Origin of the sequence: Paenibacillus sp. RC21 (assembly GCF_044907935.1) — a bacterium.
GTDB lineage: Bacteria > Bacillota > Bacilli > Paenibacillales > Paenibacillaceae > Paenibacillus > Paenibacillus terrae_A.
Genome location: NZ_JBIYCS010000008.1, coordinates 1 through 57,671, shown reverse-complemented (window position 1 = coordinate 57,671; position 57,671 = coordinate 1). Strand labels below are relative to the sequence as shown.

The window sequence follows — 57,671 nt, the reverse complement described above, 5'->3', positions numbered from 1 at the left end:
CACTTGCATATCCAGATCTTCTTGAATGCCTTTGGAAATATCGGAAGCATTCGCTTGCAGATTGAACATGTCTTTCCCTTCTCTGCTGATCCACTTCATTAACAACTGATCCAGCACAGAAGTAATCCGGATTTTAACATCCTCCACCAGATAGCTGTCTTTCATCCCGGCAACCTTATCTATGAGCGTAACATAATCGTCCACCTTAAAATTAAACGTGCCGTTGGCACGAATGGGCATACCCCCCGGAAGCTGGGGAGTCGGGATCAAAACCGGGTTTTGCGTCCCCCATTTCACGGTAAACTCCTTCGTATTGACGAATAAAACTTCCACCCTCATGCCACTGTTAAAGCCAAATTTAAATCCTTTTAACGTGGACAGAAACGGGATAATCTCAGAATCTATATTGTAAGATCCTTCATTCTCGAAAATCCCTTCAATCTTGCCGTTATTTACGAAAATCGCGTCTTGACCAGAGCGGATCATTAACTTGCTTCCTTTTTTAATCTCCCGATTGCTCCATTTCCAAAAAATCATATCATCTCTAAATTCTTCCCACTCTACAACATTCGCAAATTGATTTCTAAAGAACGACATTCTGTTCCCATCCCCTCAGTTAAAATGAACCTCTACTGCCGCTATGCGAATGACCGCCACTGGTGGTTCCGCCCCCGCTTGAGCCGCTACTGCTGCTACTCTTTTCGATCTTCCGTTTCGTTGTTGTTGTGTGGAGGTATTGATCCCGATGAGCCAAAATCCCTGAAGTGCTTGCATCCTCATAGGTCTGCCGATTTACCGTAACACGGCCGCCGGAATTGGAAACCATCTTACCCACGATAATCCCCGCCAATACCAGTGAAACCACCAATTGAAACGCAATACTATAAAATATACTATCCGGGTTCACCCCTGGTCGGATTCCCAAATACCTGTGCGCACTTAAAATATATTTTTGGAATGCAAGCTCATAGTTACCGCTCGTCAGGTACGGGCTAATCTCGTCACGTATTTTATCCAGTCTGTCGTCATCCAGATACCGCTCTGCTTTGTAAAATCCGGCCAAATAAATCTCTCTATTTCTCATATCCATCGTTAAAATAACCGCATTTCCATGAGTCCTGTCATATCCAGGTCCCTGATCATCATAAAAGTCCTGCGTCATTTTCATAACATCCATATTGTCGGAATTGCTGGAGGTAAAAATAATAATGTCCGTTTCTCTTTCGGCCCCGTATTGATTAGCCATCGTGTTCAGTTCATCATACTCTTCCTGATTAAGCAGACCCGCTTCATCATAAATCAAGGACTTCCATTCCGTTGTAGCCGCCTCGGCCTTCATTTCCACAGGAAAGGCTAGAAAAGCAGTGAAGAAAAACAAGATTGCCAGGATCAGTCCAACCCTTTTCATTAAAACATCCCCCCCATGATCACCCAAGTGATTAGCTTCAATGAAAGGAAAGAGACACCGAAAATGCCTGCAAACCAGGCAGTCACTTTGACCTTGCTAATCGGAGGCTTGCCGACTACCTTGCCTGTCTGACCGTTCATGGCAAACGTATGCTCCAACCTATTATAGTCATAGTGTATTACCCATACCGGGAGCAGGACATAGTCGGCATTTTTTCGTGTTGTGTCTATTTGCTTATCCGTATAGTCCACAGCAGTATATTCCGACACCGAAGACTGAATATAAGCATCAATATATTCCTTCACTTTTTCTTTTACTCGCGGGAAGAGCTCCTCGTCGTTATAACTGTATTTCTCCGCAATGTAGCCGGCGAGATACGGGGTTTTAAAGCTTTTTAGCTGATCGTAAGGAAAAGGCTCCAATTTATCCATCAGCTCGTCGTTCATTTTCTCCGCGGCATCAATCGGAACCTTCACGTAATTCAGACGAATTTTCCGGTATACATCAAAATGCTGCGTTTCCGTATACTCGTAGTCCCCGCTTGTATAGGTTCTCACTTTTTTGCCCTGACCCTGAACCTCAATTTTATTATGTAATTCATATAACCAGAAAGGCACATACATCCCGGTGATTCCCTTGATTCGATCTGCTGTCATGAACCGATTCGGCGTCAGACGGCCATTCTTGCACCATTTTCGGAAAGCTTGCATAGCTTCTTCCTTACTGATCGAAAAAGGAATGACCTGCGCCGGGGCCAGCTCCCCTGTCAGTCGTTCGCCAAGCACAACCGCTGATCCGCAAAAGCTGCAAACCGTCGCGCTTGTCTCCACTTCAGTCATAATGACTGCTCCGCAGCTGGTGCAATGATACTCCTGAGCCTCGTCTTCTGAAAAAATGTGATTCGTCAGAGGATCTGGAAAATACTCGATATTGTCCTTTCTTCCGCAACTATGACAGGATAACATTCCTGTTTCACTGTCAAAGACCATGCCACTGCCGCAGTTTGGGCATTTGTATTCGATAACCGGCATCTGCTCACCTCTATCATAAAGAACTGTTATTTCTGATCTTTCATTTTTTCTTTGATCGCAGCCAATTCATCTTCTGCGTTCGTGCTTTTCTCAACTTGTGCGAATAAATCATCCAGATCGTCCTGCGTCCCTGCTCTAAGCTCGGCTATAGCCATTGCTTCATCATATGCCCGATTAACCTTCTCTTCCATAGCTTCGAATACGGAATCCTGGCCGCCCATGGCGTTCAATGATTGCTGTACTTTGGCAACCGCCATTTTCCCTTTTAGCTTGATGCGCCGTGCTTCCAACTGGCCCATATCAGACACCAGTTTATCCTGCATTTGTTTCATACTTGCGGCGTTTGATGAAGCCAAGTCATAAGCGGTTTCGAATTGTCCCCGTTTCTCCACCTGCGTTGCCTTTCTCTCCAGAAACTTTCGAGCGTTCTCATCCTTGCCAGCCTCCACTGCCTTCATAGCATAATTCTGAAGCTTTTTGATCTCCGCTCTGCATTCATCCAAAGCTCTTTTCGCTCTTCTCTCATCCGCCAACACCGAAGCGGTTTCCGCTTTCACTCTGCCCAGGTCGATGTTCAGGTTCTGCATGTAATCCTCAATTGTCTTCTCCGGATCTTCCACCTTGTCTAATAAGGCGTTAACATTCATTTTCATAATATCCCTAAATCTCGACAGAATCCCCATCATGGTCTCCCTTCGAAAAGACTGCATTCCTACCATATAATACATCAAATTCGGAAAAAAGGGTTCATTTCCCTTTCCAAATCCAATAACAGGCACTTTAACGCCATCATTCAATACCTTTTCCTAAATTTTCCAGTTCATATGAACAGCCTCCTTTACTATTTTCATATAAGATAACACCTCGCCGCTGCATAGGCAAAAGTACAGCTAACCAAATCAAAAAAAGTACCTGATCCCCGTGGAAATCATACTTTAAGACACGGGGGGCAGGCACTTGCACCGCAGTAACTAATCATATATTCCACTTCACACTTGCTTGTCCTGTATAATGTTGAAGTGGACTTTATTTTTTATTTCAAGCTTTTCCATACCCAGTTTTCTACTTCTGGTAAGTCGATGCCTTCTTCACGAATGTATTGATTATGTTTCTTAACCATAGCATCCATTTCAGCCACAATGCTTGTGTACTTCCCGGCGTCAGGTAAGTTTAGAACAGCTTCCTTCACTAAGTCAAAACGGTCCATTTGATTCAATACACGCATATCAAATGGGGTCGTAATATCACCATTTTCACGGTAACCATGCACATACAAGTTATGATTGTGACGATCAAAGAACAGATCTTTGATTAGACCTTCATAGCCATGGAAAGCGAAAACAACTGGCTTTTCCTTTGTGAAATAATGATCAAACTCTGCGTCAGATAATCCACGAGGATCTATTTTTTGACTTCTCAATCTCAATAAATCTACCACGTTGATAAATCGAATCTTCAGCTCAGGCAATTTCTCATGCAAAATGGAGATCGCAGCTAAGCTTTCAATCGTTGGTTCTGTACCGGCAGAAGCAATGACAAGATCAGGTTCTCCACCTTGATCTGTACTTGCCCAGTCAATGATCTTCAACCCTTTATCCACCAATTCTTTCGCTTCATCAGCAGTAAACCATTGTGGACGTGGGTGTTTAGACGAAACGATCAAATTAATCTTTTGACGGTCGTTTAAAATGGTGTCAAAAACAGCCAACAATGAATTGGCATCAGCTGGCAGATACTCCCGGATAAATTCCGGTTTTTTATCAGCCAAATGACCTAACAAACCTGGATCTTGGTGTGTATACCCATTATGATCCTGTTGGAACACCGTTGAAGTTGCTACGACATTCAATGATGGGATATCTGCACGCCATCCTTGATCCGTTGCTTTACGTAACCACTTGAAGTGTTGAGTAATCATTGAATCAACCACACGCAGGAAGGCTTCATAACTTGCAAAGAAACCATGACGACCAGTCAACACATAACCTTCCAGCAAGCCCTCTGCTTGATGTTCGGATAATTGGGAATCAATAACACGACCATAAGAAGACAAAAATTCGTCATTAGGTTCAATAATTTGGTCCATCCATTGGCGTTTGGTTACTTCAAAAACAGGAGCTAAGCGGTTAGACATCGTTTCATCAGGTCCGAAGATTCTGAAATTACGATTTTCTTCATTTAAAAGAACCACATCTTTAACGTATTTCCCTAAAACCGACATATCCTGTGCAATGACTTTACCAGGAACAGAGTTATCCAGTGTATAGTTACGGAAATCTGGTAAATGCAAGTCTTTAATAAGGTTACCCGCATTCGTAACAGGGTTCATCCCCATTCGTTTATCGCCTGTAGGTAGAATTTCGGCAATCTCAGGTTTTAAACGGCCATTTTCGTCGAACAATTCCTCTGGTCTATAGCTATTCAGCCATTCTAATAAAGCAGGTGCGTGCTGCATATTTTTTTGGTCAACAGGAATTGGAACTTGATGGGCACGGAATGAATTTTCATTAGGTACGTTATCCCATTCTTTTGGACCCGTCCAGCCCTTAGGTGTACGGAAGACAAGCATCGGCCATGCTGGGCGAGTAAGGTCATTGTTTTCACGCGCATTCTTTTGAATAGCTTCAATTTTTTCGATTACGGTATCCAATACTTTTGCCATTTCTGGATGCATTTGATCAGGATGCTCACCTTCAACAAAAAATGGTTCCCAACCCAAGCCTTTGAAATATGAGGTCAATTCTTCTTTCGATTGACGAGACATAATCGTTGGGTTACTAATCTTGAAGCCATTCAAGTGTAAGATTGGCAGCACTGCACCGTCAGTAATGGGGTTGATAAATCTGTTAGAGAACCACGAAGCGGCTAATGGGCCAGTTTCAGCTTCGCCATCACCAATAACAACAGCCGAAATCAAATCGGGATGATCTAAAATGGCACCCACCCCATGAGAAAGGGAGTAACCTAATTCTCCACCCTCATGGATAGATCCAGGTGTTTCAGGAGCGGCATGTGAAGCAATACCGCCAGGGAACGAGAATTGTTTGAATAATTTCTTCATACCCGGGATATCTTGTGTAATTTGCGGATAGATTTCAGTGTAGCTTCCATCGAGATATGAATTTGAAACCATAACCTGGCCGCCGTGACCAGGGCCTTCAATGTAAAGCATGCTCAAATCATATTTATTAATAACACGATTTAGATGTGCATAAATAAAGTTTTGGCCAGGAATGGTGCCCCAGTGTCCAATAGGCTTAATCTTTACGTCCGAATCTTTTAATGGTTCTTTTAACAAAGGATTATCTTTTAAATAAAGTTGGCCTACCGAAATGTAGTTCGTTGCACGCCAATATGCATCAAGTTTTTCCAAATATGCTTTAGATGAGTAATCTACTATTACAGGTGATAATGACATGATGTCCACTCCCTAAACAATTTTGTTTGTAATTTATTCCGGAAATTTCATCGACATGTACATCATAACGCTGCGTCGATTAAATTCAACCTTTTCAACAAATGATACGGTCCAATTTTGTGAAATTTTGAACATAGTATGAAATATAATTAAAAAGACAGTAAAAAAGCTCTTACATTAAAATAAATGGAAATTTTAACCACGTTTTTTTATTACAATCTATCCATAGTATGATCAGATTTTTTTTTCAAAAGCATAAAAAAAGACTGGAAATTTTTCCAGTCTCATCGTTAATGAACCGATACGAAGGTGTTGAATTTCAAATATTTGTAATGGAATCGCATATGAGAAAATTCAAATGGCGTGCCATTATCTAAAAAGAAAACACCTTCCATGATGCCTACGGGCTCATTTTCCTTCAAATGCAGTAGTTCTTGATCGTCTGCTTGGGACGGCTCTGCAAAAATGGATAAAAAAGATTTAGTGACGGCCAGGTTCCGCGAGTCTTCCAAATAATTAAAAATCGACCCCTCGATAATCGTCTGATTTAAATTTTGGACAATTTTAATAGGGATATAGCCCGTTTCAATCATAAAAGGATCATCATCAAACAAACGTAAGCGAACAATTTTGTAAACAAAATCATGAGTCTCCAAGAATAAATCGCGTTGTAATTCTTCTGTTGGTGGAATGACCTCAAAACTCAATACTTTGATTTTAGGCTTTTTACCATGCATTTGAAAATTATCAGTGACCCCTAGATTAGAGCCTTCGTAGTTAAAGATAGATTCATTCCTTATGTATAATGGATTAATAAATGTCCCAGAACCGCGCTTCTTGAAAATAATTCCTACATTCTCCATTTTAGTCAGAGCACGTTTAATGGAACTACGACTCACCTGGTACGTCTCGCTAAGACTACGTTCATCTGGTAATCTCATATCTGCAAACTTACCAGCAAAGATTTTCATCTTAAGATCGTCAATAATTTGCTTATAGACAAATTGTGTCATATCGTACTCCTCTTCCAGGTCTTCTATAACTTCATATAGTTTACCATAACTTGTTCTTTCCATCTCATGTTTGTTTACGTATGTAGAGTGAGCCTTCATCTGATAGCTTGCTTTTACTATACATCTCTATGCATAATACCATGATTGCACATACATCATACCACTGCAATGCATCATGTTCATGCAGAGTATGATCCTTTCTCTCTTTAAGGGCAGATAGTCATCCCCTTTCAACCCCAAAGAGCGACGACACCGACGAAAGCGTCACCCTGCGCCAAAGTCGGTACCGTCACTTTTCTACCTGAAACATTTAGAAGGGCACTTGATTAGAATATCCTCTTTGTTTCTCTAGTCTTGATTCAGTCCAAGCGAATTCCTTCGAACGCATTCATTACTAATTGCTGCACATAGGAATCGTCTAATGGATCACCAGTTACCAACAATCGATAAAAAATCGGTCCATAAATGAGATCTGTGCTTAATTCAATATCGAGATTTTTCTTCAATTCCCCACGCTCAATCCCCCGCTCCATAAGAAGCCTGGCCTCGAGCCGCCGAGGATGGAAATACCGCGTCCGGTATGCCTCCGATAATCCTGAATCAAGCTGCCCTTCACCTATTAACTCCGTAATGATTTTACCCTCCCGACTTGTCAAGAACCGAACTAAATTCGTAGCATGAATGAGAATATCATCTAATACAGAACCCGTGTCGGGTACGGGCAATCTTGCTATGGAAGCTGACAGAAAACCATCCATCACCACGGCAGCCTTGTTAGGCCACCATTTATAAATGGTCGCTTTGCTAACTTTGGCTCGTTCAGCAATTTTTTCCACCGTAACCGCTCCAAAGCCATGCTCCAACAGTAGATCATAGGAAGCGGTAAGGATAGACTTTTGCGTCTCGACATTACGCGGACGTCCTCGTTTACTCTGCACTGGAACCCCCCTTCCTCTTAGATGTAAGTAAATACAAAAAAACTGTACGTTCAGTATATCAAATATCAAGTGAAAATAAAACGAATTTACCTATTTACAAAACCAAACGTTCAGTATATTATTTGATTATCGAATTAATGAACTATACGTTCAGTATTTATTTTTCCCTAAACAATTACGAGGAGGATTATCATGCAAAGAGAACAACAAGCCATAGAAAGTAACCGTATTTCAAATTGGATGATGTTTCTGTTGGCGGCCGCATGCGGCCTTATCGTCGCCAATCTTTATTATGCTCAGACCCTTGTAGGGCCTATCCATGTTGCTATGGGCCTTTCTTCCACAGCAGCGGGCTTCATTGTCACTTTAACTCAAGTCGGTTATGTTGTGGGATTGCTGTTTATCGTACCGCTCAGTGACATTATTGAAAATCGACGCCTCATGGTCGTATCGTTAGTGATTACAGTCGGTGCATTGCTCGCAGCCGCATTCGCCCCCAATGCCCCGTTGTTCCTGACCGCATCTCTGTTCATTGGAATTGGATCGGTGGTAGCCCAAATCCTGGTGCCATATGCCACGTACTTGGCATCTGAAGAGCAGCGCGGCCGCGTTGTCGGGAATGTAATGAGTGGACTGTTGCTAGGCATTATGTTCGCACGACCAGTGGCAAGCTTTATAACCAGCATCTGGGGATGGCAGGCCGTATTTATTTTGTCAGCAATTGTTGTGACGCTGTTGACGGTTCTGCTCTCGCGAGCTCTTCCTGAACGCAAGCCTGCGCCTACAGTATCTTACGGTAAATTAATTTTCTCTCTGGGCACTCTTTTAAAACAAACACCTGTATTGCGCCGCCGTGCCCTATATCAAGCCTGTCTATTTGGAGCCTTCAGCCTATTTTGGACTGTCGTTCCTCTACGATTAGCGGATGATTTCGGAATGTCCCAGCAAGGTATTGCATTGTTTGCTTTAGTAGGCGTGGGCGGTGCAGTAGCAGCTCCGATAGCCGGAAGATTGGCTGATAAAGGCTGGAGCAAATTCTTAACCGGGCTAGCCATGATCATTGCCGCCTTGTCTTTTTTGCTAATCTATCTTTTTCAAAACCATTCGACAGTTGCTCTTGTACTGCTCTTTGTCTCAGCGATTACACTGGATATGGCCGTATCGGGAAATCTTGTACTTGGGCAGCGTGTGATTTACTCCTTGGGAAGTGAAGCGAGGGGGCGTCTGAACGGACTCTTCATGTCTATTTTTTTCGTAGGCGGTGCCATTGGATCATCGTTAGGCGGTTGGTCTTATGCGCAAGGAGGTTGGAATTTCAGTGCTCTCATTGGGGTCGCGCTGCCGTTGCTAGCTTTGCTTTACTTTTTCACTGAGAAAGAAACGAATGGAGACGCACGAAAAAAAACTTCGACAAAATAACCATACAACAAAAAGTTAACCCCTGTTCGTCTGAGTAGTTAAAGATACACATGACGAACAGGGGATGTTGTGTTCTAAAGGTTCATAGTCTTTTATTTAAGTATTGCATCGATGGAATATGAGCCTGCCCCTGTCAATGCGATACCGATTACGACTGCAATCAGAACCAACGGGTATTCATAGCCATTAGCTGTTGCCCAAATTCCGTTTTGGCCATGTACTTTGAAAATCGCCCCAAGCATAGTCAGCGTAATGAACAATGCAGCCAATGGAGTGAGTAGTCCCAAAGCAAATAGGACTCCTCCCAGCAATTCCATCAACCCAGCGGACACGGCCATGAATACTCCCGGTTTAATTCCGACCGATTCCATCCAACCGCCAGTACCTTTTGGACCATAGCCTCCAAACCATCCAAAAAGTTTCTGAGCTCCGTGCCCGACCAACAACAATCCAACCACCAAACGTACCAGTAACAATCCACTTGCCAACATAAAAATCACTCTCCATATAATATTTATTTTAAGATTATTTAATTAAAGATATTGGATAAAATTAAGTTCATTGCTGCACTATTTGAGCCTGTTCTTTTTTTAGTTTTTCAGGAGTAATATCGTCTCCATGCGGATCATAAATAGTAGCATTCAGGAGAATGCTTTTTATAGAACCCCGAAATATTTGAAGGTATTCTTTGCGAAGATCAGTTTGTTCAATTTTTTCAATTTCAGTTAACCCGACTTCTTTTTCTTTTTTTGCAAGCTGATTAATTCTTTTTAAAATTGTAATCATATCTATACCTCCATATTTAATTGTTTTGATCAGTTATATCTTTAATTTATTTATCTTGATATAAAGATATAACATTTTTTTATTCGTGTCAATACTTATTCAAAAGAATAGAAGATCATCCCTTGGGCTGCTTACAGAGAAAAAGAAAAGCCAGCCATCACAGAGGATGCTCTGCGACAACTGCTTTCTGGCTTTCAGGGCCACATCCCCAGCCGCAACCTTCCTGAGATCAAGAAGTTCATCGACAGCTATGTAGAAAAGGTGATCGTCTACATGGAAAACGTAGAAGTCATCTTTAAGCTACAAGTAGTCACACTTTTCATCTCACCTGAGTCACGAAAAATTTTCAATTGAATTTTATATATTTAGCGAAATAGGAAAGTATAATAATAGAAAAATGTAGGAAGTCAAAACATAGGAGGAAATCATGGGCCGACTAGTTCATTTCGAAATTCATGTAGATGACATGAAACGTGCTAAGAAGTTTTATGGCGAGGTATTTGGATGGACATTTGAGGATTGGAGTGATTATGCTGGAACGCCTTATTTTGGAGCTGTGACAGGCGATGCAAATGAACCCGGAATCAACGGAGCCTTGATGCAACGTCAAGGTGCTTCCCCCCAACCCGGCCAGGCTATGAATGGTTATGCATGTACTATGGGAGTGGAAGATTACGATTCTACTGAAGCAAAAATTCTTAATCTTGGAGGCAAACTTGCACTGCCCAAGCATGCACTGCCTGGAATGGCATGGCAAGGGTATTACATGGACACAGAAGGGAATATTTTTGGTATTCATCAGCCAGATGAGCATGCAAAATAGAGTTATACAATCGCATAGACAAAAGCACCACCTCACACGGTCGGGCTTTTATATGTTCGTTCAAGATGCGATAGAGCAGCCTGTTAGTAAACAATACAGCTACGGAAAAGGACCTGAGCATTCATCAGACTTAGAGCAAGTCAAGGCACAGAATCCATCATAAACGTGTGCAGATCAATTCACATTCAAACAAAACTAAATAAACCAGTCGCCGGTTCAATTCCGGCAACTGGTCACTTAAACTTGAGTGTGTTTTGATCCCTGTCTCATCAATGGGGGGTAGTCCCGCAGTACATCTTTTTTTATCATAACAAGCCAAAACTCATCAGATAATCTATTCCAATTCCATGTAATAAAGATTTGTAGGATTATCTTTTGTAATGGTATGTGCGCCAGGAGCAAGTGATACGCTGACAATACCATCAGTCATTGGATAATCGGTTCCATCAACCTTGATTTTTGTTCCGTCTGCTGAATTAAACACTAATGTTAATGTTGAAGCTTCCGTAGTAGTAAACCCAATACTGGTTGAGTTCTCGATTTTTAAGCATTGAGTTAGAGTCACACCATTATACTCCACAGTTCCCTTGTTTGCCGAAAGATCCCCTTTAATATCAAAGAAGTCGTTGTTAGTTCCAGCTATGGTAAAGTTATGAACTTGTTCTCCGGGTGTTGGTACCGGAACAGGAGTCGGTGTTGGTTCTGGGGTTGGTTCTGGTGTCGGCTCCGGTGTTGGTTCCGGCGTTGGCCCTGGTGTTGGTTCTGGCGTTGGCCCCGGTGTTGGTTCCGGTGAGATTGAATTACCCCCTACAGATACAAGTTGAGTTGTGTAGCTTTTTATTTTAGCCATTAGAGCTGAATTGAGTGCATACGACGTGTCATCAACGGAATTATCAAATTTCCATGTAAAGTCTCCGTTATTCAGGCGTCCAGCTTTTGCAGTAACAATTTGTTCAACATCGCTTACGTTATCAATGTCAGCACCGTTTACTCCAATATCGACGCTTGTATCAAAGTTGTTATAAGCTGTTCCTCCTTTTAATGCTTTGTATGAGCTTGGTACGGTTTCATTTCTCGACGAAGCTAAATACGCATCAAAAGAGTTTTCATTTGCCAGAGCTGTCCCGTTATTGGAGTTTGCATAAATCAGACTGGCAGCATCAACTATACTATTGTTGTAGGCCTTAATCACACCTCCGTTTTCTCCCGAAAATGTACCTTCCCCTAAAGCATCCGTACCTTGCAAAGAACTCAGCATTGGATATTTAGCATGTCTAAAATAATTAGATTCTACAAAGGCTGAAGCTCCCATTGTAGCACCGACACCATATTTTGAGACTCCATCAAAGAAGTTATTATATATATGAACAGATGCCACTCTTATACGTGGATGACGGGAGTCTGAATGATCAAACCAGTTATGGTGGAAGGTGACAAAGAATTCTGACGATTCACTTAAGCCGACCAGAGCCGATTTTCCTGAATCCCAGTAGTGATTATAAGAGATTGTAATATACGTCGATCCATTTTTAACGTCTGTGGAACCATCTCCCTTTGCTTGGTCGGCATCTCCTCCTGCAGATCCATAGAATACATCATTATTATGCACCCAAACATTTGCATTTCCTGTATCCATTGAAATACCGTCATCAGGGAACAACATCACACCCAGGTTTCTCACTTCCACATTTCCAGCATATCTAAGAAGTATTCCCCATCCGTAAGCATAAGCATCGTCTCCGATACCTTCAACCGTCATATTCATTTCCGAATAATTTTTTTTGCCTTTTACTTGAAGATATCCACTGCTATTAAGTTGTCCTCTCATATCATCTTCTGTAACTTTCCCAATAAATCTGATTGCAAGTGGTGTTGTATCATAGCCTTTTTGTCTTAATGCCAAAATCTCGCCTAGACCAACACCTGTTTGAACACGACCTGAGCTATTGATTTTCACATCGAGGGTCACTGTTTGTGCAGTCTTGGATGTTACATAAAGAACTTGGGCACCATTCTTAAGTGTTCCGTCTTCATTATAAGCACCCGAGCCTGTACCATATAGCGATTTTGATGAGAAAGCAAATCCAGATCTATCATATGACGCTACGGATAGCTTATTTGAAACAGCGCTTACCGTTGAACCCCCTGGTAGCCTGGCTTCAACTTTCATTACATAATCTCCAGTTGCAAGACCTACGGCATCAGCTCTCCAATAGGAAGGGTATTTTCGAATTAATTCACTATCAATTTGTTGGTAGTAAGAATCTGGCGCACTTACAGGTTTAACATATACATTATACCCCTCCGCATTGCTTTCAGGTGACCATTCTACATACGCAGTTTCATTCCAGCCTCCATCGTCGATGATCGAAAGACCGGCAGCATAAATTGTAGTATTTTGCAATCCTCCTGTTATTAAAGATATTGCAAGAGAAAACAATACAACAATACCCATTACATTTGTAATCCTCTTTTTCATTTCCAATCCTCCCAAGTTTGATTTGTTGCATACATCATTAAACCGTTATCAAAAAGCCGTCAAGTTTCTCAATTCACCTCCCCCGTGTAATCATATTAATGGTGCGTGGCAAACCCAAAAATGCATTCGTCCATTCTGTACGCGCAACAAAGTAATACAAATCAATGAAACATTTATACAAATTTTATAATGAGAAAAAAATCACAATGCATGAGTTAAACGAATGAGACTTACATTCGAATACAGAGTCTATCAATAATTTCGAACTAATTCGTCAATATTCCCTTCCTTTCAATATTCTAAATTATAGCATGTGATACAAAATATTTCCTGTATTATTTTTACTTTAAATTAATTTGATGAATATCCCTATATATAAAATTTGACATTAACCAGTGTATTTTTCATGGCGATAAAAGATCAAAAGTTTAAGACGACATGCCGAAGACTTCACGGTAATGCCCTCCAAGTCGAGATCACCAAAATAATAAAGTTCTTGCTCCGCGCCTTGAACAGGGTACTGTAAACGGAGCATCCCCAGATTTCCTACAATTTTTCGGCCGTAGCCAAAAATCAATGAGGAGAAGGATAGCTTCGGCAGTTCGGGCATCAGCCCTTGGAATGTTGTCTTATTCTCCATGATAAAATGTAGGTGGTTCTTGCTGTCAAATCCGATGGAAGGACTGACCGCCAACATCAAGGGATCACTGACAGGCACAACTTTGAGTTGCTCCCAAGCTCCTAGACGCTCCAGCAAGGATTGCCCTCCGTTTTCCGTAATCCACTTCTCGTCTCTCCTCATGTTGTAAAACAAAAGTGTCCAGTTTAGCATAGTTCGTGACTGTACCAATCGCATCGCCGTGCATGTACTTGCGTACCATCGTTGTGACCAGATCATCATAGGTACGGTGAATATCCTGATAGGACCGCTTTTTCAGCTTGATATCCATCTGATACGAATGCGAAGCCGCCTCCAGTTCAAAGGTATATACTCCCCGTATGCAGTATACGGACATGCGTGTAACCAAACCGTGAAACAATCGTCTTAGCGACTGTCCCTGCTCATCCACTTTCCGACAGCATAAAGCCGCGAGGTGGTGTCCGAAATATAGCTTTCATGAAACAGATCATGAAGCGGACCTTTAATCCAGCTCCTGCCCGTCATTTTCAATTCGGATATGACCACAATACAGGCACTGATGGGTACAGTTCTGTGTCAAGGCAGGTTGGCCCTCAATCCTCATGTCGCTTTTTCCGTTCAGCCACGGCATGGTCAGGACAGGAACACACGGGGCTTTCTTCACACCATAGATGTCCACCATTTCGCTGGCTTGCACAGCCGGGTTTAATGGACTGGAGCAGTTCCCAAAGGACTTGATGTTCACACCCGGTACATAATCTCCAATGTTCATTTGTGCCTTGTTTTTCACGTAGACCCCATGGCTAAAAGGCCGTTTCAAACGGGTAGGCTGCGTGCCATAACTACAGCTTAAAATTGCTCCTGCCACGACATAGCTCTTTTTCGCACCGGTTCCCGGTTTCACTTGGGCTTCTTCCACCTTGCTCCATCCTCCTTAGTGCTCCATCTCGATTCGTTGTACTCGAATGCCTGTAAAAGATCGACGCAGCAGACTTTCTGCCACCGACAGATGGATATAGATATGGGGTTCGATCAGTCCCGCAATCCGAAAAACAGGCGATGGGATATCCCCCTTTTTGAGCACCAAATGCTTCAACGTATCATTGGGATACCACTCCGTTTGTGCGGACACGCAATCCACTATCGGCGGACGAAGCATCCAGTACACGTCCTGTCTGGCCTGCTGGAAATCGGTAAGGATGGCCGCTTTCCATTCCAGTCCCGGCATATATTTCTCCAATAATGCTTTCAGACGATCCGACATCAGCGGCAGAGGAAATTCCAAAAAATCGGGGTATATCGTTCGTTGATCAGTATGTACATCTAAAAAAAGAGGTTCATCCTGCGGTCCCTTCATCGGGGCATCTGTCAAGATGTCTTCTACTTGCAGGGGAGACAGCGCAGCAGGCTCCACCCGATGTTTTACCCGCTCGTCTACCATCAGTCGAAAATATCTCAATGCAACCACCCCCTTTTCCTAACGCCATCCCCCGCCTGTGAAAATGTAGAAGGCTCTTCCCACGAATGGGATACCTCAGGGGATAAACATTCCAACCCAATGGCCTCCCTTCGCTGTTCATCGGTAAAAATGACCCCTTGCACATTTGCACCTGTAAAATCGGCCCGGATCAAACAAGCTCCCTCAAAGGAAGCACCTGACACATCCGCTCCCGCAAAATAGGCATCCGTTAGATCTGCTCCATTCAAGGACGCTCTTTGCAGCAGGGCATCTTGAAATACAGCTCCTCGCAGCTGTGCATCTTGAAAATGAGCTCCTTGCAAGCTCGTCCCTGTGAAATCTACCCCAGCAAACCCCAATGGCTCCCAATCTAAAGAAGCATCCGAGCCGTATCCGGCGTTGCCCATAACAGCATCCAACATTGCCCCTCTCATGGAACATCCGCTAAAATCGGCTCCGTGAAGCAAGCTATAGGTGAAGTCTGTGCCTTGGAGCTGGCTTTCCTGCCAGATCGTTCCGACCAAAACGCAACCATGCAAGCGACTGTGTCCCATCTCGACCTGACGAAAGGCCGTATACCGAAAATCCAACTGGCTATAATCGCCGTCCGATAGCTGAATGCCCTCCAATGCCTGATAGCTGTAGGCTTGTTCTTCTTCTTCCTCCAGCCACGACTTGATTACGTTCGCATCCCTCCGTCTGCGGTCTTCTTTATACACAGACACACTCTGATCCAGGTACTCTCCAACACGAATCTCAAATGTTTCTTCCCGCTCCAACTCCTGAAATTCAGGTAAACGCACCGCCTGTTTCATCGCCAAACGCATCATATTCACCACTAGCGCATGAATATGTACCGCTGCCTCCAGCATGATCTGCTCCCATTCTAGCTCCGATAGAGAAACCTGCTGCTTTTCTACCTCCGTTCGCAATTGCCGCTGCAAATCGCTCCAGTAAGAGAACGTCCACTCTGCATCATATTCGAATCGGATCGGTTCAGGATCAAGCATCCATAAAGCATCTGAAGCCTCCACAAGATAAGTTGGCTGCTCCTCCAACCATGTGGTACGCAGCATGGAGTACGTGATATAACCGATCTTTCCTTTTCTTCCTTGAAGCTGCTCCTGCCGAACCTTCCAACAATACCCTTGGAAGGCCTCGACACAGGCTTGAATCCGTTGTTCTTGCGTCGCCTTGAACTTCAGTGCCCAGTCTCTACGGATCAGAAACCACGCCTGTTTCAAGATGGCTTGTTGTTGCTGCGTGTCCAGCTCATCTATGGGCTTCTCCATCTGCTTTCATCCACCACCTAAAACTCTTCATATGTCATATCATCATGTTGCCGCCATTCAGCCGCCGCACTACAACCTAATTCGACTTCACTTCACTGCCCTTCATGTCCGCTGATCCGCTCAATTGAATATGACTGCCGTTGCAATCCATACGCAGCTCACTGCCTGCGGACAGACTCATCGTTTTCCCTGCCGACAGGCTCAGATTGCCACCCGCCGAGATATTTACCTGCTTGCTGCTTACGATATGAATACCTTCCTTGTCGTCCAGCTTGATAAAAATAGCGCCGTCCTTGCCCGTCACGACCAGCTCATCCGGACCCAAACGAATCTCCTTGCCATGAGGCGTTCGCCATATTTTCATCTGCGGATTGGAGAACTTGTTGTGTCCGCTTCCTCTGCCTGCACGCCTAATCGCACTCCCCGCAATCCCATCTTCTTCACGACTGCCCGGAAAATACAGCGATACGGGGTCTCCTTTTTCCGGCATGACGTACCAGCCTGTATGACCTCCAGCACTATACACCGTCGAATAGTTGAACCAATGCGCCTTATCTACATCCTGCTTCTCATCGCAATCCAGATGGATGCGCACCTGATCCTGACGCACGTCCACGACCACACCGCTTAACGAGGCTCCCGCCAGCTTTTCCTGATAGTAGCTTTTTTGCCGTAATCCTTTGTACGAGGCAAGCACATATTGATGACGCAGCAGCCCCTGCCTCATTTCGGTATAGGCTTCCACTACATACAAGCTGTGTCCCTGAAAGGTCATCTGAGCTCCCAAATCCAGTACCTCGTCCGTTTCTACCTCATAGAAAATAAAGTCATTTTCTGTCACCTTCGCCTGCTCATTTTCCTGAAAATAACGGAAAGGCAGCATCTGCTTGCGCACGGTATAACGGGTATGATCCAGCACCACCTGTGCGGGACTATCCTCAATGCCAAAATAAAATTTTGGACTGTCAAAACGAGCCACAGGCATCAGGCTCGTATGATACCGGGAGGCCATACGTCTCAAGAACGCCCAGTCCGTCTCCTGGTACTGGATGGCCAACCTTCCGATTGGCTCTCCACCTGTCGCTCCATCAATCACATCCAGCCCTTCGTAGTCCTTGCCGATCTGTTCCAGCATCTGAGGAATGGTCATTTTCGTATATTGAAAAGAACGGGTACGCTGCTGGATATCCATCCGGTAGGTATGGGAAATCGCCTCCACCTCCAGATAGTACACATCCCGCACGACCTTCACTTCGACCGACAGGGCAATCCCGCTGAACAGCGGCTTGCTTTCGCCCGTTTCATCCCGCTGGCTCACCTCGATGACGGTGTTCTTTTCCGTCGTTTCCACATAGCTGTCCTGCATATCCTCAGGGATGATTCCTGTAAAATAGAGCCGGGTATGCTCGTTGATTTTCTTCGTGAGGGTAAGCTGCTCCAGATCGACCATGACGTATGGATAGATTTGAATTTGATCGTAACCGAGGCTCATAGGAAAGCCACCCCTTTCTCAAATGTGGAATTCGAAGGAAACGGAACAACATGGAGCGATTGCACTGTATTTTCTGCCACAGGCAACCACGCTTCCATGTCTGATTCCATACAGTTAAATGTGCCCATCGTCACCTGTCCTTTACGGATAAACAGCAGTATTTCATTGTACAAATTCATATCCACACCTGCTGCCACAAAACGGACCAGCCCGATGGACAACCCGGAACGATTCACAATCATTTCCGTACCGATCCAGTTACGAACGGGTTGTACAGACCGCAATACATCCGCCATTTGTTCTACAAACTCGGGAAGCTCGTCCACCTCCAAAGCCGATTCAGTCGGATTAAAGGTGATGTTCACCGTGCCGTCCAAAGAGGTATAAATGATCTGCGGACGCTGTTCCGAAGGATATTTAAATCGGGCTTGCTCCAGTGGCATCAGGCTAAAAAATTTGGGGATGCTAACCGCCATTTGTCCATCCAAAATCGTTTCCCATTCCAACGGGATCAGTTCATCACCCATCCGCAGCACCCTGTTTTGTTCAGTAACAGAGTTATCCTGATCGGATACAGCAGGTTGAGATAGGTTCATATTTTCGTTATTAGATGCTACATCGTGGTTAAGCTTATTTTTGAGACTTAGGATATGCTCGTCCATATAGTTCATAGAGGTAGTCCCTTCTACTTCAAAAGATGAGAGTTTACTTCAAAATACGAAAGTGAGAGGGGATATTTAACAATAGCCCATCTTATGTATGTATCGGCCAGAATAGAGATTTTGTTTACAGAAAGAACCATCCCATGCGTTATTTTCAATGTGTATTTCTGAAATTAATATGGAAAAAAGGATGAATAGGAACTAACTACCGATCAAACTAAATCCGTCTTAGCCAAGAAAGAAAATATCATGTAGAGCACACACCAAATGTTCCTTTCCTTTTTAAGGACAAATAATCACTCCCTTTGGACCTAAAAAAACGACGGTACCGACGAAAGCGTCATTCTACGCCAATGTCGGTACCGTCGCTATTTTTCTATAGAAATGGAGCAAATTCCATGTCATCCTGCTTGCCAAACATCCTTCTATCTGCTCTATTCTCCTTAGAATTCAGCTTGTACAATTGAAAGGTCCATACCAATGATTTGTATCCAGTGCATAAAATTTATAATCCAGGTTTGTAGACATGATGTCTACAAGTCTAGTACAATTTGGCCCTTAATAATTTTATGTCTACATTTGGTCTATATTTTAACTCAATAAAAAGCAAAAACCCGCTCAGTGAGCGGGTTTTTTAGATGGAGGCGAGGGGAGTCGAACCCCTGTCCGAAGATAACGACACATAAGCTTCTACGGGTGTAGTGACAGTTTTGATGTCACCCTAGGAACTCCCTGTCACCGGATTCCCTTCGGGTCAGCCTGATTGTCTTCTTCAGCTCACCGCAGGCGGAGATGAGACAGCGTATTCCACTATTTGTTAGCCCCTATCCCAGTCACATGGACGATGCTGGGTAGAAGCACGCACACAGTTTCTTAGGCTGCGAAAGCGTAGTTGTTTTGTTGTTTGCCGTTTAATAGGCTTTAGCGTTGATGAAGCGGACGCGTCCCCACTACCCGCTACCCATGCTCGAACTATCCCCGTCGAATCCATAAACGCCCCCTTATTATAAAAGGGCTCCACGGATAAATCCGGAAATACCGGAGCATAAGCATGCATGATACTATATCGGAAGCTGAATCCTGAGATCCAACAATCGAACAAACTCAGAAGTACAAAAACATGAAAACTTACTACTTCATTAGTATACCATATTACACTTCATAACGAAACGGAATGAAGCCATTTAAGCTCTATAAAATTGCACCATTACAGGAACAAGTAGCTTATTTACGTAATTTGTACCATGCCTAATAATTCAAGTAACAACGAAGAAGTTCCTAAAAAACTAGCTCCAGCCTAATAACACGCTGGCTTCACTTTGTTTTCCGACTCAAGCTACGCTAGGTTATCTCGCAATTTTCTGCTTCTCACGCAAAACACGTTGGATATCACGCTGTGCATCACGTTTGGCCGCAGCATCTCGTTTGTCGTACTGCTTTTTACCTCTACCGAGTCCAAGCAACAACTTGGCATAGCCATTGCGAACATAAATCTTTAACGGCACAATCGTGTAGCCTTCCTGTTTGGACAGACCAATAAGCTTACGAATCTGCTCTTTGTGCAGCAGCAACTTACGCGTACGCGTCGGATCGGTCGGATTGTTACGATTTCCTTGTTCAAAAGGACTAATATGCATGTTGTGGATGTGAATTTCAGCATTACGAATGGTAGCAAACGCGTCACTGATATTAGAGCGACCATTGCGCAAAGACTTAATTTCCGTCCCCGTTAACACCATGCCCGCCTCGTAGGTGTCCTCGATAAAATAGTCATGGGAAGCTTTTTTGTTCTGGGCGAGCACTTTCCCGTCTGCCTTCTTACCCATGAATACCACTCCTTGTTCCTAATGTAATCTATTCCGTGAAAAGAAGCTCCAGCCCGTTCACTAAATAACTGCAAATGAGTGGCTTAGAACTATATTGTAACAAAATCCAGACGGTAAAAGCAAGAAAGGTCAAGTCTTTAAAACGAAGCGGCCTCCGTCCAAAACATCAGACAGAAACCGCCGTAATCTAAGCCAAAAACCAGCTTAATACACTGATTCCAGAGATTCATCTATCTAACAAGCAAGCTACCGCCACTTACTTCTTCTTTTTCCGAACAAACCCAGCGGTGCTATTACCGCCACCACCACTGCCTTTGCTCTTCCGCTTACGACGTGCAGCGCCGTCACCGCTTGGGCTGGCATCACTGCCTGGTGTAGCTGCTCCGCCGATAAAAATACCGCTGGCTGACGTCTTCTTCTTACGTTTACCCGCACTTGATGCTGGCGAGTTGTAACCGCCCTTGCCGCTGCCAAAACCGAAGCCGCTGGCTGAGCCAGCTCCTGCGCCGTTTCCGCCGCTACGGCCCGTACGACCCGCGGTACTAATACCCCCGCCGCCTACGCCTGAAACAGCTTCTTTAGGCTTCCCGGCAGCATCACGACCGCCTTTACGCTCTCTGCCAACCTTCTCCTTGCCGCCCTTACGGTCGCGCCCCTCATGGGGCTTTCCTTTACCTCGGCCCTCACCGCCACGCGCAAAGCCAGCGCCTGGCTTTGAACCACCCGTGCGCTCACGGCGTTGCTGCTGCTTCATATCGACGAGTTCAAAATCAATCGTGTAATCTTCCATATTCACGCGCGCAACGCGAACCTTAACCTCATCTCCGATGCGAAACACCTTGGAGGTACGTTCACCGATCAACGCCATATGCTGCTCGTCAAAATGATAATAGTCATCCGTAAGCGCACTCAGACGCGTCAGGCCTTCCACCGTATTGTCCAGCTCAATGAACATACCAAAGCTGGTTACGCTGCTGATGATTCCCTCAAATTCCTCGCCGACCTTGTCCAGCATGTATTCAGCCTTTTTCATCTGCTCCGTATCACGCTCTGCATCCACAGCCACACGTTCCCGCTCAGAGGATTGCTGCGCAATATCTGGCATCCGTGCAGTCAAATACTCCTGGCGCTCGGCTGTTAAAGCCCCACCGTTTTCCAATACCTCACGAATAACACGGTGGATTACCAAGTCAGGGTAACGGCGAATCGGCGATGTAAAATGAGAATAATACTCCGCAGCCAGTCCAAAATGTCCTGTCGACTCCGCATCGTACTTCGCCTGCTTCATCGAACGCAGCATCATGGTGCTAAGCACCGTTTGTTCCTTCGTGCCCTGAATGTCTTCCAGCAACGTTTGCAGCGCACGCGGATGAATGGAGTTCCCCCGACCTTTGATCTGGTGTCCAAAATTGGCGGCAAAAGCCATAAAGTTTTGCAGCTTTTCCGGGTCCGGGTCCTCATGAATCCGATACAGGAACGGCACTTTGAGCCAGTGAAAATGCTCGGCTACCGTTTCATTGGCTGCCAGCATGAACTCTTCAATGATCTGCTCAGCAATCGTGCGCTCTCTTTTAACGATATCCACGGCCTTGCCTTCATCATTCACAATTACTTTTGCTTCATCAAAATCAAAATCAACCGCACCCCGTCGCATCCGGTTAGCTCGCAGCTTCAAAGCCAGTTCCTTCATCGTACGGAAGTCTTCCACCAGCTCCTTGTACCGTTCCATCAGTTCAGCATCTTCCTCTTCGAGGATTTTGCGAACGTTGGTGTACGTCATTCGTTCCTTCGTTTTAATGACACTGGTGAAAACATCATGTTTTACGACCTTCATATGCTCATTAAATTCCATCTCACAGGACAAAGTCAGTCGATCCACCTGTGGATTCAAGGAACAAATCCCGTTGGAAAGCCGATGCGGAAGCATAGGAATAACACGGTCGACCAAGTACACGCTACAACCGCGGTTATACGCCTCCTGATCCAGCTTGGAGCTCTCACGCACATAATACCCTACGTCGGCAATATGAACGCCCAGACGGTAGTTGCCGTTTGGCAGACGCTCTACATTAACCGCATCATCCAGATCCTTGGCATCCTCGCCATCAATCGTTACAATCGTTTTATCGCGCAGATCGCGCCGCCCCTGACGCACTATTTCTTCTTCCGTAATCGCATCGGGAGCCTTTTCCGCTTCCTCTGTCACTTCATCGGGAAAAGCTTCTGGAAGCTGATGCTTGCGAATAACCGATAGAATATCGACACCAGGATCATCCTTGTGACCCAGCACCTCCAATACTTCACCTTCCGCCGCAGCTCGTCCTTCCGGATAGCTCACAATGCGCACAACGACTTTTTGACCGTTCACGGCTCCGTTGGAGCTGGCTTTTGGAATAAAAATATCCCTGTTAATCCGCTTATCATCCGGCAAAACAAAACCGTATGCTTCGTGGCTCTGGAACACGCCTACCACCTGTAGCACTGCGCGCTTCACGATCCGCACGACTTCGCCTTCCAAACGGCCACCCGAAGGTCCCTTCGACGTTACTCTTACCAGTACCGTGTCTCCATTCATTGCACTCTTCAAGTCATTAGCATGAATGTATACATCCGGGTGCTCCCGGTCTTCCGGGATCAGAAAAGCAAATCCCTTGGCATGAGCCTGCAAACGTCCGCGCTGCAAATCCATCCGTTCCGGCACACCATAGCGGTTCGTCCGGGTCAGCAGAATTTTTCCGTCTTCCTCCAGCGCGTTCAAAAGCTTAAGGAATTCGCGGAAATCCGCCGCGTCCTTAATTTCAAAATGCTGCTCAAGCTCCTGGTAAGTCATAGGTTTGTATGCGGTCTCGCGCATAAAATCAAGTAATTGTTGCTCTGTTATCATAATATCGTCCACCTCGGGTGACCTTTAATTTTCAGTAATAATCCGCATGTTCCTTGTTCCTGATACAAGGCTCTTTATATACTCATACCCTAGTATACACGAATTCAATCGACGGCATCCCTGCCTATCTAAAATCCAAAAAAAGCCCCCGTTTCCCGTGAAACGAAGGCTTAAGGTTATTATTTAGCTTATTTTGCAAAAAATGCAACCAAAACGGAAACGATCATAAAGCCCGCACCCAAAACAGCAGTCACGCGCTGTAAAATCAAATCCATACCGCGAGCTTTTGTCTTGCCGAACAGATGCTCAGCACCGCCAGAGATGGCACCGGACAAACCTGCACTTTTCCCCTTTTGCAGTAAAACAACCGCAATAACAGCAATCGAGAACACAACGAGCAGCACTTTCAAAAAGATTTCCATGAAAAATCCCACCTCCTGAGCTAATACATCCGTTTTGCAAAACAACACAGCCTCTTTTATGAAAACATGATCATATCATGTTATGAATAGCCGGAAATTAACGCAAAACACTATTTTTATTCTACCACAGCTTCCAGTAGATAACAACCAGCTATACCGAGTCACTTCATTAAGCCTTGCAAAAGAGTAAAACCGACGTCACATGGGCAAAAACAAAAAAACAGACCTGTTCACGTTAGCGAACAGATCTGTTTTGTAATTACGTAAAAGGCTTCGAGCGCTCAGACTCTGTGTTCTTGAATCACAGCCGCCTGACCACCGTCAGCATCTTTGCGTAATATTATTTTTTCAGGTTGTAGAAAGATTTCAGGCCGTGGTATTGAGCCAGTTCACCCAGTTGATCCTCAATGCGGAGCAATTGGTTGTACTTCGCGATACGGTCAGTACGGGAAGGCGCACCTGTTTTAATTTGGCCTGCATTTGTTGCAACAGCGATATCAGCAATTGTGCTGTCTTCGGATTCACCGGAACGGTGAGAGATTACAGCTGTGTATCCTGCACGTTTAGCCAACTCGATAGCGTCGAATGTTTCAGTCAGCGTACCGATTTGGTTTACTTTGATCAGGATGGAGTTACCGATGTTTTCTTCGATACCTTTGCCCAGACGCTCTGTATTGGTTACGAACAGGTCGTCACCAACCAATTGGATTTTGTTGCCCAGTTTTTCAGTGAGCAATTTCCAACCTTCCCAGTCATCTTCGGAGCAACCATCTTCGATGGTGATGATTGGATATTTATCAACCCAAGAAGCAAGCAGGTCAACGAATTCAGCAGAAGTGAAGGATTTTCCTTCGCCTTCCAGTGTGTATTTTCCATCTTTGTAGAACTCAGTGGAAGCAACGTCCATACCGAGGAATACGTCAACGCCTGGTTTGTAACCAGCTTTTTCGATCGCTTCGATAATAGTGGACAGAGCTTCTTCGTTGGATTTGAAGTTAGGAGCAAAACCGCCTTCATCGCCAACAGCTGTGTTCAAACCTTTAGAGTTCAGTACGGATTTCAGGTTGTGGAAGATTTCCGCACCAATACGCAAAGCTTCTTTGAAAGTAGGAGCTCCTACAGGCAGAACCATGAACTCTTGTACGTCAACGTTGTTGTCCGCATGTGCGCCACCGTTAACGATGTTCATCATTGGTACTGGCAGTTGTTTAGCGTTAAATCCGCCCAGGTAAGTGTACAGTGGCAGACCCAGAGCTTCAGCAGCAGCGCGAGCTACAGCCATAGATACCGCCAGAATTGCGTTTGCACCCAATTTACCTTTGTTATGTGTACCATCAAGCTTGATCATCAATGTATCAATTTCTACTTGGTTTACAGCATCCAAGCCGATAACTTCAGGAGCGATGATTTCGTTCACGTTTTTAACAGCTTGCAGAACGCCTTTACCCAGGTAACGGGATTTGTCGTTATCGCGAAGCTCTACAGCTTCGTGCGCGCCTGTAGAGGCACCGGAAGGAACGATGGCACTACCGATAGCACCGGATTCCAGATATACTTCCACTTCAACAGTTGGGTTACCACGAGAATCGAGGACTTCGCGAGCGTACACGTCAGAAATAATAGTCATTTGTACTTAATCTCCTTTGTCGATCATGATTTATTGGTCAAGCCTATACTTATTAAATCAAGCTTACTTGCGGGATGCAATCATAGATTTTCCTGTCATTTCCGCAGGCTGCGGAAGTTGCATCAAATCCAGAAGCGTCGGAGCTACGTCAGCCAGTATTCCATGCTCACGCAAAACGATATTTTCGTCAGTCAAAATGAACGGAACCGGGTTAGTTGTGTGAGCTGTGAACGGACGTCCCTGCTCGTCAATTTCCATATCCGCATTACCATGGTCGGCAATGATAATAACAGTGCCACCTTTGGCTTTAACCGCATCTACAACACGTCCAACACATTCATCCGTCGTCTCTACCGCCTTGATCGTTGGCTCCAGCATGCCGGAGTGTCCAACCATATCCGGATTGGCAAAGTTCAGGATAATCGCATCATGCTTATCGGCTTCGATTTCCCTAACAGCAGCATCCGCAACCTCGTAAGCGCTCATTTCAGGCTGCAAGTCATATGTAGCCACTTTAGGCGAGTTAATCAAAACACGAGTTTCGCCAGGCAGTTCTACATCACGACCACCACTGAAAAAGAAGGTAACGTGCGGATATTTTTCGGTCTCGGCAATACGCAATTGCTTTTTGTTGTTCTGCACCAATACTTCGCCGAATGTGTTATCCAGGTTTTTCGGTTCGTAGGCTACGAAGCCTTCAACCGTTTCACTGAACAATGTCAGGCAAACAAAGTGCAAATCTTTAGGGAATTTCGGTCCGCGATCAAAGCCACGGAAATCCTTATTCGTAAATACCTGAGACAATTGAATCGCACGGTCAGGACGGAAATTCAGGAAGATTACTGAGTCATTGCTTTCGACCAGCCCTACAGGGCTTCCGTCAGCCTTCACAATAACCGTCGGCTCCACAAATTCGTCGAACACCGATTTTTCATACGATTCTTTCAACGCTTCCATTGGATCTGTATATTGAGGACCTTCGCCGTACACGATTGCACGGTAAGATTTCTCTACACGCTCCCAACGTTTGTCGCGGTCCATGGCATAATAGCGTCCTTGTACAGTCGCGATTTTACCAATACCCACTTCCTGAATTTTGGCGATCAGCTGTTGCATGAAGTCCACGCCGCTGTCAGACATAACATCGCGTCCATCCATAAATGCATGAATGTATACTTCTGTTAAACCTTCTTTTTTCGCCAAATCCAGCATAGCAAACAGATGGCTAATATGGCTATGCACGCCACCATCGGACAAAAGTCCATACAGGTGAAGCTTCGTGTTGTTCTTTTTGGCATGCTGTACTGCTTTAAGCAAAGTTTCATTCTGGAAGAACTCGCCTTCGCGAATGGACTTCGAAATGCGGGTCAAACTCTGATATACAATCCGGCCTGCGCCGATGTTCAGGTGACCTACTTCGGAGTTACCCATTTGCCCTTCCGGCAGACCTACCGCTTCACCAGACGCTGTAAGCGTTGAATGAGGGTATTGTCTTAAGTATTGGTCGTAGTTCGGCTTGTTCGCCTGTGCAACCGCATTGCCTTCCACAGTTTCGCGCAGTCCGAATCCATCCATAATAATTAAGGCTACCGGTTTTGGTACTGTCATCTTACTTCGCCCCCTCAACAAGCGCGATGTAAGACGCTGGTTGAAGACTAGCGCCACCTACAAGTGCGCCGTCGATGTCGCTTTGGCCCAGATATTCAGCCACATTTTCAGGTTTCACGCTGCCACCATACTGAATCCGTACAGCATTTGCTGTATTTTCATCGTACAGTTCTTTCAACAAACTACGGATATAGGAAATGACTTCATTCGCATCCTGCGAAGTGGAGGATTTACCTGTTCCGATTGCCCAAATTGGCTCATAAGCAACAACCACTTGTGCAGCCTGATCTTTAGCCAAACCAGCAAAAGCCGCTACAGTTTGCACTTTTACAACCGCTTTGGTTTGACCGGCTTCACGGTCTTCCAGCTTTTCGCCTACACATACGATCGGAGTCAGGCCGTGGCGGAATGCCGCATGAACCTTTTTGTTCACTGTTTCGTCTGTTTCGTTAAAATATTCACGACGCTCGGAGTGTCCGATCACAACGTAGTCTACGCCCAGATCTTTCAGCATCCCGCCGCTGATTTCACCTGTAAATGCGCCGTCTTCTGCAAAGTGCAGGTTTTGTGCGCCGATTTTGATAGATGTACCTTTTACTGCTTCAACCAGAGCAGGAAGATTCGTAAATGGTGCGCAGATCACGCTTTCCACTCCTGCAACCTCTGCTTTGCCTTTGATCTCTTCGATGAAAGTTTTAGCTTCTGGTACGGTTTTAAACATCTTCCAGTTACCCGCGATAATCGGTGTTCTCAATGGTTTCAACTCCTAACTATTAGCTGCCCTAAAGCATTTATTATGCGCAGTACGTTTGATTACTTATCGTTGAGTGCAACAACACCCGGAAGTGCTTTGCCTTCCATAAATTCAAGGGATGCGCCGCCGCCAGTAGAGATATGATCCATTTTGTCAGCCAGATGGAACTTCTCAGCCGCTGCCGCAGAATCACCGCCACCAATGATGGTGTATGCTTCTGTTGTTGCGCAAGCTTCCGCTACTTCACGCGTACCGCCAGCGAAAGGCTCCATTTCAAATACGCCCATTGGTCCGTTCCATACAACCAGTTTGGAGTTTTTGATAACATCTGCATAGATTTTACGTGTTTTCGGTCCGATGTCCACGCCTTCCCAATCTGCAGGAATGCCGTCAATATCAACAATGTTCGTGTTCGCCGTAGCGCTGAAATCGTCAGAAATAACGATATCTACCGGAAGATAGAAGTTTTTGCCGAGTTTCTTCGCTTTTTCGATAAATCCAAGAGCTACGTCCAGTTTGGATTCATCCAGTAGGGATTGACCCACTTCATGACCTTGAGCTTTAAAAAATGTATAAGCCAAACCGCCGCCAATAATTACGTTATCTGCAATGTTCAGCAGGTTGTCAATCACGTCGATTTTGTCTTTTACTTTGGAACCGCCGATAATGGCTGTAAAAGGACGATCTGGGTTTGAAAGAGCTTTACCGATTACAGACAATTCTTTCTCCATCAGCAAGCCGGAAACAGCCGGAAGAAGATGCGCGATACCTTCTGTGGAAGCATGAGCACGGTGCGCTGCACCAAATGCGTCATTCACGAAAATGTCAGCCAGCTCAGCAAATTGCTTCGCCAATTCAGGATCATTTTTCTCTTCTCCTGGATAGAAACGTACATTTTCAAGCAACAGCACGTCGCCGTTTTGCAGTTCAGCCACTTTCGCTTTAACAGCCTCACCAACTGCTTCGTCCACTTTAACAACAGGCTTTTTGAGTAGTTCAGACAAACGCACGCCAGCAGGAGTCAGACGCATGGATTCAACGACCTGACCTTTTGGACGTCCAAAGTGACTCGCCAAAATAACTTTTGCACCTTTTTCAATCAGGTAGTTAATCGTTGGCAAGGTTTCACGAATACGCTTGTCATCCGTAATTTTACCGTCCTCAACCGGAACGTTAAAATCTACACGAACAAACACCCGTTTTCCATTCAGTTCTATATCACGTACGCTCTTTTTGTTCATCTCCATATTCCTCCGCACCCTTTTAATTTTACGAAACAGGAATTTAAGGCACATTTTGATATATAAAGAGCGGAAACAATAACTGCTGTTTCCGCTCTATGATGTTGCGCGATAAGACTGTTCTTACTTAGCCAATTTAGCGAAGTATTCCAACGTACGGATCAATTGTGCTGTGTAGGACATTTCGTTGTCGTACCAAGCTACAGTTTTCACCAGTTGTTTGTCGCCAACAGTCAGGACTTTAGTTTGAGTTGCGTCAAACAAAGAACCGAAAGTGATACCTTTGATGTCGGAAGAAACGATCTCGTCTTCAGTGTAGCCGTAAGTTTCAGGATCGGAAGCTTCTTTCATCGCAGCGTTGATTTCTTCAACAGTTACGTTTTTCTCCAGAACAGTTACCAGCTCAGTCAGGGAACCAGTTGCTACTGGTACACGTTGAGCCGCGCCATCCAGTTTACCTTTCAGTTCAGGAATTACCAGACCGATGGCTTTAGCAGCACCAGTTGTGTTAGGAATGATGTTTTCAGCTGCAGCGCGAGCACGACGGAAGTCGCCTTTAGCATGCGGAGCATCCAACGTGTTTTGGTCGCCAGTGTAAGCATGAATTGTAGTCATCAGGCCTTCAACGATACCAAATTTGTCTTGCAAAGTTTTAGCCATAGGAGCCAGGCAGTTTGTTGTGCAAGAAGCACCGGAGATTACAGTTTCAGTACCGTCCAGAATTTCATGGTTTACGTTGTAAACGACAGTTTTCATGTCGCCAGTAGCTGGAGCGGAGATAACAACTTTTTTAGCGCCGCCTTTCAAATGTTTCTCAGCAGCTTCTTTAGTTGTGAAGAAACCTGTGCATTCCAGAACGATATCTACACCCAGGTCTCCCCAAGGCAGTTCTTCTGGGTTGCGGTTAGCCAAAACCTTAACTTCTTTACCGTTAACTTTGAAGAAGCCATCGTGTACTTCTACTTCTCCTTGGAAAGTACCTTGTGTTGTATCATATTTCAACAGATGTGCCAGCATTTTGGAATCTGTCAAGTCATTGATTGCTACTACTTCAATACCTTCCACGTTTTGAATCCGGCGGAAAGCAAGGCGTCCAATACGTCCGAAACCGTTAATACCAACTTTAACTGTCATGAGTGAGTTCCTCCCAAAGTTCGTTTAGTTTAGTTTATATATTCAAGACAGACCCGAAAGCCCGTCAAGACAACACAATTCATAAATCCGTTTAACCATTCAAATAATGGCTTACAATTTCAGCAGCAGCGCCTTCGTCGGTGACAAGAATATCTTCCTGCCCGAAACGCAGCACTGCATGAATAGCGGCCGCCTTGCTCTTACCTCCAGCTACGCCTAGAACCGTCTCGGTACGCCTGATATCCTCCAAACGGAGTCCAAGCGTCAGCATTCTGTGAACAACGACGCCGTCTTCGTTAAAATAATAGCCAAACGATTCGGCAACCGCGCCCTCACTGCTGATCTGGGCAAAGGTTTCAGGGTCGAGCTTGCGTCTACGTGCCATTGCTATGGCGTTGCCTATCCCGTGAATGATGATCCGACTCTCGCGAATCAGGCTTAAAATATCCTGAATATTCGTATCTTCAAGCAGGGAGTTGTAAGCATGATTGCTGAGCAAATCCGGTACATGGAGCAGACGGTATTGTGAGCCGACCTTACGAGCCATTGTGGAAGCAATTGTGTTCGCCTGCATTTCCATGCTTTCTCCCAAACCCCCACGTGCTGGTACGAACCATCCGCCCTTAAGTGGGCCATTAGCAGGTAGTGTCAGTTGGTCCGCCACGTCGGCAATCGTCGTGCCACCTGTTACGGCGACCACATCCTCGTCGTCCATAACACTCAGCAGCGCTTTTGCCCCGGCACGACCCAGCTCCTGCTTCGTTAAAGGAGAAGCATCCGAATCCCCTGGAACGACAACCACCTTCCTCAAACCATAGGCTTGACGAATCTGATCCTCCAATTGGGACAGGCCGAACAAGTTGTTCGCAATTGGCTCCAGCTGTTCCAGCAGATCCAGTCCTGCTTTGCTCACCTTCATGCCCACACTCTCAATCTCAATCAGCCCTTGGGCTTTAAGAAGATCGGTTTCGGCGCGCAACACGCGCTCGGTCATGTTCAGTGAAGCCGCCAGCGTTCTGCGTCCAATAACATCGGACAGCATAATCTGATGCAGGATTGTGTACCTTTTTTTCAAAACATCCATGAGGTCGGGCAGAAGCTGCTTCTGTATTTCTAATATCTTTCGCATGCTTTCCACTCCCGCACACTTCTAAGTTCTATCTTTAATACTATATCACTAACTGGTCTTAAAACGTCCCGGGTTAACTTTTTAAGTCCCACGTATATCTTACCCAATATTTGCTCCACATGCAAGTCTATCTGAACCTATATTTCTCAACTTTTTATGTGAATATGCGCACGTAATAAAAGCTTGCAATTCAATGCCGTATATCATATAATCATCTTTGTTTCCAATTAGCTGTGCGCCCGTGGTCCAACGGATATGACGTAGGCCTCCGGAGCCTGAGATCGAGGTTCGATTCCTCGCGGGCGCGCCATTTTATATGAATGTCTAAATGCTTCTATATACTGTTTTAACCAATAAGAGCGCAGAGGGCTCTTTTTTTTGACTATTAGTTTGACTTTCTTTGACTTTTTGTTTGAAATTGTTTATCATGTGGTTAATACGGTAACAGTTTATAAATAGGGACGTGTAATCGGCATGTCCACCAAATCCATTAACGATATTAAAGGGAGGTTTTTTGACGTGAGCTATGTTCCTATGGTAGTAGAACAAAGTAACCGCGGCGAACGCGCCTATGACATTTATTCCAGACTGTTGAAGGATCGCATTATTTTGTTGGGCTCGGACGTCAATGACGTTGTAGCCAACTCTATTATTGCGCAAATGCTGTTTTTGGCTGCCGAAGATCCTGAAAAAGACATTCACTTGTATGTTAACAGCCCTGGCGGTTCGATCACAGCCGGTATGGCCATTTTCGATACGATGCAATATATTAAACCTGACGTGTCTACGATTTGTGTAGGTATGGCGGCTTCCATGGGTGCGTTCTTGCTGAACGCAGGTGCCAAGGGCAAACGTTTTGCTTTGCCGAACAGTGAGATTATGATTCACCAACCGCTGGGTGGCGCACAAGGTCAAGCAACGGATATTGAAATCCGCGCCCGCCGCATTCTGAAAATGCGCGACAAATTGAACCGCATTCTCGCAGATCGCACAGGCCAACCACTGGAGCGCATTGAAAAAGACACAGACCGTGACTATTTCATGTCCGCGGATGATGCCAAGGAATACGGTATTATTGATAAAGTGCTTACTAGCTCCTCTCCAGAAGGTGTGTAAGAGAACGAATTATGGCCTCTGAATAGCTGGTAAACGAAAAAAGCTGCCCCGGATGATTGTATCCGGTAGGCAGCTTTTTTCGTTTACTATTCTTTTGTGTACAGATAATCTAACTTATTCATTTGTACTATTCATTCTGTCCAGTAAAAGGCTTGCTGCCTTGAGGCAACAATTGACCAAACGAATAAGTGAACTCAGGAATACCATACGCATAAGGCCCATACTCATACAAGTCAAACACAATCGTCACACCGCTATTCGTTACATAAAAATTCGGATTAGCCGCAATATTCTTGAAGCCACCAAAGCCGCCTTCATTCACCATTGGACCATTAATTTTTTTCTTCAGGTCGCTATTAAGAAACTGTTTGTAATTAGGATTGGCCTTCAGCACGTCAGACAATTGCAGCAATTTTCCATCAGCGAGTGAGAACGTATATCCTTTACGGGCCGTCATACCATGAGCACCAGCCGTATCGGAGTAATCCTCCATAATGATGCTCAAAATCCCTTGTTGGTTATAGGCAATAGCAAAATCATTACTGAAAGTATACGGTCTTTCTACTGTAGGTTCACCCTCTGCTACTTGCTTTTTGCCTGCTGCCAGTATTCCCTCCGCTTGCTTTTTGAGCACACTATTAATGGCCTGCTGAGCTTCAGGGTTTAGCTGGCCACCGCTGATTTGCGAGTACTTAACCTTGTAGGAAACCTTTGCATCACTCGAAGCCGGAAGAGATTGGGACGTAATCGTGATCGGATTTAGCTGGCTTTTACTCATTGTTACTGTTTTCTGAGCTGCATTCCACTGAGCATCGATACCCAGATAGTCTTTCAGCAGACTCATAGGAATGTACAGCTTCCCGGCGATCTGTTTGGCGTCCATGTTGCGTGTGGTTATTCCATTGACATTGACATAGGGACCATCGGAGGAAGAGGACATGATGTAAAGCTTATTGTACCCACTACCTACGGTATAAGTCGCTGTTTTGGCATCATAACTCACCGGAATCCCCAGGCTGTCGCGCAATGCTGCTACGGGAATCACTGTGCTTCCGTTCACCTGAATCCCTTTGGTCGCCAACGTTTTACCATTCCATTTAATAGAAATACCTGGTTGCTGTGCTGTAGCCTGTTGTTTGTATGAAGCTGCCTCGATATAGGAAACGGGAACAACTGCAACTCCTACTAAAATTCCCGCTGCCAGCAGTGCGGAGCCCCATTTTTTTGTATGCTTGTTCATATTAAATATTCCTCCTGTTATAGATGTGTATTCTACGTGTATTGATTACTTTACTTATTATATCTATCCCCCTATGTTCGTAGTTTACAATCTGTACACTCTCCGATTTCAATCTGTACATCTAGGGGACCCAGCTATTACAGACTCATTACAAAATAATTTCGACATATAAAAAAGCCAGCAAGTCATCCTGCAAATAAAGCAGGACGCTTGTGGCTTCGTTATCATCTGTACGTTAGTTCAATTCGTATTGTGCCGATACTTGGACCTTCACAGTCACTTGACCGGATTGTATTTCTGTTCCGCCGCTTGTATCCAAGAGTGCTTTACTCATAGCAGCCTCACGTTGTGTGAAGATTTGGGCATCTCCCCCATCTACCGTTACGTTCAGGAGAGTTCCAAGCCCTCGTTTGGTTGCCTTCGCTACAGCACTGGCTTTGGATTGAGCATTTCCCAACGCCTTGGCAATCGCTTCTTCTTCATAAGCTGAAGAGTTTTCTACCGAAAAACGCACATTATCCACGTTGTTCGCTCCAGACTGTGTAGCCTCATCCAGTAACTGACCGATTTTATCCAAATTACGGTACTTTACGGAAAGCGTATGATTGGCAATATAGCCTTTGAGCTTCTGTCCTTGTTTTTCGTCATAGGTATAGTTAGGCTGCACGTAGAACTGGCTCGTCTGAATGTCGTCTGCACTGATGCTCCACTTTTCTTTCAGCAGTTGTGTGACCTTACTTATTTTAGCGGCGTTGGCTTTTTGGGCAGCTGCTGCTGTATTTCCTTCAGATTGTACGCCGATGGATAGATAGGCAATATCGGGTTTAACCAATACTTCCCCGCTGCCACTCACATTAATTACACTGCTTACCGTCGTAGATGCTGACGCGGCATAGGCGCGATCTGCTCCTGTCCATAATCCTCCCGCTACTACTCCTGCCAATAATGCTCCTGCCAGAACTGCTGTATTTGCAGCTTTTGTCCAATGCTTCATCATATTCGCCCTCTTTTCTTGATGATGTATGTACCTTCCAGACGGAAACTAAGGGAAAAGGTTGCAGTTAGGCACCACATTTTCGAAACAGAGTACCATCACAGAATTTAAATTGCTTGTAGCTTGGGCTAAACACAGCGCCGATATTCAAAGAGACCACATTGTAGCAGCCCAACAGGGGATTGCCCACTCTGTTTTTTCGGGTACAAAAAAAGCCCCAAAGGGGCTTTTCACTAAGAGCATATACCATATCACAAAGCAGATGTTTATTTATTGATTTTCCAGCTCTACTTTACTAACCAGACTTACTAAAGCGTTTACAGCCTGTTCGGCATCCGCACCTTCAGCACTAATGTAAATTTCAGTACCTGTACTGATGGCAAGGCTCATAATACCCATAATACTCTTGGCATTAACCTTCTTGTCTTCTTTTTCCACAAAAATCTCAGATGAATATTTATTCGCTTCCTGTACGAACAACGCAGCAGGTCTGGCGTGCAGTCCTGTTTTCAAGCGTACGACTACCGGATGTTTTGACATGTCAGCTTACCCCCTCATCAAATAAATCTGGACACTACTTACTCCATTTTATTTATCACATTATAACATTAACCCGGGACAGACACTAGAAAAAAAACTAAAAAAACCGGGGCTGAAGCCCCACAGACACTCCTTTTATGGAATCAGGCCGTTTTCTCCCCTGATTTTGTCAGCCATCTCGTCAATTTTGCGAAGTCGATGATTGACACCCGACTTACTCACAACCCCTTTGAGCATTTCCCCGACTTCTTTTAAATTCAAATCAGGATGAGCGAGACGTATTTCCGCCACCTCGCGCAGCTTATCTGGCAGCGTATCCAGGCCGACTTCCCTCTCCAGCAGCTTGATATTCTCAATTTGCCGGACAGCAGCTCCAATCGTCTTGTTCAAATTAGCCGTTTCACAATTAACAATCCGGTTGACGGAATTACGCATATCACGCATAATGCGGACATCCTCGAATTTGAACAAAGCCTGATGCGCGCCAATGATGCTGAGTAGCTCAATGATCTTTTCGCCTTCCTTGATGTAGAGAATAAAGCCTTTTTTTCGCTCAATGCAGCGGGCATTCAGATGAAACTCATTCGCCAGATCGACCAGCGCCTGGCAATGCTCCTCATACATCGAGGAAATCTCCAGATGGTAAGACGATCCCTCCGGATTGTTCACAGAACCACCTGCCATAAAAGCGCCACGCAAATAAGCCCGCTTACAACAGTTTTTCCGAATGATATCCCGATTAATCCCGTCCGTGAACAAGAACCCTTCTGATACGATGTAAAGATCCTTCAAGAGCTCTTGTACACCGCTTGGAATGCGGACAATGTACACGTTATTTTTTTTCAGGCGCATTTTTTTCCGTACAAGCAGCTCAATATGAACTTGAAAATGCTTTTTGATCAAGGAGTAAATCCGCCTTGCAATCGCGGCGTTTTCTGTGGACACGTCCAATATCACCCTTTTGTTGGACAGCTGTACGGACCCGAGCATACGTATGAGCGCAGATAGTTCCGCTTTTTCACAGCAGGGCTGGCTTTCAATCATCGTAAGCTCTTTTTTTGTTTGTGCCGCAAAGGACAAGGGACTCACCTCCTTCTTAATATCCAGTTTTGTACCAATTGGTAAATGTGCTGGCTCAGTTTGTCGGCATCATGCCGTAAATAGGTGCGGAACAGAACAAGCGTATCTGCCACCACTTTATACCCCCGCTCAGTCAGCTCTCCCATGTCTACTTGAACTGGCTTGGCACCCTGCTCGGCATACATTTCCTGTACCTGAGGCGGAATCTCTCCATTATTGACGATCACATAATCAAACAAATGATGCCCTACATGCTCATAAATAGCCTGCAAGTGGTCCCCCACTGTATATCCATCCGTTTCGCCTGGCTGAGTCATAACGTTGCAGACGAATATCTTGATAGCGTCTGATTTCACCACAGCCTCTGCAAGCTTCGGTACAAGCAAATTCGGCAAAATGCTGGTGTACAGACTGCCAGGACCAATCAGGATCGCATCGGCCTCATTAATGGCCTCTACAGCCTCAGGCAACGGCTCCACGTGAGTCGGTTCAAGAAAAACACGTTTGATTCTGCCGCCCGCTTCCGGGATTTTGGATTCACCGGTAACCACCGTGCCATCCTCCATTTCGGCACTCAGCACAACGCCTTCTTCAGCCGCCGGCAGCACACGCCCCCGTACAGCAAATACACGGCTAAGCTCACGCACCGCCGTCACAAAATCTCCTGATATATCGGTCATCGCCGCTAAAATCAGGTTGCCCAGACTATGGCCTGCCAAGCCTGATCCTGCACCGAAACGATATTTCAGCATATCGGACATCACCGGCTCTACATCAGCCAGTGCAGTCAGCACATTACGAATATCCCCCGGAGGGGGCATTTGTAGCTCACTGCGCAATATCCCGGAGCTTCCGCCATCGTCAGCGACTGTAACAATAGCCGTAATATCCAGCGGCTTTTGTTTCAACCCCCGCAGCATGACGGACAAGCCGGTTCCGCCGCCCATAACAACAATACGAGGGCGCTCCCGTTGTGATCCGGTCTCTTTCATGTTTTCACCTCATTAATGCCGGTCGCGATCAGCATCCCGATGTGAAACAGAAACTGATTCTGTTTCACTGGCACCCAGCATTTTTCCTAAATATTCAGATATCGCGACAGAACGATGCTTACCGCCGGTACACCCGATACCAATAATGACCTGGCTTTTGCCTTCCTTGCGGTATTGCGGAATCAAAAAATGTAACATATCCAGTAGCTTGGTCAGAAATGCCTGAGTCTCCGGCCATTTCATAACATAATCATACACATCGCTATCCTGTCCGGTGTGTGGTCGCAATTGGTCCACATAGTGAGGATTGGGCAGGAAACGCACGTCGAATATGAGATCGGCATCAATGGGAATACCATATTTGAAGCCGAAAGAGGTAATGTTTACGGAAAGCATGCTGCTCTCCAGATGAGAAAATCGGGAAATAATCCGCGCCTTTAAAGTTGCAGGCTTCATTACACTTGTATCAATGACCTGTGTTGCCGAGCTTTTCAGCTCCTCCAACATTTTGCGCTCCAGTCGTATACCGTCAAGAGGCATACCATCCGGAGCAAGCGGGTGGCGACGACGGCTCTCCTTGTATCGCTGTACGAGAACACCGTCATTGGCATTCAGGAACAAAATTTCACAATGAATCGTAAAATGATCCTTAATATAGTTCAATGATTCCGACAAGGCTGTAAAAAATTCTCGCCCGCGCAAGTCAATCACCAGCGCCACTTTGCCTATCTTACCGTTGGACTGTTCAATTAATTCAGCAAATTTGGGAATCAGCACAGGCGGTAAATTATCAACGCAGAAGAAGCCCAAGTCTTCCAGGCTTTGCACTGCAATGGTCTTCCCTGCGCCTGACATTCCCGTAATAATAATGAGTGTTGCCCACGGCGCAGCGTTTTTTAAGTTGTCTGTCATATGGACTTCCCTCTCCTTTTGCTTCTTCGCTCTATGTCAGTAACCTATGGATCAGGAGCGCAGCAGCAAACCGGCTGCTCCTACAATACCTGCGTCATTGCCAAGCGATGCCGGAACAATAGATACCCCTTGCTGGAGCGGCTCAGGTGCCAGTTTGGCAAATACCAGACGCATCTCTTCGAACAAGAAATCACCCGCTTTGGAAACACCCCCGCCTACAATAAACAGCTCCGGGTTTAGCACGGTGGCAACCGCTGCCATAGATTTCCCCAAATAAAAGGCAGCTCGCTTCACGATACGGAGTGCGACCTCATCCCCGGCCTTGGCTGCATCAAATACTTCCTTGGCGGCGATTTGATCTTCCAGCGCCAGAGAAGTCCGATCTCCACGTTCCACAGCGTCATTTGCCATACGGATAATGCCCGTTGCGGAAGATACGGTTTCCAGGCAACCCATTTTGCCGCATCCACACTGAATGGCCTCCAGATCCGGTACAACGCTCATATGACCAATTTCTCCAGCCATGCCTGAAAAACCTTGATATATTTTACCATTAATAATAATACCACCACCAACACCCGTACCCAGGGTATAGCATACGCAGTTTTCTATACCTTTGCCCGCCCCGGCCCAAGCTTCGCCAAGTGCAGCGACGTTAGCATCGTTGTCTATTTTTACAGGCTTGCCGATCCGTTCCTCCAACAGCGCACGAATCGGTACGTCACGAAAGCCAATATTGGGAGCGAGGACTATAATGCCTTCGCGAACATTCGTAAAACCGGCAACGCCCGCTCCGACACCCTTCAGTTGATCCCATTCATAGGGAGATTGCTCAACAATGTGCCGCACATATTTTTCGATATTGCTGATCACAACGTCTACGCCCTTAGCTGTTTCCGTTGGTCCTTCGTATGTGTGCAAAAGCTGTCCGTCTTCATTACAAATGCCTACCTTGATTGCTGTACCGCCCAAATCGACACCCACATAGATACTTTCAGACATGTTCCAAGCCACCTTTATGTTTACTTAAAAACTGTGTATGAAATATATGATTAAAATCTTGACTTATAATAGTTACCTACGTTCCAACTATAATTGAAGCCCCCGTTACGGTCAAGGACACTTCCCTGTTGGAAAGCGCAGGATTAGCGGAACTTCAGGTCTCGTCATCCATAAAAAGGAGAAAGCCTGTGCAGATGCAGCAGGCTTTCTCTTCCTGAATCCAAGGCACGTCTTAACAGGGCCTATCCATCGCCCTCACCTTAGCCATATTGTATTCTGTAGCTTTCTTTATTGATCCAGTGTTTCGCTCCAGTCATGAACAGCGCTACCTTCGAGATATTTCTCGCAGTCCATAGCCGCCATACAGCCCGTTCCCGCAGCCGTAATGGCTTGACGGTAACGGTTATCCTGCACATCCCCGCAGGCAAATACCCCGGGAATGTTCGTTTCTGTCGTTCCTGGCTTCACTTGAATATAACCATGATCGTCTGTACTGATTTGGCCGTTCAGGAAGCCTGTATTAGGCGTATGTCCGATGGCCACGAACACACCATCTGCCTCAAGCAGCTCATCCTGATTCGTCTCATTATTGTGTACCTTCAAGCCCTTTAATCCCGTCTCTCCCGTTACGACCTCCACAGGAGTCCGGTTTAACGCCCAATGTACTTTTTCATTTTCCCGTGCGCGATCCTGCATAATTTTAGACGCCCGCAGCTCATCGCGACGGTGAACCAAGGTTACGCTGGAAGCAAACCGGGTCAGGAAGCTCGCTTCCTCCATGGCTGAATCTCCGCCACCCACTACGATGATTTTTTTCCCACGGAAAAAGAAGCCGTCGCAGGTCGCACAAGTGCTGACTCCGCGTCCCACGTTGTCCTGCTCACCCGGAATACCAAGATATCTGGCGGACGCTCCTGTAGCAATAATCACCGACTCCGCCTCAATGATGCCTCTTCCCTCTACCTTCACTTTAAAAGGGCGCTTGCTGAAATCCACTTCCTCTACCCAGCCAGAAGTAAATTCAGCGCCAAAGCGTTCGGCTTGCTTGCGCATGTTATCCATCAACTCAGGTCCAAGGATACCTTGCTCAAAACCCGGAAAATTTTCAATTTCAGTCGTTGTGGTAAGCTGCCCGCCGGGCTGCATTCCCTCAATGATCAGTGGATTCATGTTTGCGCGCGCCAAATAAATAGCTGCTGTATAGCCTGCAGGACCTGTACCAATAATTATGGATTTATACATACGTTTGTTGCCTCCTTCTAAGTGGTGTTTGTATCAGATCTCAGACCTGCTTTTTAAACGTGGAGAGCGGCTGTTTCATCTTCTGCTTGATACCGCACACGCTGTCAATCTGGCGTGCATAGCGGCTTACGGTCGATACGGAAATACCATAACGGTCAGCTACTTCCTGATAGGTCACCGAATGATGATTCATTTTGGCTGTCAAGTATTCCAGCGCCGCTGCCCATCCCTCAGTATGCTGAACAATCGGGACTTCCGGGGCAAGCCGATCCAGATATTCTAGCCAAAGTGACCTCAAATCGCGCTGCATGACCGGATCAGACTTGCTCATAACGGCAAGTACCTTATCCAACACTGCCTGCCATTCCGGATGGACAGTTGAATGGGCAGACACCTCATCTTCGGATACGTGGTGAACCTTCTCTGACTCTGGTCGCAGAAGTCGCTCCGTTTCCTGATTTGTCTCCTGTATGTCCTTAACTGACGGCTCCGTCAGCTCTTGCAGTACTTGCAAGGCGCGCCGTTTCAACTCGCCTTCCTGATCCGGGTCTTCTACGAAGGACTCCAATGCCTGTCGCACCTCATCGTCACCGATCAGGCTTAGCGCCTGAATGACTTGAAGCTGGGTCGCTCGATCGCCGTGGCGCAACGCCCAGAAGAAGGAAGACCGAATTAGCGGATCTCGCTTCATACTGTCAGGCACCTGGTCAGCTCCGAACTTCTCCCACATGCGGAATTGCTCCTCAAAGGGGAGATGGTAATGGTAGCTGAGTACTTGCAGCGGTGTGCCCTCCTGCTGGAGCTCCTCCAGCCGGGACAGGAAAAACCGTGGAACTTCCGAGGAAGCATCCTGCTTTTGCAAATGACCCCACAACCGCCGGGCTTCCGCATATCTTCCCGTATTGCTGGCAGCCACCGCCGTATAATGGTACAGGGAGGCGTCATCATTATTCTCTCCGTCACCTTGGAGCAACCTGCGAAAATGTCTGTAGGCCTCCTCATGACGTCCGAGAATCCCCATCGTAGTAGCCAGCTTGAATACCTGCTCCTCTTGAAATGGTATGGTGACCGTCAACGTTTGAATCAGACGATCCAATTCCGGGCCGCCGCCCTCATGCTGATAAAAGATCGCCAAGTTGCACAGCGCATGCAAATTACCTGGTTCATCCTCCAGTACCCGAAGAATGGTTGTCTTCGCATTTTGAAACAGTCCCATGTAGTAATACGCCAGCGCCAGATTGTTCCGCGCAGCGAACATGTCCGGCTGTTCCTCTGAAATTTGCTTAAGCAATTGGGCCGCCTGAGCAAACTTCCCTTCCTCCAGCAGGACACGGGCCTGATCATGCTCGACCACTCCCTGCCGGGCCTTAATGCGGTTCAGCTTGGTTGGACGGTCCAGCTCATAATAGAGCAGCTCCATCATTTCCTCGGCTTCATCGAGAAACTGTCCTTCCTCGTCCTCCTCCAAATACGTGACCAAGGCTTTCTCCGCTTCTTCAAACTGCTCCATATTGGCGTAATTATTCGCCATATAGAAGTAACACTCTGTCATCGACGGGTCTACGTCGCTCAGAACAGAGGACAGGATCTCATTCGAACCTGCATAATCCCCCATCTCTGATAATATACCCGCCATATTGCAATGATTCACCGGATTATCCGGTTCATATTCAACGGCTTTGCGAAAATATTTCAATGCCTTGTCATAATGATTGCGATCAAGCGAGCGCACAGCTTTCTCAAAAAAGAAAGATGCGTCGAAACGCAAAACAATAATCTTAGGGCTAGGTCCCGAAGCTCGCAGATGTTTCCCTTTCATAAATAACAAAGGCACCTCCTTTAACTGTAACTGGCATGTTCATACCCTTCAGTATACCACAACTTTAAAACGACTTGACAGTAGGGTATACCTCATCCCAAAAAACGGAACCCTGTCCTGACCCATCCGCTGGAAAATGAGTGAATAAGCCAAATAGCCGCACGCGCCTTCATGTGTAAAAAGGCAACGTTCGGCTGATTATCGGGCTATATATTAGGCAGAACATAGACCTCAAAGCGTCAACGGCACGGACGAGCGCTCACGCTGCCGGAATACGGCAAGCTCCCGATATCCGACCTCATGCAGAAGCGCGCGCGCCTTCTCCAAATGCTCGGACAGCTTCGCCGGATCATGAGCATCTGACCCTACCGTCAGCGGGATGCCTAGCGCCAATGCCTCCTCCAGCATGCGGCGGCTCGGGAACATCTCTGCACAGGGCTTGGATAGCCCCGATGCATTCAGCTCCATCGCCCGCCCGCTGCGGGCAACGGCCGAGAGTGTAGAGCGCTCCAGCTCACGCAGCTCCTCCGCTTCCTCCGACTTCGGATAGTGGCCGAAACGCTTAATGACATCCAGATGACCCATGATGTCATACAACCCGGTCGCTGCCGCTTTGGAAACCGCATCGTAATAAGTCCGGTACACCTCCAGCACATTTTTGCCTTCCCAATGGTGCACCTGACGGAAATCTGTTACATCCCACTCCCCGAGAAAATGTACGGAGCCAATCACATAATCCCACGGATATGCGGTGATGATGTCTTCGATTTCCTGTTCCCAGCCCTCGATGTAGTCGCCTTCCAAGCCGACACGAATGTCAATCTGTCCCTTATAGCGTTGTTTTAATTCCAGACATTCTTCCACATAACGTGGCAGCTCTTCCATAGGCATCGCCATCTCCGGATAATAGTCGGCCGGGTTAACATGCAATAGCGGCATGTGATCGGACAAGCCGAGCTGATCCAGCCCCAACCGAATACCCTGCTGCACATACTCTTCCAGATTTCCTATCGCATGACCACAGCGGGCATGATGCGTATGATAGTCAATTTTCATGCGGCTCTCCCCTCTTTCAGCGCTACATCACCCATTTTAATCACGACGGGGACGCTCATGACGGCGGTTCAGCTCAGTCAGCACATCATCCAGCGGTAGTTTGCGCTCCTGTAACAGTACCAGCAAGTGATAAATCAGATCGCTGACCTCCAGACGAAGCTCCTCATTATCCTTATTCTTGGCGGCAATGATCGTCTCGGATGCTTCTTCGCCAACCTTTTTCAGAATCTTATCCACGCCTTTGTCAAAAAGGTAGGTCGTATAGGCCCCTTCAGGACGTGTCACTTCCCGCTCCTTAATGATTGCTTCCAGCTGGGCAAGCACCTCAAAGCGGTCTGTTGCAGCATGAGTCGTGCCCGTTTGAGTCGCCACCGACGCTTGGCCCCCGGCATTTTCCGAAGCAGGAGCTACAGCCGTTCCTGACGCAGAAATATCACGGAAAAAGCAACTCGTCGCTCCGGTATGGCAGGCAGGGCCATTGGGAATTACACGAACAAGCAGAGCGTCACCGTCACAATCCAGCTGAATGGAGGTGATTTTTTGCGTATTCCCCGAGGTTGCCCCCTTGTGCCACAGTTCCTGTCTGGAACGGGACCAAAACCACGTCTCTCCCGATTCCAGAGAAAGCTTCAGCGATTCTCGATTCATATAGGCCAGCGTCAATACTTGAAGCGTGGCATCATCCTGCACAATCGCCGAGACAAGTCCCGCTTCATTCCAGCGGATATTATCCAATACCTGTTCCAGAGATAGCTGCTGGTTCAATTCGTTGCTCATCGTATCTCCACTCCTCTGCGCTTCAAATCCCGTTTTAGCTCGGGAATTCCTATTTCTTTATAGTGAAAAATGGTTGCCGCTAAGCCAGCGTCCGCTTTACCCGCCGTAAACACGTCATAAAAATGCTCCTGCTTGCCCGCTCCACCGGAAGCAATGACCGGAATACCCACGGTATCCGACACCGCAGAGGTCAGCGGCAGATCAAAACCATCCTTGGTTCCGTCCGCATTCATGCTGGTCAACAGAATTTCGCCTGCCCCCAGCCGTTCAGCCTCCTTGGCCCAAGCCAAGGCCCGAATGCCGGATGGCGTGCGGCCTCCGTGTGTATACACTTCCCATTCGCCCCAAGCCTCATTGTACTTGGCATCAATCGCGACTACGATGCATTGTGAGCCAAAGCTGCGCGCACCCTCCGCAATCAGCTGAGGGTTGCGAACAGCCGCCGTATTAATGCCGATTTTATCGGCCCCTGCACGCAGGATGCGCTTCATATCATCGACATGCGATATCCCGCCGCCCACGGTGAAGGGAATGGCAATTTCCCCCGCTGTCTGACGAACCACCTCTTCCATAGTGGCGCGACCTTCAACCGAAGCGGAAATATCCAGAAATACGATTTCGTCTGCGCCTTCCCGGTCATAAAGCGCCGCCAGCTCTACCGGATCGCCTGCATCGCGTAAGTTCACAAAATTGACGCCCTTAACCACCCTGCCATCCTTTACGTCCAAGCAGGGAATAATCCGTTTAGCCAGCATGCCTACTCCCCCTATGCCTTTGCTACAGCTTGTACGGCGACCTGTAAATTAATGCTGCCTGTATACAATGCCTTACCCACAATAGCGCCGCCTACACCTTTTTGCGCATAAGCACTTAGCGTAATCAGATCGTCCATCTTGCTGACACCGCCAGAAGCAATCACGGTGCGTCCACTGCTTTTCGCAAGCGCCACGATCGCCTCTACATTCGGACCCTGCATCATTCCATCGCGGGAAATGTCCGTAAAAATGAACGTTTCTGCACCCTTGGAGGCCAGCTCAGCCGCCAGTTCATCCGCTCGCACCTCCGAGGTTTCGAGCCACCCTCGTGTCGCTACATAGCCATTTCGCGCATCCAGACCAATCGCGATCCGGTCACCATAGGTACCCAACACCGCTTCCGTAAAAGCACGGTCCTCAATCGCCGCCGTGCCCAAAATCACGCGGCTCACGCCCAGTGACAATAGCCGCTCCACATGCTCGCGCGTACGCAAGCCACCACCCACCTGTACAGGTACCTGCACCGCAGACGCGATGCGTCCGATCAGCTCATCGTTCACAGGTTGACCCGCTTTAGCACCGTCCAGATCGACCAGATGAATGTAGGAACCGCCCAAGCGCTCCCATTCCCGGGCCACCTCCACCGGATTTTCATTGTATATCGTCTCCTGGTTATAATCACCCTGCACCAGCCGTACACATTTGCCATCGCGAATATCAATCGCCGGATATATCGTGAACAAAGTATGACCCCCTTGTGAGCTATTCAAAAATACCTATGTGTAATTACGCTCGCTTCTCCGCCTCCGCCAGTTCCAAAAACTGACGAAGCAGTCGCATACCCATTTCCCCACTCTTCTCTGGATGGAACTGCATACCGTATACATGGCCTCTGCCTACGATAGCTGTTACCGGCCCACCGTAATCGGTCACCGCCAACAAATCGCTTTCTACCTCCGGCTTGGCATGATAAGAATGCACAAAATACACATGCCCTTCCTCCAAGCCTTGCAACAATGGATGCTCCGGCTGCGTCATGCGCAGACGGTTCCAGCCCATATGCGGCACCTTCACACCCAGATCAGGAGCAAAGCGCACGACCTCTCCCGGCAAAATATTCAGCCCCTCATGGCTGCCATATTCTTCGCCACGAGTGAACAACAGCTGCATCCCCAGGCAAACGCCGAGCAGCGGCTGTCCAGCGCTCGCGACCTCCTGAATGACCCGATCCAGGCCACTGGAACGCAAATGCTCCATAGCGTCTCCGAACGCCCCTACACCCGGCAAAATCACACCGCTGGCGGAACGTATCACTTTCGCATCTCCTGTCACTACAGCCTCATAGCCAAGACGCTCAACCGCCTTGCTCACACTATGCAGATTGCCTCTGCCGTAATCCACAATAGCAATGGACATGGACTACAGCACTCCCTTCGTCGAAGGCACTCCCGTCACCCGCGGGTCAATGGATGTCGCTTCATCCAGTGCACGTCCCAGTGCCTTGAACACCGCCTCGATCATATGGTGGGTATTTTGCCCGTAGTGAACAATGACGTGCAGCGTCATACGAGCCTCCAGCGCGAATTTCCACAGAAATTCATGCACCAGCTCCGTCGAAAAGCTCCCTACCTGCTGTGACGGATACTCCGCACGATACTCAAAATGCGGTCGGTTACTAAGATCAATGACGACCTGCGCGAGCGCCTCATCCATCGGTACAAAGACGCTGGCATAGCGCTTGATTCCCTTTTTATCACCTAACGATTCTAGTAAGGTTTGCCCCAGACAGATACCAATGTCCTCCACGGTATGGTGATCGTCGATGTCAACATCCCCTCTGGCCTGTACGTTCAGGTCAAATTGTCCATGCTTGGTGAACAAATCCAGCATATGATTCAGAAAGGGGACATCTGTCTCGATTTCGGCCTGCCCTGTGCCATCTACTGCAAAAGATAGCTGAATATCCGTCTCGTTCGTCTTCCGGCTGACGCTGCCTGTACGTCCTGCTCCGTTATTTTCATTCCCCATCGCCATCCACCGCCTTTTTCTCATTGTCCAATCGAACCTGTATCGCCCTTGCGTGACCTTCCAGCCCTTCATGCCGGGCAAGCTGCATAATCGTCTCTCCATTGCGCAGCAGCGCTTCCTTGCTGTAATAGATCATACTCGACTTCTTGATAAAATCATCAATATCGACCGGAGAAGAGAACCGCGCGGTTCCATTAGTCGGAATAATATGGTTAGGCCCGGCAAAATAATCGCCTACCGGCTCCGAGCTGTACGCTCCCAGAAAAATCGCTCCCGCATTTTCGATCAGACCCACATGCTCCATCGGATTCTCTGTCATGATTTCCAAATGCTCCGGGGCAAGTTTGTTCACAATCTGGATCCCCTCATGCAACGTATCAACGACAATAATCGCTCCATAGGCATCAACGGATGCAGCAGCAATATCTCTGCGCGGCAGCTCTGCCAATTGGCGCTGTACCTCGGCTGATACTTCTTCTGCCAAGCGCTGCGAGGGCGTAACCAGAATGGCCGAGGCCATTTCGTCATGCTCTGCCTGCGAGAGCAGGTCAGCGGCTACATAAGAGGCATTCGCCGTATCGTCAGCCAGCACGACAATTTCACTCGGTCCTGCAATACTGTCGATATCCACCGCCCCGTATACCTCGCGCTTCGCCAGCGCTACATAAATGTTGCCTGGGCCGCAAATTTTATCGACGGGTTCGATGCTATGAGTCCCGTAAGCGAGAGACGCAATCGCCTGCGCTCCGCCAACTCGGTACATTTCTGTCACACCCGCCTCTGCCGCAGCAACCAGTGTATATGGATCAATTCCCGCCTTGCCGCCTGTTGCCGGGGGTGTCACCATGACGATCTCCGGTACACCAGCCACCTGAGCCGGGATCACATTCATCAGTACCGAGGACGGATAAGCTGCTTTACCACCCGGAACATACACGCCTACACGCTTCAACGGTCGGATGATCTGGCCAAGCAGGCTGCCGTCCGGCTGCCAATCCATCCACGAATTACGTTTTTGCTTCGTATGAAAAGCACGGATATTGTCCGCCGCCTCCCGAATCGCCTGCAAAAAAGAAGGCTCCACCTTGTCATATGCCGCCTTCAATTCTTCCTCCGTCACACGGAGCTGCTCCGCCGTCAGCGATACACCGTCGAACGATTCCGTATACCGCAGGACAGCAGCATCTCCCTCCTGCCGTACCGAACGGATAATCGCACGAACGGCTTCATTTTGCTCAGGTGTGCCGTAATCGACCTCGCGCTGGAGATTGAAATCACGGGCTAAAACGATCTTCATTTGTCCATTCCCCCTTACTTGCAGCTTGCAGAATATTTCTCCTAACCCTAGCCTACTCCTCAGTCCCGCGGTGCCACCGCAGCTGGAATCACCTGATGCAATCGGTCACACAACGCCTGAATCGGGCCGTTTTTCATCCGATAGCTGACCCGGTTGGCAATCAGCCGACTCGTAATATCCAAAATACTGATCTGCTCGACCAGACCGTTCTCTCTCAAGGTCTGCCCTGTTTCCACCATATCGACAATCCGGTCTGCCAAGCCGATTAACGGTGCCAGCTCGATAGAACCGTTCAGCTTGATAACCTCCACCTGCTGGCCTTGCTCCCGAAAATACTGGGAAGCCACATTCGGATACTTCGTAGCCACCCGCTGACGAATACCCGGCTGCCAATCCGGCAAAGCAATGACCGACATTCGGCAACGGGCAATCCCCAGATCAAGCAGCTCATACACATCCTTGTTCTCTTCCAGCAAAACATCCTTGCCTACAATGCCGATATCCGCAGCTCCGTACTCCACATACGTGGGAACGTCGACCGGCTTCGCCATAATAAACTCCATTCCCAGTTCAGGTAGCGGAATGACCAGCTTGCGCGTTTCATCCACATCCACAGGAATAGGAACCCCTGCTCGACGAAACAGCTCAGAAGCCTGCTTATAAATCCGTCCCTTCGGCATGGCTACCTTCAACGTCTCCGTCATGGTAATTCCCTCCCTTGTACCGGTTGTCTTTCTTCGACTGTGTAGCTGTAAACCTCTGCGTACAAGTCCTGTTGCTCGCGGCGGCGATCCTCAGGCCCACCACTCAGCCCTGTCACCACTGTCCGTCCTGCTCCTCGAAGCTGTGCCGCAGCGGATAATGCCTCTCTGCGTCCCTGCTCGTCATAACGAATGAGCACCGGGTGTTTCGCCTCGATCTGGATACCGTCCACACCATCAACGATTCGGTTCGTCTTCAACGCGAATCCTGTGGCAGGAACGGAACGACCAAACTGCTGTAGCAGATTGTCATAGCGCCCTCCATTACATACGGGGAATCCGATTTCCGCCGCATACCCCTCAAAAGTCATTCCTGTATAATATGAAAAGTCTCCGATCATAGTAAGGTCAATTAGCACATGCTCAGACACGCCGTAACTCTCCAGCACTTCCCAAACCTCGCACAGATGCGCAATGGATTGAATCGTCTGCTGCTCGACGCTAAGACGGGTAGCCTGCTCACAAATTTCTTTGCCCCCGCGAAGCCGGAGAATAGCCTCCAGCTTATCCCGATGTTCGGTAGGCAAACCCAAAGCCTCAATCGCTGTCCGGTAGCCCACCACATCACGGTTCAATAACAGCTCCTTTAACGCTTGCTGTTCAACCTGGCGACCCGGAATGATTTCCTCGAACAGACCGTTCAGGAATCCCACATGCCCCATAGCAATTTTAAAAGAGGACACCCCTGCCGCCTGCAGCGATGCAATCGCCAGTGCCACGACCTCCGCATCAGCCTCGGGCGAGTCATCGCCCACCAGCTCCACGCCCGTCTGGAAAAACTCCGCTTCTCTTCCCGCCTCTTCCTCAATCGCCCGAAATACATTTGCGTGATAGGAAAGCCGGAGTGGTACTTCCTCTTCCTTCAACAGCGACGATACCACACGCGCAATCGGCGCGGTCATATCAGATCGCAGCACCAGCGTAGTTCCCCGGTTATTGAGCAGCTTGAACAACTTCCGATCCGAAGTAGAACTAGCCACACCCACCGTATCGTAGTATTCCATCGTAGGCGTCATAATCTGACGGTAGCCCCAACGTTCCATACATTCGAGTACATTCAATTCAATCGCCCGCAGCTTCGACACCGCACGCGGAAGGTAATCCCGAACCCCTACGGGGATTTCAAATCCTTTTGGCTTGGTCATCTCTATCACCTCATGATTTCGCAATATCTTTATCATGGTAAAGTGCTAATAAACTAAAGTATATTCGATATATTATCATGCTCTGACTGCGAACGTCAACCGAATGGAGCAGCCCATTTTTAGAGCAACGTTGCAGAACTGTCTCCCTCTCTTTATTTTATCCATTGCAGAATTCATGAACCCTATAAGAAAAACATCTAACGATGTACTTTCACGGAAGCAAGACCGCGCTTAGCGAAAGTTTTTCTTGCGATTATAGATTTGTTCAGTTTCGCTGAAAATTTATAAATTCTATAATCTAAAAAAAGACTGCCAGCCTCTCAGCCAACAGACACATTTATAATTTATACAAAAAACAACACAAAAAAGCCCCCTAATCCTTAAGGGAACCTTATTGTTATGCTATTTACTATACATCCGCACCCGACCGTCTTAACTCACGCAACGGATTACCGCCCACGAATGCTCCGGCCGGCACGTCTTTATGCACAACGGCCCCGGCGGCTACTATAGCTCCATCACCTATAGTAACACCGGGCAGAATGGTCGTATTGGCGCCGATTAACACATTATTTCCGATCATTACTTTACCAATACGATACTCCTGTATGAGATATTCATGCGCCAGAATGGTTGTGTTATATCCAATCACCGAATTGTCCCCTATCGTAATATGCTCCGGAAAAAAAACATCCACCATTACCATCAGGCCGAAGGCCGCATGCTGCCCTACCTTCATCCCAAGCACTCTGCGGTAAATGACATTTTTCCAGGATAGCACGGGACAATACCGGGCGATCTGTATAAAAACAAAGTTTTTAATCCCTTTCCAGCGGCTTACCGTCCGGTAAATCTGCCACAGCGCATTGGGACCTTCCACGGGATGGCGGTCAACCTTCCTCACGACACATCGACACCTTGAAACTCCAGCTTCAGTAAATCCCGCATATCATGCAAAATGTAATCCGGTCCATAGCCCCGTAGAGTTCCCTCACCCTTGAGCGACCAGGCTACACCCGCCGATTTCACGCCTGCGGCTTGAGCTGATAGAATATCAAAGGAACTGTCTCCAACCATCAACGTATGCTCTGCTTTGGCGTTCAACCCAGCCAGCGCCTTAAGCACAGGTTCTGCGTGTGGTTTCGGATGCTCTACGTCGTCTACCGTCACAATATAGTCCATAGAGGAGGTCAGATCGAACAGATCAAGCACACGAATCGTAGAGGATCGTATTTTAGTCGTCACAACCCCCAGCTTAATTCCTCGCGCACGCAACTCCTGAATAACCTCGATGACATACGGAAAAGGCTTCACCATTTGGTCGTGATGGAGCAAGTTATAAGCACGATAGCCTTTAACCAGCTCAGACACATCCTTTAATCCCGAAAAGGTACGAAGCTGGTCATCCAGCGTTCCGCCCATATGAGGGATAATATGCTCCCGCGTCAGCGGGTCAGCGTCCGGGTGATTCAAAATGTGCAGAAATGTGCTGATAATCAGCTCATTCGTATCCATAATCGTTCCGTCCAAGTCGAATAAAATCGTATTTATCATAGATGCTCCTTCTTGTCCTCGTCCGTGTCTTCCTTGTGTAGCTTATCCGGCGCAGCCGTTGTCGGAGGAATCGTATCTTGACCCGGGCGGAAAGCCTGTTCCGGCGTCACGTCAGGTACCTGATCAACTCCTACCTTGCTGGAGACAATCGGATCGCTATATTTCGGAACAGATGCCCCCTTACGACGACGAACCACGATGAAAATTACAGCGGCTACAACAATGAAAATAGGGAGCAGTTGCGAGATCCGTACATTACCGTAACTCGGGTCCAGATGCCCTGGTTCAAACCCCAGCCATACCATAGGAGACCACAAAGCATTCACAAAGGAAGCCAGCCAGTCTGGTCCCTGAAAAGCCAAACTATCCGTCCGTACACGCTCGATGAAAAAACGGCCAATCGAGTACCAAATGAAGTAAAACGCAAACATTTCGCCTGCACGTACAAATTTCATACGTCGAATAACGAGCAGCAGAATCACACCTACAATACTCCACAGGGATTCATACAGAAATGTAGGATGGTGAAACACTCCGTTAACGTTCATTTGATTTACAATGAAATCCGGCAGATGCAGTTGATTCCGCAAAAAGCTTACTTCCGTCGGTCCACCGTAGGCTTCCTGATTGACAAAGTTACCCCAGCGGCCAATCGCTTGACCAATCAGCAGACCTGGCGCACAAATATCGGCAATCCGCCAGAAATTATAACCCTTATAGCGGAAATAGATGACTGCGCATATAATCGCACCGATCAATGCGCCGTATATCGCAATACCACCATTCCAGATTTTAAAAACATCCCATAGATTATCTCGATAGTCTTCCCATTTGAAGGCTACATAGTAAATACGCGCTCCAATAATAGCCGAAGGAACACCCAGCAGCAGCATATCCATAAAAAATTCCTGCGGAATGCCAAATCTTTTGCCTTCACGAATGGCGAGATATAAACCCACAAGCGCCGCCAGCCCCAAAATAAGCCCGTACCAATGGACCTTAATTGCCCCGATTGAAAAAGCAATCGGATTCAGCAGTAATGTTGCCGTTGACATATGTTTCTCTCACTCCTTGTTCTTCCTTCCAAACGACTGAACCTTAATCCATATCTTCCATATCTTCAGAAATTGTAGCAGTCAGCTTATTCGTAAATTGCAGAGCTGCGTTCACGCCCATTTGCTTCAAACGATAGTTCATTGCTGCCACTTCAATAATAACGGCCAAATTTCGGCCCGGACGAACTGGAATCGTAACGAGCGGAACATCCGTGTCAATAATACGTGTCGTTTCTTCATCCAAACCAAGACGGTCATACTGCTTGTCCTGCTGCCATGCCTCCAGACGGACGACCAGCGTAATCCGCTTGTTGTTACGAACTGCACCTGCACCAAACAGCGTCATCACATTAATGATGCCCACGCCGCGAATTTCCAGCAGGTGACGAATCAGTTCCGGCGCCGTACCATGCAACTGAAAATCGGACGTTTGCCGAATTTCCACTGCATCATCTGCTACCAGACGATGACCGCGTTTAACCAGTTCCAGTGCTGTTTCACTTTTACCAATGCCGCTACTGCCCGTAATGAGCATACCTACACCGTACACATCACACAATACACCATGGATGGTGGCCGTAGGAGCCAGCTTTCTTTCAAGAAAACCCGTAATGCGGCTTGATAAAATCGTCGTGGCCATATTAGTTCGCAATACTGGGACATCCCGCTCAGCGCTTGCCTCCACCAGTTCTGCCGGTACTTCCAGACCGCGTGTGATGATAATACACGGAGTCAGCTCCGTACATAGACGCTGCATCCGATCCTTTCTTTCCTCAGGAGGAAGCATACCGAGAAAAGCCAGCTCAGACCTTCCCAAAAGCTGCACCCGCTCCTGTGTGTGGTATTCAAAATACCCAGCCATCTCCAACCCCGGACGATTCAATTCATCCACCGTGATCAGCCTGCGCAGACCTTTCTCGCCAGAAATAACCTCCATTTGAAATTGCTGTACAAGCTCAGATACCTTTACCTTTTTAGCCATCGTATTCTCCCCTTCATCCTGCATGACCGGATTCTATACGTAATCTTATTTATGTAGCGTCACCCTATCAACCATATAGCTCACTGCCAGCCCATCCTGTGCCAGCCCAAGCTCACCTTTTCAACATGATTTCGGGCTACCTGTGTTCATGCTGAACCTAGACCCATACCAATGTACCCATCGTATCGGAATTTTCCAATGAATGCAATGCCGAAGCTGGAAGCTGTATGGGATATACAAAAAGAGCCGCCTTTCCCCGGCTGGGAAACTGCGACTCTCTTTCATCGGTTGATCTTATTCGCCAACCAGAATGCTCAATTCCGATTCCTTATCAAAAATATGAACCTTGTTCATATCAACAGCCAACTTCGCTTTAACACCATCACGAGTATTGGAACGTCCGTCTACACGGGCAATAATCGTTTCATTTCCGGCGCCACTCAGGTACAACAGCATTTCATGACCGAGATTTTCCGTTACATCCACAGTGGATGTAAAGATTGTATTCGGAGAAGCCTCCAGGAATACAGGCTCTTCATGAATATCCTCAGGACGGATACCCAGGATCACTTCTTTGCCGATATAACCCTTGGCTTTCAAAATCTGTCCCTTACCTTCAGGAACGAACAGATCCAGACCCGGTGCAGTGAAATACAGCGCGCCGTCCTTCTCAGCCAGCTTACCTGTGATAAAGTTCATCGTAGGAGAACCGATAAAACCAGCTACGAACAGATTCACTGGACGGTTGTACAGTTCATCCGGGGATGCAGCTTGTTGAATGATACCATCCTTCATAACGACAATCCGATCACCCATCGTCATGGCTTCAATCTGGTCATGTGTTACATAGATACAAGTGGTTTCAAGGCGTTTAACCAGTTTAGTGATTTCAGCACGCATTTGACCACGAAGTTTAGCATCCAAGTTGGAGAGCGGCTCATCCATCAGGAAGACTTGAGGATCGCGGACGATCGCACGGCCCAGAGCGACACGTTGGCGTTGACCACCGGACAGCGCCTTAGGTTTACGTTCCAGCAAGTGCTCGATATCGAGGATTTTGGCAGCTTCGCGTACTTTTTTGTCGATTTCTTCTTTCTTCACTTTGCGCAGTTTCAGACCGAACGCCATGTTCTGGTACACGCTCATGTGCGGATACAGGGCGTAGGATTGGAATACCATCGCGATATCGCGGTCTTTTGGAGCCACGTCATTCACAACGCGATCCCCAATGTACAATTTACCATCTGAAATTTCCTCCAGACCAGCAATCATACGAAGTGTAGTAGACTTCCCACAACCGGAGGGACCAACCAATACGAGGAATTCTTTATCTCGAATGTCCAAATTGACATCAACAACCGTAGCTTTATCTGCACCCGGATATTGCTTGAAAATATGCTCTAAGCGTACACCAGCCATAGCTTTTGCCTCCCCAAGATCAAGTTTTGAAATCGAATACATTTCTTACTTGTATCTTACCCTAGTACCCACTTCGTGGCTATTCGCAAACTGCACAAAAATGCTATTTCCTTTTTGTCACTTTGTACAATAGTAGAAAAAGCTTGACCAAAACCGCATCATTAAACGTCCGCACGTCCAGTCCCGTCTCCTGTTTAATCTTGTCCAAACGATAAATTAACGTATTCCGGTGTACATAAAGGCGCTTAGCCGTCTCACTCACATTACAATCCAGTTGAAAAAAGATATCCAATGTAGCCATCGTTTCAGCATCCTCTAATATGACGGACGACCGCACAACCTGCTCCAAAAATTGCTCGCGTTGCTCCTTCGAAATACGGTTTAATAACCTCTCCAAATGCAACTCCCATGAAAAGTGGATATGCTCTGTTACATGAAAAATTTTGCCAAGATGGATCGTCTCCCATAACAAATTCAGCTCTTTGGGAAGACTTTGCAATAGTATAGACGGCTTGGATACCGCCAAATGAAATACACCTACCCACTCATTTGCAATGAGCTCGTATAAACCCAGGCTGAAAGCCGTAAGAACCTCCTCCAGCGATTCCGTAAAATCCGCATCCCTGGTTTCGACATCTTTATCCCGGTCGTCTTCCGTTCCCAACAGTAGTTCCTTTTTAGCCATAATCAGCCAAGACTGTTCATTCAGTGGAGTAAGCAGCACATTCCCTCCAAAATAACTGGCTAACAATCTATATAGCTGAGTGTAAGCAATAGCGCCCTCCTGTGTTCCTTCACCAGTCAGTACAATGGGAACCATAAAAGACAACAACGAATCACGAAGCCCCAACTCATCAGGAAGCTCTTCTTCATTCTGTAGGTTGCCAGCCTGCTGTATGAGCCATTGTCCAAAACGCTTCATTCGCTCTTCCTCAGCATAAACCGGATTATCGGGCTGTTGCGTCCCCGTCTCATCCTGCCTGAATTGCTCCATGTTCCAGAGTAACGCCTCAATCAGCTTCCGTTCCCGATCCGTCAAATGCTTTGCCTCTACCGCAAAGGCAGCCAATTCTCCTGCTACCGCACGAAACGGAAAATATATTATGCTATCACGTACAAATGACTTATCCGGTACAGCCGATTCTGCTGACTGACCTTCTGCAATCATTTCCGGACACCAAGGCAGTATAGTAAAAGGTGCTTGAATAATATTCTGAAGCTGTTGCTGTATCCATTCCGTATCCAAAGCCACGCGATCACCACTTCACTTTTTTTAGAATAACCTCTAAGCGAACATAATGAACCTATTATAACCTGTCGATACCTTAAAATAAAAAAGTTAGTAAGAAACATAACCTAAATCCATGCAAAAATGCATACAAAAAAAGTCATCAACTATAAGTTGATGACTTTCGATGAGCCATGAAGGACTCGAACCTTCGACACCCTGATTAAAAGTCAGGTGCTCTACCAACTGAGCTAATGGCTCATAAAACTGGTGGAGGATGATGGATTCGAACCACCGAACCCGTAAGGGAGCAGATTTACAGTCTGATGCGTTTGGCCACTTCGCTAATCCTCCATATAAAGGTGGCTCGGGACGGAATCGAACCGCCGACACGAGGATTTTCAGTCCTCTGCTCTACCGACTGAGCTACCGAGCCATATCCATTAACAAAAAAATAAAGTGTGGAGGGATCCCCCTTCCCACTTTAGTACGTAAAACTATCATATTGAAAAATGGCGGAACTGACGGGATTCGAACCCGCGATCTCCTGCGTGACAGGCAGGCATGTTAGGCCTCTACACCACAGTTCCCTGGATTTTTCAAAAATGGTGCCGGCGAGAGGACTTGAACCCCCAACCTACTGATTACAAGTCAGTTGCTCTACCAGTTGAGCTACACCGGCACAATGGTGGAGGCTGAGGGGATCGAACCCCCGACCCTCTGCTTGTAAGGCAGATGCTCTCCCAGCTGAGCTAAGCCTCCTGGGTATGTATGGTAGCGGCGGAGGGGATCGAACCCCCGACCTCACGGGTATGAACCGTACGCTCTAGCCAGCTGAGCTACACCGCCATAACATAATATTTTGCTAGCTTGTCCTAAATGGCGGAGAGAGAGGGATTCGAACCCTCGCACCACTTTCGCAGTCTAACCCCTTAGCAGAGGGTCCCCTTATAGCCACTTGGGTATCTCTCCATGTAAATGGACTCACTTAGCAAAAATTCCGTGCGTTATTCTATATATCACCATAGTGAATTAGAATACCAAGCGTAATTTCAAGGTTACACCCTGAAAACTGGATCCGAAACTCCATTGCGTTTTATACTTTAGGATAAGCCCTCGACCGATTAGTATTGGTCAGCTCCATGCATTACTGCACTTCCACCCCCAACCTATCTACCTCGTCGTCTTCAAG

At 46.9% G+C, this 57,671-nt stretch carries 52 protein-coding genes, 9 tRNA genes, 1 rRNA gene, 1 other RNA gene and 1 pseudogene (1 of these 64 running past the window's edge); 4 read left to right on the top strand and 60 right to left on the bottom strand.

Annotated features, from left to right (window positions below):
• The 7 genes from ABIA61_RS21650 to ABIA61_RS21620 form a co-directional block, all read right to left on the bottom strand.
• Positions 1-597, bottom strand: partial view of an SPFH domain-containing protein gene (locus ABIA61_RS21650; protein ID WP_283654159.1) — the 5' portion only. The gene continues 390 nt to the left of window position 1, outside the view; only the first 597 of its 987 coding nucleotides appear in the window; it begins with the start codon at positions 595-597; its stop codon lies beyond the left edge, outside the window.
• Positions 598-616: 19 nt separating this feature from the next.
• Positions 617-1,408, bottom strand: a complete 792-nt coding sequence (locus ABIA61_RS21645; RefSeq protein WP_283654158.1) for a TPM domain-containing protein — start codon at positions 1,406-1,408, stop codon at positions 617-619.
• Positions 1,408-2,439, bottom strand: coding sequence for a TFIIB-type zinc ribbon-containing protein (locus ABIA61_RS21640; protein WP_283654157.1), 1,032 nt, complete (start codon positions 2,437-2,439; stop codon positions 1,408-1,410). Before ABIA61_RS21640 ends, ABIA61_RS21645 begins: the two co-directional genes overlap by 1 nt.
• A 26-nt stretch (positions 2,440-2,465) precedes the next feature.
• Positions 2,466-3,122: a PspA/IM30 family protein gene (locus ABIA61_RS21635; RefSeq protein ID WP_283656168.1), complete on the bottom strand. Its 657-nt coding sequence runs from the start codon at positions 3,120-3,122 to the stop codon at positions 2,466-2,468.
• 350 nt (positions 3,123-3,472) lie between these two features.
• Positions 3,473-5,857 carry a phosphoketolase family protein gene (locus ABIA61_RS21630; protein ID WP_404581237.1) on the bottom strand — a complete coding sequence of 795 codons (2,385 nt, stop codon included), beginning with the start codon at positions 5,855-5,857 and terminating at the stop codon, positions 3,473-3,475.
• Between the two features lie 290 nt (positions 5,858-6,147).
• Positions 6,148-6,870, bottom strand: coding sequence for a GntR family transcriptional regulator (locus ABIA61_RS21625; RefSeq protein ID WP_044645014.1), 723 nt, complete (start codon positions 6,868-6,870; stop codon positions 6,148-6,150).
• Between the two features lie 359 nt (positions 6,871-7,229).
• The gene (locus ABIA61_RS21620; protein WP_404581236.1) at positions 7,230-7,808 is read right to left on the bottom strand and encodes a TetR/AcrR family transcriptional regulator; all 579 of its coding nucleotides are present in this window, start codon (positions 7,806-7,808) and stop codon (positions 7,230-7,232) included.
• A gap of 192 nt (positions 7,809-8,000) precedes the next feature.
• Between ABIA61_RS21620 and ABIA61_RS21615 the strand changes: the two genes are divergently transcribed.
• Positions 8,001-9,227 (top strand): MFS transporter, encoded by a 1,227-nt coding sequence (locus ABIA61_RS21615; RefSeq protein WP_283654154.1) that lies wholly within the window; start codon positions 8,001-8,003, stop codon positions 9,225-9,227.
• Positions 9,228-9,319: 92 nt separating this feature from the next.
• Here the strand turns inward: ABIA61_RS21615 and ABIA61_RS21610 are convergent, their stop codons facing one another.
• Both ABIA61_RS21610 and ABIA61_RS21605 read right to left on the bottom strand, forming a co-directional pair.
• Positions 9,320-9,718, bottom strand: coding sequence for a DoxX family protein (locus ABIA61_RS21610; protein ID WP_404520877.1), 399 nt, complete (start codon positions 9,716-9,718; stop codon positions 9,320-9,322).
• A gap of 67 nt (positions 9,719-9,785) precedes the next feature.
• Entirely contained in the window at positions 9,786-10,013 is a 228-nt protein-coding gene (locus tag ABIA61_RS21605; protein WP_134911621.1) for a DUF896 domain-containing protein, read from the bottom strand.
• A 427-nt stretch (positions 10,014-10,440) separates the two neighbouring features.
• Here ABIA61_RS21605 and ABIA61_RS21600 point away from each other — a divergent pair, with 427 nt between their 5' ends.
• A complete protein-coding gene (locus tag ABIA61_RS21600) occupies positions 10,441-10,836 on the top strand; it encodes a VOC family protein (protein ID WP_192512728.1) in 396 nt (131 codons plus the stop codon).
• A gap of 334 nt (positions 10,837-11,170) precedes the next feature.
• Here the strand turns inward: ABIA61_RS21600 and ABIA61_RS21595 are convergent, their stop codons facing one another.
• The 18 genes and pseudogenes from ABIA61_RS21595 to ABIA61_RS21510 form a co-directional block, all read right to left on the bottom strand.
• Entirely contained in the window at positions 11,171-13,315 is a 2,145-nt protein-coding gene (locus tag ABIA61_RS21595; RefSeq protein ID WP_404520876.1) for a pectate lyase family protein, read from the bottom strand.
• Between the two features lie 388 nt (positions 13,316-13,703).
• Positions 13,704-14,072 (bottom strand): Wadjet anti-phage system protein JetD domain-containing protein, encoded by a 369-nt coding sequence (locus ABIA61_RS21590; RefSeq protein WP_283654151.1) that lies wholly within the window; start codon positions 14,070-14,072, stop codon positions 13,704-13,706.
• Between the two features lie 37 nt (positions 14,073-14,109).
• Positions 14,110-14,391: pseudogene (locus tag ABIA61_RS21585) on the bottom strand (adhesin); the annotation flags it as partial.
• 66 nt (positions 14,392-14,457) lie between these two features.
• Complete coding sequence (locus tag ABIA61_RS21580; protein ID WP_404520875.1) at positions 14,458-14,874, bottom strand: DUF4280 domain-containing protein; 417 nt, start codon at positions 14,872-14,874, stop codon at positions 14,458-14,460.
• Between the two features lie 15 nt (positions 14,875-14,889).
• The gene (locus tag ABIA61_RS21575) at positions 14,890-15,396 is read right to left on the bottom strand and encodes a hypothetical protein (protein ID WP_404520910.1); all 507 of its coding nucleotides are present in this window, start codon (positions 15,394-15,396) and stop codon (positions 14,890-14,892) included.
• 14 nt (positions 15,397-15,410) lie between these two features.
• Positions 15,411-16,706 (bottom strand): pentapeptide repeat-containing protein, encoded by a 1,296-nt coding sequence (locus ABIA61_RS21570; RefSeq protein ID WP_404581235.1) that lies wholly within the window; start codon positions 16,704-16,706, stop codon positions 15,411-15,413.
• A 76-nt stretch (positions 16,707-16,782) separates the two neighbouring features.
• Positions 16,783-18,198 carry a phage baseplate assembly protein V gene (locus ABIA61_RS21565; protein WP_283654149.1) on the bottom strand — a complete coding sequence of 472 codons (1,416 nt, stop codon included), beginning with the start codon at positions 18,196-18,198 and terminating at the stop codon, positions 16,783-16,785.
• Positions 18,195-18,869 (bottom strand): hypothetical protein, encoded by a 675-nt coding sequence (locus ABIA61_RS21560; RefSeq protein WP_404520873.1) that lies wholly within the window; start codon positions 18,867-18,869, stop codon positions 18,195-18,197. The genes ABIA61_RS21565 and ABIA61_RS21560 overlap by 4 nt, the downstream gene beginning before the upstream one ends.
• Positions 18,870-19,496: 627 nt before the next feature.
• Positions 19,497-19,861: a transfer-messenger RNA gene (gene ssrA / locus ABIA61_RS21555) on the bottom strand.
• Between the two features lie 345 nt (positions 19,862-20,206).
• The gene (smpB, locus tag ABIA61_RS21550; protein ID WP_134911630.1) at positions 20,207-20,686 is read right to left on the bottom strand and encodes an SsrA-binding protein SmpB; all 480 of its coding nucleotides are present in this window, start codon (positions 20,684-20,686) and stop codon (positions 20,207-20,209) included.
• Positions 20,687-20,942: 256 nt separating this feature from the next.
• Entirely contained in the window at positions 20,943-23,570 is a 2,628-nt protein-coding gene (rnr, locus tag ABIA61_RS21545) for a ribonuclease R (protein ID WP_404520820.1), read from the bottom strand.
• Positions 23,571-23,758: 188 nt separating this feature from the next.
• Positions 23,759-23,992: a preprotein translocase subunit SecG gene (gene secG / locus ABIA61_RS21540; protein WP_043922593.1), complete on the bottom strand. Its 234-nt coding sequence runs from the start codon at positions 23,990-23,992 to the stop codon at positions 23,759-23,761.
• 340 nt (positions 23,993-24,332) lie between these two features.
• Positions 24,333-25,619 (bottom strand): phosphopyruvate hydratase, encoded by a 1,287-nt coding sequence (gene eno / locus ABIA61_RS21535; protein ID WP_044645031.1) that lies wholly within the window; start codon positions 25,617-25,619, stop codon positions 24,333-24,335.
• Between the two features lie 63 nt (positions 25,620-25,682).
• Positions 25,683-27,227 carry a 2,3-bisphosphoglycerate-independent phosphoglycerate mutase gene (gene gpmI / locus ABIA61_RS21530; protein WP_283654146.1) on the bottom strand — a complete coding sequence of 515 codons (1,545 nt, stop codon included), beginning with the start codon at positions 27,225-27,227 and terminating at the stop codon, positions 25,683-25,685.
• A gap of 1 nt (position 27,228) precedes the next feature.
• Positions 27,229-27,981: a triose-phosphate isomerase gene (tpiA, locus tag ABIA61_RS21525; protein WP_283654145.1), complete on the bottom strand. Its 753-nt coding sequence runs from the start codon at positions 27,979-27,981 to the stop codon at positions 27,229-27,231.
• Positions 27,982-28,040: 59 nt separating this feature from the next.
• Entirely contained in the window at positions 28,041-29,222 is a 1,182-nt protein-coding gene (locus ABIA61_RS21520) for a phosphoglycerate kinase (RefSeq protein ID WP_149095409.1), read from the bottom strand.
• A 123-nt stretch (positions 29,223-29,345) separates the two neighbouring features.
• Positions 29,346-30,356 (bottom strand): type I glyceraldehyde-3-phosphate dehydrogenase, encoded by a 1,011-nt coding sequence (gene gap, locus ABIA61_RS21515; protein WP_014279176.1) that lies wholly within the window; start codon positions 30,354-30,356, stop codon positions 29,346-29,348.
• A gap of 91 nt (positions 30,357-30,447) precedes the next feature.
• Positions 30,448-31,485, bottom strand: coding sequence for a sugar-binding transcriptional regulator (locus ABIA61_RS21510; protein ID WP_283654144.1), 1,038 nt, complete (start codon positions 31,483-31,485; stop codon positions 30,448-30,450).
• 235 nt (positions 31,486-31,720) lie between these two features.
• On the opposite strand from ABIA61_RS21510, the gene ABIA61_RS21505 reads away from it, so the two are divergent.
• Both ABIA61_RS21505 and clpP read left to right on the top strand, forming a co-directional pair.
• Positions 31,721-31,795, top strand: a tRNA-Arg gene (locus ABIA61_RS21505).
• Between the two features lie 209 nt (positions 31,796-32,004).
• Positions 32,005-32,601: an ATP-dependent Clp endopeptidase proteolytic subunit ClpP gene (clpP, locus tag ABIA61_RS21500; protein WP_025686039.1), complete on the top strand. Its 597-nt coding sequence runs from the start codon at positions 32,005-32,007 to the stop codon at positions 32,599-32,601.
• Positions 32,602-32,728: 127 nt separating this feature from the next.
• Here the strand turns inward: clpP and ABIA61_RS21495 are convergent, their stop codons facing one another.
• The 33 genes from ABIA61_RS21495 to ABIA61_RS21335 all read right to left on the bottom strand — a co-directional run.
• Complete coding sequence (locus ABIA61_RS21495; RefSeq protein WP_283657509.1) at positions 32,729-33,841, bottom strand: stalk domain-containing protein; 1,113 nt, start codon at positions 33,839-33,841, stop codon at positions 32,729-32,731.
• A 235-nt stretch (positions 33,842-34,076) separates the two neighbouring features.
• Positions 34,077-34,835 carry an SIMPL domain-containing protein gene (locus ABIA61_RS21490; protein WP_283656165.1) on the bottom strand — a complete coding sequence of 253 codons (759 nt, stop codon included), beginning with the start codon at positions 34,833-34,835 and terminating at the stop codon, positions 34,077-34,079.
• Between the two features lie 270 nt (positions 34,836-35,105).
• Entirely contained in the window at positions 35,106-35,375 is a 270-nt protein-coding gene (locus tag ABIA61_RS21485; RefSeq protein ID WP_007428150.1) for an HPr family phosphocarrier protein, read from the bottom strand.
• A gap of 135 nt (positions 35,376-35,510) precedes the next feature.
• On the bottom strand, positions 35,511-36,455 hold the full coding sequence (whiA, locus tag ABIA61_RS21480; protein WP_014279171.1) for a DNA-binding protein WhiA: 945 nt from the start codon (positions 36,453-36,455) through the stop codon (positions 35,511-35,513).
• A 5-nt stretch (positions 36,456-36,460) separates the two neighbouring features.
• Entirely contained in the window at positions 36,461-37,447 is a 987-nt protein-coding gene (locus tag ABIA61_RS21475) for a gluconeogenesis factor YvcK family protein (protein ID WP_134911640.1), read from the bottom strand.
• Positions 37,448-37,459: 12 nt separating this feature from the next.
• Positions 37,460-38,359 (bottom strand): RNase adapter RapZ, encoded by a 900-nt coding sequence (rapZ, locus tag ABIA61_RS21470; RefSeq protein WP_013308254.1) that lies wholly within the window; start codon positions 38,357-38,359, stop codon positions 37,460-37,462.
• Between the two features lie 51 nt (positions 38,360-38,410).
• Positions 38,411-39,361 (bottom strand): ROK family glucokinase, encoded by a 951-nt coding sequence (locus ABIA61_RS21465; RefSeq protein WP_283654141.1) that lies wholly within the window; start codon positions 39,359-39,361, stop codon positions 38,411-38,413.
• A 288-nt stretch (positions 39,362-39,649) separates the two neighbouring features.
• Positions 39,650-40,603, bottom strand: coding sequence for a thioredoxin-disulfide reductase (gene trxB, locus ABIA61_RS21460; protein WP_044645043.1), 954 nt, complete (start codon positions 40,601-40,603; stop codon positions 39,650-39,652).
• 40 nt (positions 40,604-40,643) lie between these two features.
• Entirely contained in the window at positions 40,644-42,422 is a 1,779-nt protein-coding gene (locus ABIA61_RS21455) for a tetratricopeptide repeat protein (protein ID WP_283654140.1), read from the bottom strand.
• 231 nt (positions 42,423-42,653) lie between these two features.
• Entirely contained in the window at positions 42,654-43,478 is an 825-nt protein-coding gene (gene hisJ, locus ABIA61_RS21450) for a histidinol-phosphatase HisJ (RefSeq protein WP_283654139.1), read from the bottom strand.
• Between the two features lie 36 nt (positions 43,479-43,514).
• Positions 43,515-44,255, bottom strand: coding sequence for a bifunctional phosphoribosyl-AMP cyclohydrolase/phosphoribosyl-ATP diphosphatase HisIE (gene hisIE / locus ABIA61_RS21445; RefSeq protein ID WP_283654138.1), 741 nt, complete (start codon positions 44,253-44,255; stop codon positions 43,515-43,517).
• Positions 44,252-45,010: an imidazole glycerol phosphate synthase subunit HisF gene (gene hisF, locus ABIA61_RS21440; RefSeq protein WP_025684761.1), complete on the bottom strand. Its 759-nt coding sequence runs from the start codon at positions 45,008-45,010 to the stop codon at positions 44,252-44,254. Before hisF ends, hisIE begins: the two co-directional genes overlap by 4 nt.
• Before the next feature lie 11 nt (positions 45,011-45,021).
• Positions 45,022-45,753: a 1-(5-phosphoribosyl)-5-[(5-phosphoribosylamino)methylideneamino]imidazole-4-carboxamide isomerase gene (hisA, locus tag ABIA61_RS21435; protein WP_283654137.1), complete on the bottom strand. Its 732-nt coding sequence runs from the start codon at positions 45,751-45,753 to the stop codon at positions 45,022-45,024.
• 43 nt (positions 45,754-45,796) lie between these two features.
• Positions 45,797-46,426 carry an imidazole glycerol phosphate synthase subunit HisH gene (gene hisH / locus ABIA61_RS21430; protein ID WP_283654136.1) on the bottom strand — a complete coding sequence of 210 codons (630 nt, stop codon included), beginning with the start codon at positions 46,424-46,426 and terminating at the stop codon, positions 45,797-45,799.
• A gap of 3 nt (positions 46,427-46,429) precedes the next feature.
• The gene (gene hisB, locus ABIA61_RS21425; protein ID WP_283654135.1) at positions 46,430-47,038 is read right to left on the bottom strand and encodes an imidazoleglycerol-phosphate dehydratase HisB; all 609 of its coding nucleotides are present in this window, start codon (positions 47,036-47,038) and stop codon (positions 46,430-46,432) included.
• Positions 47,028-48,335 (bottom strand): histidinol dehydrogenase, encoded by a 1,308-nt coding sequence (gene hisD, locus ABIA61_RS21420; RefSeq protein ID WP_404581234.1) that lies wholly within the window; start codon positions 48,333-48,335, stop codon positions 47,028-47,030. Before hisD ends, hisB begins: the two co-directional genes overlap by 11 nt.
• A 59-nt stretch (positions 48,336-48,394) precedes the next feature.
• Complete coding sequence (gene hisG / locus ABIA61_RS21415; protein WP_283654133.1) at positions 48,395-49,039, bottom strand: ATP phosphoribosyltransferase; 645 nt, start codon at positions 49,037-49,039, stop codon at positions 48,395-48,397.
• Positions 49,036-50,241 carry an ATP phosphoribosyltransferase regulatory subunit gene (locus ABIA61_RS21410; RefSeq protein ID WP_283654132.1) on the bottom strand — a complete coding sequence of 402 codons (1,206 nt, stop codon included), beginning with the start codon at positions 50,239-50,241 and terminating at the stop codon, positions 49,036-49,038. Before ABIA61_RS21410 ends, hisG begins: the two co-directional genes overlap by 4 nt.
• 409 nt (positions 50,242-50,650) lie before the next feature.
• Complete coding sequence (locus ABIA61_RS21405; RefSeq protein WP_283654131.1) at positions 50,651-51,145, bottom strand: acyltransferase; 495 nt, start codon at positions 51,143-51,145, stop codon at positions 50,651-50,653.
• Positions 51,142-51,795 (bottom strand): pyrophosphatase PpaX, encoded by a 654-nt coding sequence (gene ppaX, locus ABIA61_RS21400; protein WP_283654130.1) that lies wholly within the window; start codon positions 51,793-51,795, stop codon positions 51,142-51,144. The genes ABIA61_RS21405 and ppaX overlap by 4 nt, the downstream gene beginning before the upstream one ends.
• Positions 51,792-52,850, bottom strand: coding sequence for a prolipoprotein diacylglyceryl transferase (lgt, locus tag ABIA61_RS21395; RefSeq protein WP_283654129.1), 1,059 nt, complete (start codon positions 52,848-52,850; stop codon positions 51,792-51,794). Before lgt ends, ppaX begins: the two co-directional genes overlap by 4 nt.
• A gap of 43 nt (positions 52,851-52,893) precedes the next feature.
• Positions 52,894-53,832, bottom strand: a complete 939-nt coding sequence (gene hprK, locus ABIA61_RS21390; protein WP_044645057.1) for an HPr(Ser) kinase/phosphatase — start codon at positions 53,830-53,832, stop codon at positions 52,894-52,896.
• Between the two features lie 294 nt (positions 53,833-54,126).
• Positions 54,127-55,251, bottom strand: coding sequence for an ABC transporter ATP-binding protein (locus ABIA61_RS21385; RefSeq protein ID WP_283654128.1), 1,125 nt, complete (start codon positions 55,249-55,251; stop codon positions 54,127-54,129).
• 103 nt (positions 55,252-55,354) lie between these two features.
• Complete coding sequence (locus tag ABIA61_RS21380; RefSeq protein ID WP_404520812.1) at positions 55,355-56,503, bottom strand: PucR family transcriptional regulator; 1,149 nt, start codon at positions 56,501-56,503, stop codon at positions 55,355-55,357.
• A 164-nt stretch (positions 56,504-56,667) separates the two neighbouring features.
• A tRNA-Lys gene (locus ABIA61_RS21375) sits at positions 56,668-56,740 on the bottom strand.
• A gap of 7 nt (positions 56,741-56,747) precedes the next feature.
• Positions 56,748-56,833 (bottom strand) — tRNA-Tyr (locus ABIA61_RS21370).
• 9 nt (positions 56,834-56,842) lie between these two features.
• Positions 56,843-56,915, bottom strand: a tRNA-Phe gene (locus ABIA61_RS21365).
• A gap of 77 nt (positions 56,916-56,992) precedes the next feature.
• Positions 56,993-57,069: transfer RNA gene (locus tag ABIA61_RS21360), tRNA-Asp, on the bottom strand.
• A 16-nt stretch (positions 57,070-57,085) separates the two neighbouring features.
• Positions 57,086-57,161: transfer RNA gene (locus tag ABIA61_RS21355), tRNA-Thr, on the bottom strand.
• Between the two features lie 4 nt (positions 57,162-57,165).
• Positions 57,166-57,241 (bottom strand) — tRNA-Val (locus tag ABIA61_RS21350).
• A gap of 10 nt (positions 57,242-57,251) precedes the next feature.
• A tRNA-Met gene (locus ABIA61_RS21345) sits at positions 57,252-57,328 on the bottom strand.
• 31 nt (positions 57,329-57,359) lie between these two features.
• Positions 57,360-57,451, bottom strand: a tRNA-Ser gene (locus ABIA61_RS21340).
• A 132-nt stretch (positions 57,452-57,583) separates the two neighbouring features.
• A 23S ribosomal RNA gene (locus tag ABIA61_RS21335) occupies positions 57,584-57,671 on the bottom strand; the annotation flags it as partial.

Excerpts from the sequence above, each read along its gene's own strand:
- ABIA61_RS21645 (WP_283654158.1), bottom strand. The coding sequence starts at position 1,408 with ATGAAAAGGGTTGGACTGATCCTGGCAATCTTGTTTTTCTTCACTGCT.
- ABIA61_RS21640 (WP_283654157.1), bottom strand. The coding sequence starts at position 2,439 with ATGCCGGTTATCGAATACAAATGCCCAAACTGCGGCAGTGGCATGGTC.
- ABIA61_RS21635 (WP_283656168.1), bottom strand. The coding sequence starts at position 3,122 with ATGGGGATTCTGTCGAGATTTAGGGATATTATGAAAATGAATGTTAAC.
- ABIA61_RS21630 (WP_404581237.1), bottom strand. The coding sequence starts at position 5,857 with ATGTCATTATCACCTGTAATAGTAGATTACTCATCTAAAGCATATTTG.
- ABIA61_RS21625 (WP_044645014.1), bottom strand. The coding sequence starts at position 6,870 with ATGACACAATTTGTCTATAAGCAAATTATTGACGATCTTAAGATGAAA.
- ABIA61_RS21615 (WP_283654154.1), top strand. The coding sequence starts at position 8,001 with ATGCAAAGAGAACAACAAGCCATAGAAAGTAACCGTATTTCAAATTGG.
- ABIA61_RS21610 (WP_404520877.1), bottom strand. The coding sequence starts at position 9,718 with ATGTTGGCAAGTGGATTGTTACTGGTACGTTTGGTGGTTGGATTGTTG.
- ABIA61_RS21605 (WP_134911621.1), bottom strand. The coding sequence starts at position 10,013 with ATGATTACAATTTTAAAAAGAATTAATCAGCTTGCAAAAAAAGAAAAA.
- ABIA61_RS21600 (WP_192512728.1), top strand. The coding sequence starts at position 10,441 with ATGGGCCGACTAGTTCATTTCGAAATTCATGTAGATGACATGAAACGT.
- ABIA61_RS21595 (WP_404520876.1), bottom strand. The coding sequence starts at position 13,315 with ATGAAAAAGAGGATTACAAATGTAATGGGTATTGTTGTATTGTTTTCT.
- ABIA61_RS21575 (WP_404520910.1), bottom strand. The coding sequence starts at position 15,396 with ATGGTAGACGAGCGGGTAAAACATCGGGTGGAGCCTGCTGCGCTGTCT.
- ABIA61_RS21570 (WP_404581235.1), bottom strand. The coding sequence starts at position 16,706 with ATGGAGAAGCCCATAGATGAGCTGGACACGCAGCAACAACAAGCCATC.
- ABIA61_RS21565 (WP_283654149.1), bottom strand. The coding sequence starts at position 18,198 with ATGAGCCTCGGTTACGATCAAATTCAAATCTATCCATACGTCATGGTC.
- ABIA61_RS21560 (WP_404520873.1), bottom strand. The coding sequence starts at position 18,869 with ATGAACTATATGGACGAGCATATCCTAAGTCTCAAAAATAAGCTTAAC.
- smpB (WP_134911630.1), bottom strand. The coding sequence starts at position 20,686 with ATGGGTAAGAAGGCAGACGGGAAAGTGCTCGCCCAGAACAAAAAAGCT.
- rnr (WP_404520820.1), bottom strand. The coding sequence starts at position 23,570 with ATGATAACAGAGCAACAATTACTTGATTTTATGCGCGAGACCGCATAC.
- secG (WP_043922593.1), bottom strand. The coding sequence starts at position 23,992 with ATGGAAATCTTTTTGAAAGTGCTGCTCGTTGTGTTCTCGATTGCTGTT.
- eno (WP_044645031.1), bottom strand. The coding sequence starts at position 25,619 with ATGACTATTATTTCTGACGTGTACGCTCGCGAAGTCCTCGATTCTCGT.
- gpmI (WP_283654146.1), bottom strand. The coding sequence starts at position 27,227 with ATGACAGTACCAAAACCGGTAGCCTTAATTATTATGGATGGATTCGGA.
- ABIA61_RS21520 (WP_149095409.1), bottom strand. The coding sequence starts at position 29,222 with ATGAACAAAAAGAGCGTACGTGATATAGAACTGAATGGAAAACGGGTG.
- gap (WP_014279176.1), bottom strand. The coding sequence starts at position 30,356 with ATGACAGTTAAAGTTGGTATTAACGGTTTCGGACGTATTGGACGCCTT.
- ABIA61_RS21510 (WP_283654144.1), bottom strand. The coding sequence starts at position 31,485 with ATGCGAAAGATATTAGAAATACAGAAGCAGCTTCTGCCCGACCTCATG.
- ABIA61_RS21495 (WP_283657509.1), bottom strand. The coding sequence starts at position 33,841 with ATGAACAAGCATACAAAAAAATGGGGCTCCGCACTGCTGGCAGCGGGA.
- ABIA61_RS21490 (WP_283656165.1), bottom strand. The coding sequence starts at position 34,835 with ATGAAGCATTGGACAAAAGCTGCAAATACAGCAGTTCTGGCAGGAGCA.
- ABIA61_RS21485 (WP_007428150.1), bottom strand. The coding sequence starts at position 35,375 with ATGTCAAAACATCCGGTAGTCGTACGCTTGAAAACAGGACTGCACGCC.
- ABIA61_RS21475 (WP_134911640.1), bottom strand. The coding sequence starts at position 37,447 with ATGAAAGAGACCGGATCACAACGGGAGCGCCCTCGTATTGTTGTTATG.
- rapZ (WP_013308254.1), bottom strand. The coding sequence starts at position 38,359 with ATGACAGACAACTTAAAAAACGCTGCGCCGTGGGCAACACTCATTATT.
- ABIA61_RS21465 (WP_283654141.1), bottom strand. The coding sequence starts at position 39,361 with ATGTCTGAAAGTATCTATGTGGGTGTCGATTTGGGCGGTACAGCAATC.
- trxB (WP_044645043.1), bottom strand. The coding sequence starts at position 40,603 with ATGTATAAATCCATAATTATTGGTACAGGTCCTGCAGGCTATACAGCA.
- ABIA61_RS21455 (WP_283654140.1), bottom strand. The coding sequence starts at position 42,422 with ATGAAAGGGAAACATCTGCGAGCTTCGGGACCTAGCCCTAAGATTATT.
- hisJ (WP_283654139.1), bottom strand. The coding sequence starts at position 43,478 with ATGAAAATTGACTATCATACGCATCATGCCCGCTGTGGTCATGCGATA.
- hisIE (WP_283654138.1), bottom strand. The coding sequence starts at position 44,255 with ATGAGCAACGAATTGAACCAGCAGCTATCTCTGGAACAGGTATTGGAT.
- hisF (WP_025684761.1), bottom strand. The coding sequence starts at position 45,010 with ATGCTGGCTAAACGGATTATTCCCTGCTTGGACGTAAAGGATGGCAGG.
- hisH (WP_283654136.1), bottom strand. The coding sequence starts at position 46,426 with ATGTCCATTGCTATTGTGGATTACGGCAGAGGCAATCTGCATAGTGTG.
- hisB (WP_283654135.1), bottom strand. The coding sequence starts at position 47,038 with ATGGGGAATGAAAATAACGGAGCAGGACGTACAGGCAGCGTCAGCCGG.
- hisD (WP_404581234.1), bottom strand. The coding sequence starts at position 48,335 with ATGAAGATCGTTTTAGCCCGTGATTTCAATCTCCAGCGCGAGGTCGAT.
- hisG (WP_283654133.1), bottom strand. The coding sequence starts at position 49,039 with ATGACGGAGACGTTGAAGGTAGCCATGCCGAAGGGACGGATTTATAAG.
- ABIA61_RS21410 (WP_283654132.1), bottom strand. The coding sequence starts at position 50,241 with ATGACCAAGCCAAAAGGATTTGAAATCCCCGTAGGGGTTCGGGATTAC.
- ppaX (WP_283654130.1), bottom strand. The coding sequence starts at position 51,795 with ATGATAAATACGATTTTATTCGACTTGGACGGAACGATTATGGATACG.
- lgt (WP_283654129.1), bottom strand. The coding sequence starts at position 52,850 with ATGTCAACGGCAACATTACTGCTGAATCCGATTGCTTTTTCAATCGGG.
- hprK (WP_044645057.1), bottom strand. The coding sequence starts at position 53,832 with ATGGCTAAAAAGGTAAAGGTATCTGAGCTTGTACAGCAATTTCAAATG.
- ABIA61_RS21385 (WP_283654128.1), bottom strand. The coding sequence starts at position 55,251 with ATGGCTGGTGTACGCTTAGAGCATATTTTCAAGCAATATCCGGGTGCA.